This is a genomic window from Pseudomonas sp. NBRC 111124 (assembly GCF_001320245.1).
Lineage (GTDB): Bacteria > Pseudomonadota > Gammaproteobacteria > Pseudomonadales > Pseudomonadaceae > Aquipseudomonas.
This window is the reverse complement of the sequence record NZ_BCBA01000005.1, coordinates 111900-166289: the sequence shown is the minus strand read 5'-3', so window position 1 is coordinate 166289 and position 54390 is coordinate 111900. Positions and strand designations below refer to the sequence as shown.

48 protein-coding genes and 1 pseudogene (1 of these 49 cut by a window edge) are annotated in these 54390 nt (G+C 63.7%); 26 read left to right on the top strand and 23 right to left on the bottom strand.

Annotated features, from left to right (window positions below; translation table 11 throughout):
• Positions 1-17: 17 nt before the first annotated feature.
• Complete coding sequence (locus tag APH28_RS03530) at positions 18-1400, bottom strand: NorM family multidrug efflux MATE transporter (RefSeq protein WP_060507659.1); 1383 nt, start codon at positions 1398-1400, stop codon at positions 18-20.
• A 156-nt stretch (positions 1401-1556) separates the two neighbouring features.
• On the opposite strand from APH28_RS03530, the gene APH28_RS03525 reads away from it, so the two are divergent.
• The 3 genes and pseudogenes from APH28_RS03525 (at position 1557) to APH28_RS29410 (ending at position 4560) form a co-directional block, all read left to right on the top strand.
• Positions 1557-2483, top strand: a complete 927-nt coding sequence (locus APH28_RS03525; protein ID WP_060507658.1) for a LysR substrate-binding domain-containing protein — start codon at positions 1557-1559, stop codon at positions 2481-2483.
• 178 nt (positions 2484-2661) lie between these two features.
• Positions 2662-3705: pseudogene (locus APH28_RS29415) on the top strand (Cache 3/Cache 2 fusion domain-containing protein); the annotation flags it as partial.
• The gene (locus APH28_RS29410; protein ID WP_371263061.1) at positions 3700-4560 is read left to right on the top strand and encodes a methyl-accepting chemotaxis protein; all 861 of its coding nucleotides are present in this window, start codon (positions 3700-3702) and stop codon (positions 4558-4560) included. The pseudogene APH28_RS29415 and the gene APH28_RS29410, both read left to right, overlap by 6 nt.
• Positions 4561-4702: 142 nt before the next feature.
• On the opposite strand, the gene APH28_RS03515 is transcribed toward APH28_RS29410, so the two are convergent.
• Together APH28_RS03515 and APH28_RS03510 are read right to left on the bottom strand one after the other, a co-directional pair.
• A complete protein-coding gene (locus tag APH28_RS03515) occupies positions 4703-6088 on the bottom strand; it encodes a VOC family protein (protein ID WP_060507656.1) in 1386 nt (461 codons plus the stop codon).
• Positions 6089-6178: 90 nt separating this feature from the next.
• The gene (locus tag APH28_RS03510; RefSeq protein ID WP_060507655.1) at positions 6179-7069 is read right to left on the bottom strand and encodes a LysR family transcriptional regulator; all 891 of its coding nucleotides are present in this window, start codon (positions 7067-7069) and stop codon (positions 6179-6181) included.
• A gap of 136 nt (positions 7070-7205) precedes the next feature.
• On the opposite strand from APH28_RS03510, the gene APH28_RS03505 reads away from it, so the two are divergent.
• Together APH28_RS03505 and APH28_RS03500 are read left to right on the top strand one after the other, a co-directional pair.
• On the top strand, positions 7206-8696 hold the full coding sequence (locus APH28_RS03505; RefSeq protein ID WP_060507654.1) for an aldehyde dehydrogenase family protein: 1491 nt from the start codon (positions 7206-7208) through the stop codon (positions 8694-8696).
• Positions 8697-8856: 160 nt separating this feature from the next.
• Positions 8857-10143, top strand: coding sequence for an FAD-binding oxidoreductase (locus APH28_RS03500; protein WP_060507653.1), 1287 nt, complete (start codon positions 8857-8859; stop codon positions 10141-10143).
• A 42-nt stretch (positions 10144-10185) separates the two neighbouring features.
• Here the strand turns inward: APH28_RS03500 and APH28_RS03495 are convergent, their stop codons facing one another.
• Positions 10186-11613 (bottom strand): mechanosensitive ion channel family protein, encoded by a 1428-nt coding sequence (locus APH28_RS03495; RefSeq protein ID WP_060507652.1) that lies wholly within the window; start codon positions 11611-11613, stop codon positions 10186-10188.
• Positions 11614-11833: 220 nt separating this feature from the next.
• On the opposite strand from APH28_RS03495, the gene ycaC (APH28_RS03490) reads away from it, so the two are divergent.
• From ycaC (APH28_RS03490) to APH28_RS03475, 4 genes are all read left to right on the top strand, one after another.
• Positions 11834-12463 (top strand): isochorismate family cysteine hydrolase YcaC, encoded by a 630-nt coding sequence (ycaC, locus tag APH28_RS03490; protein ID WP_027916991.1) that lies wholly within the window; start codon positions 11834-11836, stop codon positions 12461-12463.
• Between the two features lie 114 nt (positions 12464-12577).
• Positions 12578-13144, top strand: a complete 567-nt coding sequence (locus APH28_RS03485) for an antibiotic biosynthesis monooxygenase (RefSeq protein ID WP_082432252.1) — start codon at positions 12578-12580, stop codon at positions 13142-13144.
• Between the two features lie 54 nt (positions 13145-13198).
• A complete protein-coding gene (locus APH28_RS03480) occupies positions 13199-14017 on the top strand; it encodes an alpha/beta fold hydrolase (RefSeq protein ID WP_060507650.1) in 819 nt (272 codons plus the stop codon).
• A gap of 302 nt (positions 14018-14319) precedes the next feature.
• The gene (locus APH28_RS03475) at positions 14320-16161 is read left to right on the top strand and encodes an amidohydrolase (protein WP_177334215.1); all 1842 of its coding nucleotides are present in this window, start codon (positions 14320-14322) and stop codon (positions 16159-16161) included.
• Between the two features lie 151 nt (positions 16162-16312).
• Here the strand turns inward: APH28_RS03475 and APH28_RS03470 are convergent, their stop codons facing one another.
• The 3 genes from APH28_RS03470 to APH28_RS03460 all read right to left on the bottom strand — a co-directional run bounded on the left by APH28_RS03470 (position 16313) and on the right by APH28_RS03460 (position 20183).
• Entirely contained in the window at positions 16313-17911 is a 1599-nt protein-coding gene (locus tag APH28_RS03470; protein ID WP_060507648.1) for an MFS transporter, read from the bottom strand.
• A gap of 1 nt (position 17912) precedes the next feature.
• Positions 17913-19175 carry an OprD family porin gene (locus APH28_RS03465; protein WP_060507647.1) on the bottom strand — a complete coding sequence of 421 codons (1263 nt, stop codon included), beginning with the start codon at positions 19173-19175 and terminating at the stop codon, positions 17913-17915.
• Positions 19176-19271: 96 nt separating this feature from the next.
• Complete coding sequence (locus tag APH28_RS03460; protein ID WP_060507646.1) at positions 19272-20183, bottom strand: LysR substrate-binding domain-containing protein; 912 nt, start codon at positions 20181-20183, stop codon at positions 19272-19274.
• Positions 20184-20318: 135 nt separating this feature from the next.
• On the opposite strand from APH28_RS03460, the gene ycaC (APH28_RS03455) reads away from it, so the two are divergent.
• Positions 20319-20948 (top strand): isochorismate family cysteine hydrolase YcaC, encoded by a 630-nt coding sequence (gene ycaC, locus APH28_RS03455; protein ID WP_060507645.1) that lies wholly within the window; start codon positions 20319-20321, stop codon positions 20946-20948.
• 196 nt (positions 20949-21144) lie between these two features.
• On the opposite strand, the gene APH28_RS29065 is transcribed toward ycaC (APH28_RS03455), so the two are convergent.
• The 3 genes from APH28_RS29065 to APH28_RS03440 all read right to left on the bottom strand — a co-directional run bounded on the left by APH28_RS29065 (position 21145) and on the right by APH28_RS03440 (position 24803).
• Positions 21145-21723: a PBECR2 nuclease fold domain-containing protein gene (locus APH28_RS29065; protein ID WP_060507644.1), complete on the bottom strand. Its 579-nt coding sequence runs from the start codon at positions 21721-21723 to the stop codon at positions 21145-21147.
• A gap of 193 nt (positions 21724-21916) precedes the next feature.
• Complete coding sequence (locus APH28_RS03445; protein WP_060507643.1) at positions 21917-23704, bottom strand: monovalent cation:proton antiporter-2 (CPA2) family protein; 1788 nt, start codon at positions 23702-23704, stop codon at positions 21917-21919.
• Positions 23705-23828: 124 nt separating this feature from the next.
• Positions 23829-24803 (bottom strand): GlxA family transcriptional regulator, encoded by a 975-nt coding sequence (locus APH28_RS03440; protein ID WP_060507642.1) that lies wholly within the window; start codon positions 24801-24803, stop codon positions 23829-23831.
• A gap of 153 nt (positions 24804-24956) precedes the next feature.
• Here APH28_RS03440 and APH28_RS03435 point away from each other — a divergent pair, with 153 nt between their 5' ends.
• Complete coding sequence (locus APH28_RS03435; protein ID WP_060507641.1) at positions 24957-25319, top strand: AraC family transcriptional regulator; 363 nt, start codon at positions 24957-24959, stop codon at positions 25317-25319.
• Positions 25320-25404: 85 nt separating this feature from the next.
• The gene (gene ycaC / locus APH28_RS03430; RefSeq protein ID WP_060507640.1) at positions 25405-26031 is read left to right on the top strand and encodes an isochorismate family cysteine hydrolase YcaC; all 627 of its coding nucleotides are present in this window, start codon (positions 25405-25407) and stop codon (positions 26029-26031) included.
• A 54-nt stretch (positions 26032-26085) separates the two neighbouring features.
• Here ycaC (APH28_RS03430) and APH28_RS03425 read toward each other — a convergent pair whose 3' ends face one another.
• Positions 26086-31134: an ATP-binding sensor histidine kinase gene (locus tag APH28_RS03425; RefSeq protein ID WP_060507639.1), complete on the bottom strand. Its 5049-nt coding sequence runs from the start codon at positions 31132-31134 to the stop codon at positions 26086-26088.
• Positions 31135-31374: 240 nt separating this feature from the next.
• Between APH28_RS03425 and APH28_RS03420 the strand changes: the two genes are divergently transcribed.
• From APH28_RS03420 to APH28_RS03410, 3 genes are all read left to right on the top strand, one after another.
• A complete protein-coding gene (locus APH28_RS03420) occupies positions 31375-32355 on the top strand; it encodes a response regulator (RefSeq protein WP_060507638.1) in 981 nt (326 codons plus the stop codon).
• Positions 32352-32717, top strand: a complete 366-nt coding sequence (locus APH28_RS03415; protein WP_177334212.1) for a response regulator transcription factor — start codon at positions 32352-32354, stop codon at positions 32715-32717. Before APH28_RS03420 ends, APH28_RS03415 begins: the two co-directional genes overlap by 4 nt.
• 73 nt (positions 32718-32790) lie before the next feature.
• Entirely contained in the window at positions 32791-33228 is a 438-nt protein-coding gene (locus APH28_RS03410) for a DoxX family protein (RefSeq protein WP_060507636.1), read from the top strand.
• On the opposite strand, the gene APH28_RS03405 is transcribed toward APH28_RS03410, so the two are convergent.
• The gene (locus APH28_RS03405; RefSeq protein WP_060507635.1) at positions 33225-34715 is read right to left on the bottom strand and encodes a YifB family Mg chelatase-like AAA ATPase; all 1491 of its coding nucleotides are present in this window, start codon (positions 34713-34715) and stop codon (positions 33225-33227) included. The two genes, APH28_RS03410 and APH28_RS03405, sit on opposite strands and share 4 nt — an antisense overlap.
• Positions 34716-34968: 253 nt before the next feature.
• Here APH28_RS03405 and APH28_RS03400 point away from each other — a divergent pair, with 253 nt between their 5' ends.
• On the top strand, positions 34969-36981 hold the full coding sequence (locus APH28_RS03400) for a DUF4034 domain-containing protein (protein WP_060507634.1): 2013 nt from the start codon (positions 34969-34971) through the stop codon (positions 36979-36981).
• A 41-nt stretch (positions 36982-37022) separates the two neighbouring features.
• Here APH28_RS03400 and APH28_RS03395 read toward each other — a convergent pair whose 3' ends face one another.
• Positions 37023-37286: an accessory factor UbiK family protein gene (locus tag APH28_RS03395; RefSeq protein ID WP_060507633.1), complete on the bottom strand. Its 264-nt coding sequence runs from the start codon at positions 37284-37286 to the stop codon at positions 37023-37025.
• Between the two features lie 376 nt (positions 37287-37662).
• Between APH28_RS03395 and glnK the strand changes: the two genes are divergently transcribed.
• The 3 genes from glnK to sutA all read left to right on the top strand — a co-directional run bounded on the left by glnK (position 37663) and on the right by sutA (position 40141).
• A complete protein-coding gene (gene glnK / locus APH28_RS03390) occupies positions 37663-38001 on the top strand; it encodes a P-II family nitrogen regulator (protein ID WP_002555808.1) in 339 nt (112 codons plus the stop codon).
• 47 nt (positions 38002-38048) lie between these two features.
• Positions 38049-39383, top strand: coding sequence for an ammonium transporter (locus tag APH28_RS03385; protein WP_060507632.1), 1335 nt, complete (start codon positions 38049-38051; stop codon positions 39381-39383).
• Between the two features lie 428 nt (positions 39384-39811).
• Positions 39812-40141, top strand: coding sequence for a transcriptional regulator SutA (gene sutA / locus APH28_RS03380; RefSeq protein ID WP_060507631.1), 330 nt, complete (start codon positions 39812-39814; stop codon positions 40139-40141).
• Between the two features lie 54 nt (positions 40142-40195).
• On the opposite strand, the gene APH28_RS03375 is transcribed toward sutA, so the two are convergent.
• From APH28_RS03375 to APH28_RS03350, 6 genes are read right to left on the bottom strand one after another with little or no spacing between them, the layout of a single operon-like run.
• The gene (locus APH28_RS03375; RefSeq protein ID WP_060507630.1) at positions 40196-40891 is read right to left on the bottom strand and encodes an HAD family hydrolase; all 696 of its coding nucleotides are present in this window, start codon (positions 40889-40891) and stop codon (positions 40196-40198) included.
• Positions 40888-41787 carry a tyrosine recombinase XerC gene (gene xerC / locus APH28_RS03370; RefSeq protein WP_060507629.1) on the bottom strand — a complete coding sequence of 300 codons (900 nt, stop codon included), beginning with the start codon at positions 41785-41787 and terminating at the stop codon, positions 40888-40890. The genes APH28_RS03375 and xerC overlap by 4 nt, the downstream gene beginning before the upstream one ends.
• Positions 41787-42491 (bottom strand): DUF484 family protein, encoded by a 705-nt coding sequence (locus APH28_RS03365; RefSeq protein ID WP_060507628.1) that lies wholly within the window; start codon positions 42489-42491, stop codon positions 41787-41789. Before APH28_RS03365 ends, xerC begins: the two co-directional genes overlap by 1 nt.
• Before the next feature lie 13 nt (positions 42492-42504).
• Positions 42505-43335 (bottom strand): diaminopimelate epimerase, encoded by an 831-nt coding sequence (gene dapF, locus APH28_RS03360; protein WP_060507627.1) that lies wholly within the window; start codon positions 43333-43335, stop codon positions 42505-42507.
• A gap of 4 nt (positions 43336-43339) precedes the next feature.
• The gene (lysA, locus tag APH28_RS03355) at positions 43340-44587 is read right to left on the bottom strand and encodes a diaminopimelate decarboxylase (RefSeq protein WP_060507626.1); all 1248 of its coding nucleotides are present in this window, start codon (positions 44585-44587) and stop codon (positions 43340-43342) included.
• Between the two features lie 9 nt (positions 44588-44596).
• Positions 44597-44800, bottom strand: coding sequence for a lipoprotein (locus tag APH28_RS03350; protein ID WP_060507625.1), 204 nt, complete (start codon positions 44798-44800; stop codon positions 44597-44599).
• A 219-nt stretch (positions 44801-45019) separates the two neighbouring features.
• Between APH28_RS03350 and cyaY the strand changes: the two genes are divergently transcribed.
• From cyaY to rnk, 3 genes are all read left to right on the top strand, one after another.
• A complete protein-coding gene (cyaY, locus tag APH28_RS03345; RefSeq protein WP_054886458.1) occupies positions 45020-45352 on the top strand; it encodes an iron donor protein CyaY in 333 nt (110 codons plus the stop codon).
• A 1-nt stretch (position 45353) separates the two neighbouring features.
• On the top strand, positions 45354-45566 hold the full coding sequence (locus APH28_RS03340) for a DUF1289 domain-containing protein (protein WP_060507624.1): 213 nt from the start codon (positions 45354-45356) through the stop codon (positions 45564-45566).
• Positions 45567-45698: 132 nt separating this feature from the next.
• Positions 45699-46109 carry a nucleoside diphosphate kinase regulator gene (rnk, locus tag APH28_RS03335; RefSeq protein ID WP_060507623.1) on the top strand — a complete coding sequence of 137 codons (411 nt, stop codon included), beginning with the start codon at positions 45699-45701 and terminating at the stop codon, positions 46107-46109.
• A 4-nt stretch (positions 46110-46113) separates the two neighbouring features.
• On the opposite strand, the gene APH28_RS03330 is transcribed toward rnk, so the two are convergent.
• From APH28_RS03330 to APH28_RS03320, 3 genes are all read right to left on the bottom strand, one after another.
• Positions 46114-48978, bottom strand: coding sequence for a class I adenylate cyclase (locus APH28_RS03330; RefSeq protein ID WP_060507622.1), 2865 nt, complete (start codon positions 48976-48978; stop codon positions 46114-46116).
• Between the two features lie 211 nt (positions 48979-49189).
• A complete protein-coding gene (locus APH28_RS03325) occupies positions 49190-49435 on the bottom strand; it encodes a TIGR02647 family protein (RefSeq protein WP_060507621.1) in 246 nt (81 codons plus the stop codon).
• Positions 49436-49504: 69 nt separating this feature from the next.
• Entirely contained in the window at positions 49505-49804 is a 300-nt protein-coding gene (locus APH28_RS03320; protein WP_060507620.1) for a hypothetical protein, read from the bottom strand.
• Between the two features lie 147 nt (positions 49805-49951).
• Between APH28_RS03320 and APH28_RS03315 the strand changes: the two genes are divergently transcribed.
• A complete protein-coding gene (locus APH28_RS03315; RefSeq protein WP_060507619.1) occupies positions 49952-50614 on the top strand; it encodes a glutathione S-transferase in 663 nt (220 codons plus the stop codon).
• Positions 50615-50647: 33 nt separating this feature from the next.
• On the opposite strand, the gene argH is transcribed toward APH28_RS03315, so the two are convergent.
• On the bottom strand, positions 50648-52042 hold the full coding sequence (argH, locus tag APH28_RS03310) for an argininosuccinate lyase (RefSeq protein ID WP_027916957.1): 1395 nt from the start codon (positions 52040-52042) through the stop codon (positions 50648-50650).
• 309 nt (positions 52043-52351) lie between these two features.
• On the opposite strand from argH, the gene APH28_RS03305 reads away from it, so the two are divergent.
• The 3 genes from APH28_RS03305 to APH28_RS03295 all read left to right on the top strand — a co-directional run.
• Positions 52352-53095 (top strand): LytTR family DNA-binding domain-containing protein, encoded by a 744-nt coding sequence (locus tag APH28_RS03305; RefSeq protein ID WP_060507618.1) that lies wholly within the window; start codon positions 52352-52354, stop codon positions 53093-53095.
• Positions 53096-53208: 113 nt separating this feature from the next.
• Positions 53209-54150 carry a hydroxymethylbilane synthase gene (hemC, locus tag APH28_RS03300; RefSeq protein ID WP_060507617.1) on the top strand — a complete coding sequence of 314 codons (942 nt, stop codon included), beginning with the start codon at positions 53209-53211 and terminating at the stop codon, positions 54148-54150.
• Positions 54147-54390 carry the beginning of a uroporphyrinogen-III synthase gene (locus APH28_RS03295; RefSeq protein ID WP_060507616.1) on the top strand. It continues 539 nt past the right edge of the window, so the window shows 244 of its 783 coding nt (coding positions 1-244); it begins with the start codon at positions 54147-54149; the stop codon falls past the right edge of the window. Before hemC ends, APH28_RS03295 begins: the two co-directional genes overlap by 4 nt.

Below are 54390 nucleotides of genomic sequence, written 5' to 3'. Positions count from 1 at the left end.
GCGAAGAGGCCTTCATGTCAGGCCGAAGCCGCAGCTCCAACGCCGGCCTTGCCCAGCAAGCGCTTCATCCGCCACTCGAAGCCAAGGGTCAGCGCCACCGCTGCGCAGGCCAGCCCCAACGCCAGCCCCCACCACACCCCCACCGCCCCGCCACCGAGGGTAAAGGTGAACAGCCAGGCACTCGGCGCGCCCACCAGCCAGTAGCAGCACAACCCGATCAGGAAGGTGGTCTTGGCGTCCTTCAAGCCGCGGATCGAGCCCATGGCAATAGTTTGCATCCCATCGAACAGCTCGAACCACGCCGCCACCATCAGCAGCTGTACCGCCAGCTGATAGATCGCGGTAAAGCCCGGGTCGTTGCGGTCGATGAACAGCCCCACCAGCGCCTCCGGCAACAGCAGGAACAACGCCGCAAAGGCAAACATGATCGTCGCGCCGAAGCCGATCCCCACCCGCCCGGCACTGCGTGCTGCCAGCAGGTTGCCAGCGCCGTAGTAAAGGCCCACACGCATGGTCACCGCATACGACAACCCGGTGGGCACCATGAACGCGGTGGAGACGATCTGCAGGGCGATCTGGTGCGCCGCCAGTTGGGTGCTGCCCAGCACACCCATGCACAGCGCGGCGAAGGCGAACAGCCCGACTTCCACCATGTAGGTGCCGCCAATCGGCAGGCCCAACCGCCACAGCTCGCGCAGGGCCGGCAGCGAAGGGCGCGACAGCCCTTTGCGCAGCGGGTAGGGGGCATAGGCCGGGTGCCAGCGGATGTACAGCGCCAGGGCGATGGCCATGCCCATCGACACCACTGCAGTAACCAGGCCGATGCCCATCAGGCCCAGCTTGGGTAAGCCGAACATGCCTTCGATCAGGGCGACGTTGAGCAGGTAGTTGAGCACTGTGCCGACCAGGCTGATGACCATCACCGGGGTCGAGCGGCCCAGCGCACTGGTGAAGCCGCGCAGGGCCATGAAGGTCAGGTAGCCGGGCAGGGCCAATGGCAGCAGGGTCAGGAATTCGGCCGCCGAGTCGACGTTCTCCGGTTGCTGGCCAAACAGTAACAGCACCGGCTTCAGGTTCCACAGCGCCAGTGCCGCCACCAGCGCCAGGCCCCAGGCCAGCCACAGGCCGTTCTGCGCCAGGCGGGTCGCGCCCTCGATGTCGTTGGCGCCCTTGCGGATCGCCACCAGCGTGCCGACTGCGGCGATCACGCCCAGGCAGAAGATCGACACGAACGAATAACTTGCCGCGCCAAGGCCACCCCCGGCCAGGGCTTGCGGGCTGATGCGGGCCATCATCAGGGTATCGGTGAGCACCATCAGCATGTGCGCCAACTGCGAGGCGATCAGCGGCCCGGCCAGGCGCAGCAAAGCCTTGAGTTCTGTGGTGGGCGCGACATGCATGGGGGTGTCCTTCTTCCTGGTCCTGTGAGCAAGGCGACGATTCTGAGGCTTCGGTCAGCTTTGCACAAAAGGATAAATGCGATGGTTGGCATGAGTTGAACTCATGCATATATGATTCTGAGCATTCCATCCACATCCCCGTATGACAGGTGCCTCATGTCCCGCCAGCTACCTCCCTTGTATGCACTGCGCGCATTCGAAGCGGCTGCGCGGCTGAGCTCGTTCACCCGTGCGGGTGAAGAGCTGTCAATCACCCAGAGCGCGGTCAGCCGGCATATCCGCACCCTCGAGGAGCACTTCGCCTGTCGGCTGTTCGTGCGCAGTGGCCGCAGCCTGCAGCTGACCGAGGCGGCGCGGGTGCTGCTGCCTGGCGTGCGTGAAGGCTTTGCTGCGCTGGAGCGGGCCTGCGATACCTTGCGCGGGGAAGACGACATTCTGCGCATGAAAGCGCCGTCGACCCTGACCATGCGCTGGCTGCTGGCAAGGCTGAGCCGCTTCCGCCACTTGCAGCCGGGCAACGAAGTGCAGCTGACCAGTGCGTGGATGGATGTCGACCACGTGGACTTCAATCAGGAGCCGTTCGATTGCGCGGTGTTGCTCAGCGACGGAGTGTTCCCGGCGGACTGGGAGGTGCGTCGGTTGTTTTCCGAGCTCTTGATCCCGGTGGGCGCGCCGGATCTGCTGAAGGAAGGGCCGTGGGACGAGCGGCGGCTGGCCGGTATCGAGTTGCTGCACCCGACCCCCGACAAGCGGGACTGGCGCGAATGGCTGGAGCGCATGGGGCTCAGCGAAAAGGTGTCGCTAAAGGGCGGGCAGGTGTTCGACACCCTGGAGCTGGGCATGATTGCGGCGGCACGGGGATACGGCATTTCGATGGGTGACTTGTTGATGGTTGCCGAGGATGTCGCTCAGGGGCGCCTGAGCCTTCCGTGGCCGACGGCGGTGCCCAGTGGCATGGATTATTACCTGGTGTGGCCGCGTACCCGACCGGGTGGGGAGCGCTTGCGGCGCTTGAGCGTGTTTCTGCAGGAGGAGGCGGCGGCGGTGGACCTGCCGGTGGTGGAAATTCTGCCCGCTACCTGATCACCTGTATCGGCGAAAGGAAAACGTTTGCGAATATCCCGGCCCGACACTCAAGTATTCACAAGCGACGCCGATCTACTGGCACCAGCGTCCCGGAAGAGGGCGCGATTTCCCGTCGATAACAAGCGGGCGGTCAGCGTGATCAGGACGATCCCGGCCTCTTGCCAGGAGCTTCAACATGTCTCAACCGCGTGCCCGAATTGCCTCGCAACTCGGTATCGCCCTCGCCATCGTGCTGGCGCTGGTGATTTCCGGCAGTACCTTGTTCGCCCTGCGTGCGCTGGACGATGCCAACCTCGCCACCCGCCAGGCCCACCTGGCCAGCGAAGCGCGGCTGCTGGCCGATCAGCTCGATACCTTTCACGGCTCGCTGAAGGACAACACCCAGCGGCTGAGCGGCCTGTTCGAGCGCCGCTTTGCCTCGGGCCTGGCGTTGCACGCGGGCGAGACTGTGCAGGTCGCAGGCCAGAGCACGCCAGCCCTCTATCTGGGCGATCGGCTGCTGAACAACGATTTCCAGGTGGTCGACGAGTTCCAGCAGATGACCGCTGGCATCGCGACCCTGTTCGTGCGCAGCGGCGATGACTTCGTGCGCATCAGCACCAACCTGAAGAAGCAGGACGGCACCCGCGCCATCGGCACCCAGCTCGACCGCCAGCACCCGGCCTACACCAAGCTGCTGGCCGGGCAGATGTACGTCGGCCGCGCCTTGCTGTTCGAGCGCAACTACATGACCCGCTACGTGCCTGTCAGCGACAGCAACGGCCGGGTGATCGCGGTGTTGTTCGTCGGCTTCGACTACACCGACGCGCAGAACGCCCAGTTCGCCAACCTCAAGCGCTTCCGCATCGGCGCAACCGGTTCGTTGGCCATTCGCGATGACCAGGGCCAATGGCTGGTGCCGCCTGCCAATGCCGAGCAGGACCTGTTCAGCGCCAGCGCGCCGTTCGCCGAGGGGCCATGGACCGTGATCGCGAGCATGCCCAAGGCTGAAATCCGCGAGGTGACCTGGAGCGTTGGCCTGCGCCTGGCCATCGGCAGCCTGCTGGCAATGCTGCTGGCGGTGGCTGCCACCCTGTGGCTGCTGCGCCGCAAGCTGCGCCCGCTGGATGACCTGGTGCGCCAGGCCGAGGCACTGGGTGCCGGTGACCTGAATGCGCGACTGAGCGTGGCCAGCCATGACGAAATCGGTCAGTTGGCGCGCAGCTTCAACCAGATGGGCGAGGCGCTGTCGACCATGGTCGAGCACATCCGCAGTGCCTCCGAGCAGGTCAGTAGCCGTGCGCGTTCGCTGTCCGGGCTGTCTACCGGTGCCTGTGAGGGCATGGACCAGCAGTCCGGCGAAATCACCAGCATGGCCGGTGCGGTGGAGGAGTTCAGCGCGACCTCCATGAACATCGCCGACAACATGGCCGGCACCGAGCGCATGGCCCGTGACAATGCCCAGCAGACCCGCATCGGCCGCGGCGCCATGGATGAAGCGTCGAGCTCGCTGCGGCAGATTGCCGAGGCGCTGGGCGGCACCGCTACGGTGATGGACAGCCTGGGCGCACGTTCGCAGGAGATTGGCGGCATCATCAGCGTAATCACTGCGATTGCCGAGCAGACCAACCTGCTGGCGCTAAACGCCGCCATCGAGGCTGCCCGGGCCGGTGAGCAGGGCCGTGGCTTTGCCGTGGTCGCGGATGAAGTGCGTGGGCTGGCTGCGCGTACCCGTCAGGCGACCGATGAGATTTCCGGGATGATTACCAGCATCCAGCAGCAGACCGGGCACGCCATCAATACCCTGGAGCAGGGCAACCTGCTGATGCAGGAAGGGCTGGCGCGCAACGACAAGGTCGCCGAAGCGCTGGCGCGGATCGATGAGCAGAGCCGTACCGCAGGCGAGCAGTTTGCCGTGATCAGCACCGCGACCCAGGAGCAGAGCAGCACGGCGACGGTGCTCAGCCGAAACCTGCAGAGCATTGCCCAGGCCAACAGCGAGCAGCGTGATGTGGCCAATGAACTGGCCTTTACCGCGCGGGAGCTGGAAGGGTTGGCGGCGCAGCTGCGCCAGGAAGTGGACCGCTTCCGCTGAGACCGCAGGGGGCCGCTTCGCGGCCCATTCGCGGGGCAAGCCCGCTCCTACAGGATCATCGCAGGCCTGAGGCTTGCGCATAACTTGTAGGAGCGGGCTTGCCCCGCGAATGGGGCGCAAAGCGCCCCCGCGATTTCAAGCCTTACAACGAACCCAGCCCCAACGCCTGGGCACTCGCCTCCAACGAGCGCCGCTCGCTCTGCGCATACAGCGCCAGCTCATCCTGCACCTGCAGCCCCAGCGCCGCTTCGAAAGCCTCGCGGTTGGCATTGCTGCCATACTCGGCCTGGCCCTCATCGCCCAGGTTCGACTGGAAGATCCCTGCCGCACTCACCGGCAGGAAGTCCTCGTATACCAGCGCCTCGAAGTGCACATGGCCTGCCGCAATCAGGCCTTCCAGCGTGGTAGGGCGATCCGCCTGCTCACGTGCTGCCAGACCTTTCTCGGTGGCGAAGTAACGGAAGTACGCCAGCCCTTGCTCACGCATCTGTGCCAGGTCATCCGGGAAGGCAGTAAAGCTTTCCTGCAGCAGCGCCATGTAGCGTTCGGCATTGGCCTCGGCAGGCGCGCCTCTCAGAGCGGCGCGGGTGGTATCTAGCAGTTTGTCGTACAGCTGCCGGCCCTTCGGTGTCAGCGCTGCACCGCGCTGTTCGATCTCGCCGAAACGCGCGGTGTGGCTGCCCTGGTGATCGCTGAACGCTACCTGCTCCTGCAGTGCTTTGAAGCTGGTCTGGCGCAGCAGGATCGGGTGGCGGCGGGTAGGGGGGCCTTCGACTATGGCTTTCGGCGGGATACCCTTGGCCGGCATGCCAACCTGGATCGCGTCGATGTCCAGGGTGCGTGGGGTCAGGTGGTTGATGTGAGGGCCTTTGAAGGCCACCACGTCGGCAATCAGGCGGTGCTGATCGTGCAGCTGCTGGTACTGCTCGGCAGTGACCGTGGCGTCCTGGTGCCAGCGGAAGGTGTGCAGGGCTTCGCGGACGAATTCGTCGGCATCGGCTGCGTTCAGGCCGCCATCCTGCTCGGATTGGGCAATCAGTTCGAGTGCGCGCGCGGTGAAGATCTTGCGCTTGGCCAGGATGCCTTGGGCCAGCTCACGCAGGGGCAGGTTATCGATCAGTTCCAGGCGCAGCAGCGAGGTGAACACGCGGAACGGGCTGACATGCAGCGACTGTTCATGCACGGCGCGGAACGCGGTGGAGTGCACCGGCACGCCGGCAGAGCTGAGGTCGTAGTAGCCGACCGGTGCCATGCCCATCACCGCAAACAGGCGGGCGATGGTTGCCAGTTCTTCGGCGGTGCCGACGCGTATGGCGCCGTGGCGCTCTTGGTCCAGGCGTTCTATTTCGCCGGTCCAGCGCAGGGCCTCGGCCACCTTGGGCTGCTGGGCCATGACCTGCTGGTTGACTTCGCTCACCAGCTCCAGCAGCGTGCCGTACAGCGGCACTTCCTGTTTGTACATGAGCGACATGGCGGCAGAGAACTGCGCGCGGATGCTGTCGGGGCTGACGAAATCGTAGGCGGGCATCGCTAGCTTCCTGGTTAGGTTCGGACACTTACATGAAAGCTGGGAATGCACTTGGCTCACAAGCGAAAAAAAGTGGGTCTGTCATTCCTTTTATGATTGAAGCTGCTCGCGAATCCATTCCACCAATGCCCTGACCTTGGGCACCTCCGCCGCATGCTCGGCATAGGCCAGGTAATGCTTGCCGGCACTGCCCATCGCATGATTCCACGCAATGACCAAGCTACCCTCTGCCAGCTCTTTAGCCACCAGATACCGCGGCACCAACGCCACCCCACACCCTGCCTGCGCTGCACTCAGCGCCATATAGAACGTATCGAAGCGCGGCCCGTGGTAAGCGCTGACACTGTGCAACCCCAGCTCCAGAAACCACTCATGCCAGGCCTCCGGCCGCGACGTGCTCTGCAGCAGCACCATGTCCGCCAACTCACCCGCATCCCCCAGCGCACGCCCTGCCAACAGCTCCGGCGCGCACACCGGCACCACCTCTTCGCCGAACAGCTCCACGCAGGTAGCCCCCGGCCAAGTCCCCTGCCCGTAGAAGAACACTACATCCGCCGAGCCCTGCAGCAAGGCGAACGGCTCCATCTCGTTGCGGATGTCGAGGTGAATGTTCGTGTGGCGTTTGCCAAAGCCTTTGAGGTGCGGGATCAGCCAGCGCACGCCAAAACTCGGTTGAGTGGCTACCTTCAATATCTCGGTCTGCTCGCCATAGGTGAGCACGTAGCGGCTGGACATGTCGACCTGAGTGAGGATCTTGTTCACCTCAGCCAGGTACAGGCTGCCAGCGGGCGTGAGCTGCAGGCGCCGGCGGATACGCAGGAACAAGTGGTGGCGCAGCATCTCTTCAAGCTGCGCCACTTGCTTGCTGACCGCACTTTGGGTCAGGTGCAGCTCTTCGGCGGCACGGGTGAAGCTCAGGTGGCGGGCTGCAGCCTCAAAGCACTGCAGGGCGGTCATGGAAGGCACCAGGCGTTTGGACATAGCGGTCTCTGCGGCTCAAATCATTACCTGACGGAATGATATGCGGAATAAAGGTCGTTTGTTGCACCGGTGTGATCGGATTAATACTGATCCACATCATTTTTCCACCCCATCACCCGATGTAGGAGAAGCACAAATGGTTGCTGGATTGCTCGAGCGCCTTGGCGTTGCCGCCGAGGCTTACACCCAGGGCGACTACCCTGTTCACACGCCGATCGACGGCAGCCAGATCGCCTCGGTGAAATTGCTCGGCAAGGCCGAGACCATCGCCCGCATCGATCAGGCCCAGAGTGCCTTCGAAGCCTGGCGCAGCGTGCCGGCTCCGCGCCGTGGTGAGCTGGTGCGCCTGTTCGGCGAAGTGCTGCGTGAGCACAAGGCCGACCTTGGCGAGCTGGTCTCGATCGAAGCCGGCAAGATCACCCAGGAAGGCTTGGGCGAAGTGCAGGAAATGATCGACATCTGCGACTTTGCTGTCGGCCTGTCGCGTCAGCTGTACGGCCTGACCATCGCCTCCGAGCGCCCTGGCCACCACATGCGTGAAACCTGGCACCCGCTGGGCGTGGTCGGCGTGATCAGTGCCTTCAACTTCCCTGTGGCCGTATGGGCATGGAACACCGCGCTGGCACTGGTGGCCGGTAACTCGGTGGTGTGGAAGCCGTCCGAGAAGACCCCGCTGACCGCCCTGGCGTGTCAGGCGCTGTTCGAGAAAGCCCTGAAAGCCTTCGGTGATGCACCGGCTGGCCTGGCGCAACTGGTGATCGGCGGCCGCGAAGCTGGCGAAGCCATGGTCGACGACGCACGCGTACCGCTGGTCAGCGCCACCGGCAGCACCCGCATGGGCCGTGAAGTCGGCCCACGTGTGGCCGCCCGCTTCGGCCGCAGCATTCTGGAGCTGGGTGGCAACAACGCCATGATCCTGGCCCCGAGCGCCGACCTCGACCTGGCCGTTCGCGGCATCCTGTTCTCCGCTGTCGGTACCGCCGGCCAGCGCTGCACCACCCTGCGCCGCCTGATCGTGCACCGCTCGATCAAGGACGAAGTGGTTGCCCGCGTCAAGGCCGCCTACGGCAAAGTGCGCATCGGTGACCCACGCAAGGACAACCTGGTTGGCCCGTTGATCGACAAGCAGTCGTTCGATGCCATGCAGGGTGCACTGGCCAAGGCCCGTGACGAGGGTGGCCAGGTATTCGGTGGCGAGCGTCAGCTGGCCGACCAGTACCCGAACGCCTACTACGTCACCCCGGCCATCGCCGAAATGCCTGCGCAAAGCGACGTGGTGCGCCACGAAACCTTCGCGCCGATCCTCTACGTGCTGGCTTACGACGATTTCGAAGAGGCCCTGCGCCTGAACAACGAAGTGCCACAAGGCCTGTCGTCGTGCATCTTCACCACCGACCTTCGTGAGGCCGAGCGCTTCCAGAGTGCTTCGGGCAGTGACTGCGGCATCGCCAACGTCAACATCGGCACCAGCGGCGCCGAGATTGGCGGGGCGTTCGGTGGCGAGAAGGAGACGGGCGGTGGTCGTGAGTCCGGTTCCGATGCCTGGAAAGGCTACATGCGCCGCCAGACCAACACCGTGAACTACTCGCGCGAGCTGCCGCTGGCGCAGGGTATCGTGTTCGACTGATGGATTGATGCTGCATGGCCGGGGGCGTAACCCCCGGTTCGCGGGGCAAGCCCGCTCCTACAGGGATCTCCAGCGCCTGCGCGATCCCTGTAGGAGCGGGCTTGCCCCGCGAATGGGCTGCAAAGCAGCCCCAACAAGAACAAATTGCTGGAGCCGGGCCATGTCCGAATTGCGTCAAGAGTGCTTGTGGGAATTCGTCAGCAAACCGAGCGTGGCCGCCCAGGCCCTAGCCGGTGAGCACAAGGCCGATGTCTGCGTGATTGGCGGCGGCATCACCGGCCTGTCAGCGGCCATCCACCTGCTCGAACAGGGCAAGTCGGTGATCCTGCTGGAAGCCTGGAAGATCGGCCACGGCGGCTCCGGGCGCAACGTCGGGCTGGTCAATGCCGGCACCTGGATCCGCCCCGATGATGTCGAGGCCACCCTCGGCCAGAAGCAGGGCAGCCGCCTGAACAAAGTGCTTGGCGAAGCCCCGGCTGAAGTGTTCGCCATGATCGAGCGCCTTGGCATTGACTGCCAGGCCCAGCACAAAGGCACGCTGCACATGGCGCACAACGCCACCGGCATCGCTGACCTCGAGGCCCGACACGAGCAATGGCGCCGCCGCGGTGCCGACGTCGAACTGCTGACCGGCGCCCAGTGCCAGGAATACTGCGGGACCGACAAGATTTCCGCCGCGCTGCTTGACCGTCGCGCCGGCACCATCAACCCGATGGGCTACACCCAGGGCCTGGCCGCCGCCGTGGCGCGCCTGGGCGGCAAGCTGTTCCAGCAATCGGCGGTAGAAGGCCTTGAGCGCGATGGCGATGCCTGGCGGGTGAAGACAGTACGTGGGTCGGTGCGTGCCGAGAAGGTGGTGATTTCCACCGGCGCCTATACCGAAGGCGACTGGAGCAACCTGCAGAAGCAGTTCTTCCGTGGCTATTACTATCAGGTGGCATCCAAGCCGCTGCACGGCGCGGCCGCCGACAAGGTGCTGCCGCATGGCCAGGGCTCGTGGGACACCCGCACCGTGCTCAGCAGCATCCGCCGCGACGATCAGGGGCGCCTGTTGCTAGGCAGCCTCGGCCGGGTCGACAACAAGCCGGCGTGGTTCGTGCGCAGCTGGGCCGACCGGATCCAGAGCCATTACTACCCGGAGCTGGGCAAGGTCGAGTGGGAAATGCACTGGACCGGCTGCATCGACTTCACCCCGGACCACCTGATGCGACTGTTCGAACCGGCACCGGGGCTGGTGGCGGTGACCGGATATAACGGCCGTGGCAACACCACCGGGACCGTGATCGGCCGGGCGTTTGCCGAGTTCCTGCTGAAGGGGGAGGCGGATAGCTTGCCGATCCCGTTCTCGCCGATGAAGGGCGTGAGTGCGCCTTCGTTGCGCACCGCCTTCTATGAGTCCGGGTTCTCGCTGTACCACGCGGGGCAATGCCTGAGAGTGGTGTTGTAGCCACTGGCCTCTTCGCGGTTTTACCCGCGAAAAGGCACAGGCTTACTTGTGCAGCCAGCTGAGGAAGCCGCCTTTCTTGATCGAAACCGGCTTCTGCAGCAACAACGACTCCCGGCTCTGGCGCCGAAACCGCTGCAACTTGCTCAGCGCCGTCTGCACCTCGCCACGCTGCTCCAGGCAGCTCTTCACCTGCTCCTTCTCGATGCGATACAGCACGCAGCTGGTCAAGGTGCGGAACTCGGCCATCGAGTCATCTTCATCGATGATCCCCTCGATCCCCAGCACCTCACCTGGCCCCATGCGCCCGGCCTCCAGCAGCTTGTCGCCATCGCGCACCGATGCCGAAACCACGCCGCTGCCAATCACCAACAGATGATCGGACTGCTGACCGACTTCCAGAATCACCTGATCGGCCAAATACTCCACCGCGGTCATGCGCTGGCTCAAGGCGTCCCGTTCTTCGCCACTCAGCGAGCGGAACACCCGCACCTCGTCCAGCACTTCCCGCTGGCGGCTGCGTGGCGGCATCGCCAGGTCGACGTTCCACATCACCCCGCTGGCTTCCAGATGGCGGTGCGCCAGGTCGAACAGCTGATTGCGGGCATCGGTCTTGCCGCCCATGTCAGCAATGAAACCGCTGGCTTCGTACTCCACCGACTCCAGCGTCGAGGCCTTCACCGTGACCTTGGGCCTGGGTGAGGCGAGGATCGCGCTGGTGCCCTGCAGGGCTTTTTCCAGGGCATCGAAAACCCGTTTGGGGCGTACCTTGGCCGGCACCACCACACAGATCGACACCCCATTCACATCGGCCGGGCGGCTGTGGTTGAGCAGCCGTGCCTTGGCCGCCACCGAGTTGGGGATCACCGCCAGGCTGCCACTGCCGGTGAGCAGGCGCGTGGCGCGCCAGTCGATATCCAGCACCTTGCCCTCGGTGCCGTCGATGGAGATCGAATCGCCAATCTGGTAGGGCCGCGTGGTGTTCAGCACGATGCCGCTGAACACGTCGGCCAGGGTGCTCTGCAGCGCCAGGCCGATGACGATGGCCATCACCCCGGAAGTGGCCAGCAGGCCCTTCACCGGCAGTTGCAGCACATAGCCCGCTGCCGCGACCACGGCCGCGAGAAAGATCAGCGCCCCCAGCACATCCTGCAGCAGGCGACCGCCGTGGCTACCACGGGCCACCAGCAGCAGGCCGAACACCACGGTCACCGTACGCGCGCCGAACAGCCACCAGCCGATGGTCAATACCGTGGCGATCAGGTTGCGCGATACATCGTCGGGCCACGGCGGCGGCTGCAGCGGGCTCATGCCGGCGGCTACCAGCACCGCGCTGAACAGCAGGAAGACCACTAGCCGCGTGCCGATGCGCCAGGCCCGGCGCTCAAGGGGGATCAGCTGCCAGAGCACGAGGTCGAGCAGGATCAGGGTGGTGCCGAGCAACAACGGGGACGACTGGATGAACGCCAGCATGGAGGTCTCGGGGGTGAGGGGAGGGCTGTGCGTAGTAATAGAGCAGCTTGCTCGGGCAAGCAATGAGGTCAGCAAAACCGCTGCCAACTGATCGTTCTCCAAATGGAACGCTAAAGCCAAAAACCGCTATCTACCGCTCCAAAGGTGTTGGTTTTAATCTTCTCCCATCAACGCGAAACACCCAACTTACTGAAAATCAAAACCCTTAGGAGCTACCACCATGACCCCGTTCAAATACAACCGCCTGAACAAAGACGACGCCGCCGTTCTGCTGGTTGACCACCAGGCTGGCCTGCTGTCCCTGGTCCGCGACATCGAGCCGGACGCGTTCAAGAACAACGTGCTGGCCCTGGCCGACCTGGCCAAGTTCTTCAACCTGCCGACCATCCTCACCACCAGCTTCGAGCAAGGCCCTAATGGCCCGCTGGTGCCGGAGCTGAAAGCGCTGTTCCCGGACGCCCCATACATTGCCCGCCCTGGCCAGATCAACGCCTGGGACAACGAAGACTTCGTCAAGGCAGTCAAGGCCACCGGCAAGAAGCAGCTGATCATCGCCGGCGTAGTGACCGAAGTATGCGTGGCCTTCCCGGCGCTGGCGGCGCTGGAAGAAGAGTTCGACGTGTTCGTGGTGACCGATGCCTCCGGCACGTTCAACGCCATGACCCGCGACGCCGCCCACGACCGCATGAGCCAGGCGGGCGCGCAACTGATGACCTGGTTCGGTGTGGCCTGTGAGCTGCACCGCGACTGGCGCAACGACATCGAAGGCCTGGCCGCGCTGTGCTCCAACCACATCCCGGACTACCGCAACCTGATGACCAGCTACAACGCCTTCAACGCCAACAAGTAAGCCGGGCGTCGGGCACCGCCAGGCGGTGCCCGACAAGGGCAGCACACTTATCCAATCCTCCGCCCGTCCGCCGTTGCACAGTGGATGCGGGCAAGCTCATCCCAAGGAACGCCGATGAACACCGCACTCCAAGACAACCGCAACGTGGTGACCCTGGTCATCCAGCACAAGGCCCGCGCCGAGTCGCTGGCGGCTTACGAAGAATGGCTCAAGCGCGCGGTCAGCACCGCACGTCGCCAGCCGGGTCATCTGGACGTCAACGTCATCCGCCCCGACCAAGGCGGGCTGCACTTCACCACCGTGGTGCGCTTCGCCGACGCCAGCCTGCTGCAGGCCTGGGTCAACTCGGCCGAGCGCCAGGCGCTGGTCAACGAAGTCCTGCCATTGCTCGATGGCGGTGACCAGACCCAGGTGCATGATGACCCGGAATTCTGGTTCACCCCGCCAAGCGTCAACGCGGCGCAACCACCGCGCTGGAAGCAGGCGCTGCTGACCTACCTGGTGATCTGCCCGATGACCATGGTCATCCCGCACTTGCTGGCGCCGTTGTTTGCGCGCTTCCCGCAGCTGGGCGGCCCGATCAGCGGCAACCTGATCGTCAACCTGTTCGTCATCCTGCCTGTGGTGTTCTTCATCATGCCTTGGGTAACCCGCCGCTGTGCCAACTGGCTGCGCGGCTGAGCCAACGCCTTCAACTCGACGCCTTCAACTGCAGACTTTCAAGGAGATACCGACATGACCACTCTCGTTACCCGCGACGGCACCTCGATCTATTACAAGGACTGGGGCAGTGGCAAACCGGTGCTGTTCAGCCACGGCTGGCCACTGGACGCCGACATGTGGGACTCGCAGATGGAGTTCCTGGCCAGCCGCGGTTACCGCGCCATCGCCTTCGACCGCCGTGGCTTCGGCCGTTCGAGCCAGCCGTGGACCGGCTACGACTACGACACTTTTGCCGACGACATCGCCCAGCTGATCGAACACCTCGACCTGCGTGACGTGACACTGGTGGGCTTCTCGATGGGCGGCGGCGATGTCAGCCGCTACATCGCCCGCCACGGCAACGAGCGGGTGGCCGGGCTGGTGCTGCTGGGGGCGGTGACACCGGTGTTCGGTAAGCGTGAGGACAACCCCGAGGGCGTCGACCTGTCGGTATTCGAAGGTATTCGTGCGGGCCTGCGTGCCGACCGCGCGCAGTTCATCGCCGAATTCGCCACGCCGTTCTATGGCCTGAACCATGGTCAGAAGGTCTCCCAGGGCGTGCAGACCCAAACCTTGAACATCGCGCTGATGGCCTCGATCAAGGGCACCCTCGATTGTGTGACCGCGTTCTCGGAGACCGACTTCCGCCCGGACATGGCCAAGATCGATGTGCCGACCCTGGTGATCCACGGCGATGACGACCAGATCGTGCCGTTCGAGACCACCGGCAAGCAGGCGGCGGAGCTGATTTGTGGCGCTGAGCTGAAGGTGTATGCCGGCGCGCCGCACGGGTTTGCGGTGACCCATGCGCAGCAGCTGAATGAGGACCTGTTGGCCTTCTTGAGCCGCTAGGAAAGCCGGGGCCGCGTTGCGGCCCATTGCCAACCTGGCAGCAGAAAACCTGGGCAGGGCTAACCTTCTACAACCCACCGCACATCCATCCAAGCCCTGACCCTGCGTCAACCGGCATGCTCCGCAGTTGCGCTTGCTGCCGCCCCCAGACGGAGAAGCCCATGTCCCAGGACCGCAACGACAAGACTCGTCGCCAGTTCCTCGCCACCAGCACTGTACTTGGTGCTGCCGGCGCCCTCTGGTCCGCATTGCCCTTCACCGGCCAAGCCGGTTCCGCCCACGCATCCACCCAAGGAGGTTCCATGACCGCCGACCTGATTCTGTTCAACGGCAAACTGCACACCGTTGACCGCGAAAAGCCCACCGCCACTGCCGTCGCCATCAAGGATGGCCGCTTCATCGCCGTGGGCAACGACGCCGAGGCCATGGCCCACAAGGGCAGCGCCACGCAGATCATCGACCTTAAGCAGCGCACGGTGATCCCAGGCCTGAACGACTCGCACCTGCACCTGATCCGTGGTGGCCTGAACTACAACCTGGAACTGCGCTGGGAAGGCGTGCCGTCGGTGGCTGATGCCCTGCGCATGCTCAAGGACCAGGCTGCGCGCACGCCGACGCCGCAATGGGTACGTGTGGTCGGTGGCTGGAACGAATTCCAGTTCGCCGAAAAACGCATGCCGACCCTGGAAGAAATCAACCAGGCCGCGCCGGACACCCCGGTGTTCCTGCTGCACCTGTATGACCGCGCGCTGCTCAACCGCGCTGCGCTCAAGGCCGTCGGCTACGACAAGACCACGCCTAATCCACCGGGTGGTGAGATCCAGCGCGACAAGTTCGGCAACCCCACCGGCATGCTCATCGCTCGCCCCAACGCGATGATCCTCTACGCCACCCTGGCCAAGGGGCCGAAGCTGCCGCTGGAATACCAGGTCAACTCCACCCGCCAGTTCATGCGCGAGCTGAACCGCCTGGGCTTGACCAGCGCCATCGATGCTGGCGGCGGCTACCAGAACTTCCCAGATGACTACTCGGTGATCCAGGAGCTGGCCGACAACAACCAGCTGACCGTACGCATCGCCTACAACCTGTTCACTCAGAAGCCCAAGGAAGAGCTCGACGATTTCCGCAAGTGGACCTCCAGCGTCAAGCTGCACAGCGGCACCGATTTCCTGCGCCACAACGGCGCTGGCGAGATGCTGGTGTTCTCCGCCGCCGACTTCGAAGACTTCCTCGAGCCGCGTCCGGACCTGCCGCAGACCATGGAAGAAGAGCTGGAGCCCGTGGTGCGCCACCTGGTCGAGCAGCGCTGGCCGTTCCGCCTGCACGCCACGTACAACGAATCGATCACGCGCATGCTCGACGTGTTCGAGAAGGTCAACCGCGACATCCCGTTCAACGGCTTGCCATGGTTCTTCGACCACGCTGAAACCATCACCCCGCAGAACATCGAGCGCGTGCGTGCCCTGGGCGGCGGCATTGCCATCCAGGACCGCATGGCTTTCCAGGGTGAGTACTTCGTCGACCGTTACGGCGCCAAGGCTGCCGAGCAGACCCCGCCGATCAAGCGCATGCTCGAGATGGGCGTGCCAGTCGGGGCCGGTACCGATGCCACCCGTGTGTCCAGCTACAACCCGTGGACTTCGCTGTACTGGCTGGTCAGCGGCAAGACCGTTGGCGGCATGGAGCTGTACAAGGAAGGCCTGGATCGGGAAACCGCGCTGCAGCTGTTCACCCAGGGCAGCGCCTGGTTCTCCAGCGAGCAGGGCAAGAAGGGGCAAATCAAGGTAGGTCAGCTGGCCGACCTGGCGGCTCTGTCGCTGGACTTCTTCAGCGTCGATGAAGAAGCGATCAAGGGCATCGAGTCGGTGCTGACCCTTGTCGATGGCAAGGTCGTGTATGGTGCCGGCGAGTTCGACAAGCTCGGCCCGCCGCAGGTACCGGTACTGCCGGAGTGGTCCCCCGTGGCCAAGGTGCCAGGGCACTGGCGCGTGGGCACGCCGTCGCTGGCGGCTGCAGTGCATCAATGCTCGGGGCCGTGCGGGGTGCACGCGCACAGCCATGACAAGGCGCGTAAATCGAGTGTGCCGGTAAACGACTTCCAGGGCTTCTGGGGTGCGCTGGGTTGCTCGTGCTTCGCGTTCTAAGCTGAGCAGATATGAAAGGGGGGCCAGTTGCTGGCCCCCTTTTTTGTTCCTTCAGTGCCGGCCTCTTCGCGGGGCAAGCCCGCTCCTACAAAGGGTATGCGTTTCCTTGTAGGAGCGGGCTTGCCCCGCGAAAGGGCCGGTAAGGCCAGCATCAATGGTGAGCCTTGTGCTCCCCACCAGCCAACAGATGCCGAATCTTCACTTCGACTCCTTCGGTCTGCAGCATGCGCACCCGCGCCTCGATCTTCAGCTCCCCCCGGGTTACCCGATGGTGATGGCGCAAATGCTCCAGCCACGATTCCTCGAAGAAGAACTCCAGCCATAGCGCAGGATCTGCACTGTCCCGCATCAACCCCCACGACAATGCGCCATTGCGCTTGCGCATCGCCTCCAGCTCCCGCGCCGCCTGCTGGAACGCCTCGGCCTTGGCCGGCTCGATGTGGTACTCCACGGTGACCATCACCGGCCCGCTGTCTTTGTCCATGTCATCGCTCAGCACCGGCACCGGCCAGTGCAGCGACGGTGTCAGCTCCTCGGCCTCGGTCTCCGGCAGGGTGACCTTGCAGGTCAGCAACGTGCCCAGCGCCAGGCCGCCAGCAGCCAGCAGCAGGCTCAGGGTGATCGAAGCATGGCTGGCCAGCGTGCCCCACAGCAAGCCACCGCAGGCCATGGCGCCAAAGAAGAACAGGATATATACCGACAACGCCCGCGCCCGAACCCAGGCCGGTACCGAGGTTTGCGCTGCCACCTGCAGGTTGGACAGCACCGCGATCCAGGCCGCGCCGCTGAGCAGCATCGCCGGCAGCAGCACGTAGAAGTGGCGTACCAGCGCCAGCGCCAGCAGGAACAGGGCATACAGCAGGCTGGCAAGCATCACCAGTCGGTCGCGGCTGATGCGCTCGCGCAGGCGCGGCAGCAGCGTGGCGCCGGCTACCGCACCGATCCCGATGGCCGCCAGCAGCAGGCCGAAGTCGGCAGCGCTGCCGTGCATCTCGCCGCGCACGATCAGTGGCAGCAACGAGGTGCCCGCACTGGCACAGAAGAAGAACGCCAATGCCCGCATAAGCACAGCCTGCAAGGGTTTGGCACTGCGGGCGAAGCGCAGGCCGGTGCGCATGGCACCGACGAAGCGCTCGGCCGGCAGCAGCGGCTCCTGCACTTCACGCTTCCACAGGAACAGCACCAGGATCACCCCGGCGAACGACGCGGCATTCAGGGCGAAGGTCAGCCAAGGGCCGACCAGGCTCACTACGACGCCGGCCAGCGCCGGGCCGATGGCGCGGGACACGTTGATGCCGACGCTGGAAATGGCCACTGCGTTGGCCAGGTCTTGCTTGCCGACCAGCTCCGGCGTCAGCGCGCTCCAGGCCGGCATCATCAACGCGGTGCCGATGCCCAGCGCCAACGTCAGCACCAGCAGCAGGGTGACGTTCATCAGCCCGAGCAGTGTCAGGCACGCCAGCACCACGGCGACCGACGACATCCACAGCTGCACCAGCAGCAGGTATCGACGCTTGTCGACGATATCCGCCGCCGCGCCGGCTGGCAGGGCGAGGAAGAACATCGGCAGCGAGCCGGCCACCTGGATCAGTGCCACATGCAGTGGGTTGGCCGATAGCGTGGTCATCAACCAGCCGGCGCCGACCTCGTGCATCCAGGTGCCGATGTTGGAGGCGATGGTGGCGATCCACAGCATGCGGAAGGTGGTGTTGCGCAACGGGCTCCAGGCGCCTGAAGGGGAAGTGCTCATGTCAGAAGCTGCCTTTGAGTGGGTATTCGATGATCAGGTAGATGCGGTCGATGTCATCGGCTGCCTGAGCCTGGTTGCCGCGGTGGCTGACATGGGAAAACGACAGGCTCAGGTCCTTGGCGGCACCGGACTGCACCACGTATTTCAGGTCGACGTCACGTTCCCAGTGCTTGCCACCCTGGCCGTACTGGTTTGCGTAGGCGCCGCCCGCAGGTGCATGGCTGCCGTCGATGCCGCGACCGCTGACATAGCGGCCCATCAGGCTCAGGCCAGGCACGCCGAGGGTGGCGAAGTTGAGGTCGTAGCGCAGTTGCCACGAGCGCTCACCGGGGCCGTTGAAGTCGGCGTACTTGATCGAGTTGGCCAGGTAGATGGAGTCGCCGCCGACGAAGTCGAACGGCGTGTCGCCCTCGACCTTCTGGTAGGCCAGGGTCAGGGCCTGGGCGCCGAAGCTGTACTTGCCCAGCAGGCTGTAGGCGAGGGTGTCGATCGCTCCGGCGCTGGCGTTGCCGGTGTCGCGGGTCTTGTACAGATTGCCGTCGACGCGCCAGTTGCCCTCGGCCATGTTCAAGTTGAGGTAGGCCTGGCGCCAGGTGTCTTCCAGCTGCCCGGCGTACAATGCGCCGCCAAACGGGCCGTGCGGTGCGAATGTCGCACCCGCCAGGCTGATGGCGCGATTGTCGGTTGTCGCGCCATAGCCACTGAAGTCGTCATGCGTCGAGCTATTGTCCTGATTGTTGAAGGCAGTGAAACGGCCAGCCTGCAAACGCCAATCGGGCACGTCAGTGTTCTCCACGAACCAGCCTGTGGCGTATTCAGGGTGCAGACGTTTGTCGCCTGTGTCGAACACAGGGGTCTCCACCATCATCTCGCCGTAGCGCAGCTGGGTGTTGCCCATGCGCAGCTTGAGCGCGGCACCGGCGCTGGAATAGTCCGATTCGGCACGGCCATCGCTGTCCCGTGGCAGCAGGCCGGTGCCGGCATGGCCGCGACCACCGTCGAGCTTGAGACCGAGGAACCCATGCGCATCGATACCGACGCCGACAGTGCCCTCGGTAAAGCCTGAGCGGACCTCGCCGATGAAGCCCTGCGCCCATTCCTGGCGATAGTTTTGGCCGCTGCCGGACGGTGAGCGGAAGTCGCTGTGGAGGAAGTAGTTGCGGCTGAGCAGCGACCAGCCGGGTTCGTCGGCCTGGCTGAGTACCGGGGAGAGGGCGAGGGTGGCGAGCAGGGCGCGGCCTGGTCCGTGATTGGCGCGGATCATGGGGCCTCCAAGGGGGATGATCCGGGACTGTGAAGCAAGGATAGGTCAGGGGTCTTGTAACTGTGTGCTGGAAGAGGTTGCTTTACCTGCACGGGTTCATGCCATGTCGCTGATGGCGAACTCCTCGGCCAAATGATCGATCAATGCCCGCACCGATGGCAGCAACCCGCGCCGTGACGGGAAGATCGCATGCACGATGCCGCACCGCGGGTGCCAGTCCGGGATGAGTTCCACCAGCCGCCCTGCCGCCAGGTCCTCGCGCACCGCCACCCTCGGCAGGTGCGCGATACCCACCCCAGCCACCACGAAGTGGCGCAAGGCGAACAGGTCGTCCGTCACCATGCGTGGTGTATGCGGGATGACAATGCTGCGGCTGTTGTCTTCACCCTGGAACAGCTCCCACTGGTACTCCCGTTGGGCGCTGCCCCAATGCACGCTCGGCAGGGTACTGAGCAGCTGCGGGTCGAAGCCTTTCGGCAGCTGTTCCAGATACTGCGGCTGGCCGACAAGGCACTGGGTGCTGTTGCTCAGCACCTTCATCACCATGTCGGTGTTCTCCAGCGGCGGGAAGCGCACCCGCAGGGCAATGTCGAAGCCCTCGTGCAGCAGGTCGACACGGCGGTTGGTGCTCTCGATGAACAGCTCCACCTGCGGGTACTTGAGCATGTAGCGGGTCAGCATCGGCCCGACCCAGGAGTTGAGCAGGGTAGTTGGACAACTGATGCGCACCAGCCCGCGTGGTTCGCTGCGGTTGCGCTCGATGATCTCGGCCGCGCCCTCGGCTTCAACGCGCATGGCCAGGCAGCGGTTGTAGTACGCCTGGCCGATCTCGGTCAGTGAGCAGTGGCGGCTGGTGCGGTGCAGCAGGCGCACGCCGAGGCGGTCCTCAAGGTCGGCGATGCGCCGGCTGAGCTTCGACTTGGGCATGTCCAGCGCCCGCCCGGCCGGGGCGAAGCCACCGTGCTCTACAACCTGGGTGAAGTAGTAGAGGGAGTTGAGGTCTTCCAATGATCGTTCTCCAGATGGAACGCTAAAGGCAATTTTCGCAGTCTACCGCCGGAAAGGTGATGATTTTAATCTGTGCCCATCAACGCGAAACACCCCAGATTGCTGAAAAATTCATAAACCTTAGGAGCACAGACCATGAGCAAATTCACCTACAACCGCCTGAACAAAGACGACGCTGCCGTATTGCTGGTCGACCATCAGGCGGGCCTGCTGTCCCTGGTGCGTGACATCGAGCCGGACAAGTTCAAGAACAACGTGCTGGCCCTAGCCGACCTGGCCAAGTTTTTCAACCTGCCGACCATTCTCACCACCAGCTTCGAACAAGGCCCCAACGGCCCGCTGGTGCCGGAACTGAAAGCGCTGTTCCCGGATGCTCCGTACATTGCTCGCCCTGGCCAGATTAACGCCTGGGACAACGAAGACTTCGTCAAGGCAGTGAAGGCCACCGGCAAGAAGCAGCTGATCATCGCCGGCGTCGTGACCGAAGTGTGCGTGGCCTTCCCGGCGCTGGCGGCGCTGGAAGAAGAGTTCGACGTATTCGTGGTAACCGATGCCTCCGGCACGTTCAACGCCATGACCCGCGACGCCGCCCATGACCGCATGAGCCGGGCCGGTGCCCAGCTGATGACCTGGTTCGGCGTGGCCTGCGAGCTGCACCGCGACTGGCGCAACGACATTGAAGGGCTGGCGGCGCTGTGCTCCAACCATATTCCGGACTACCGGAATCTCATGACCAGCTATAACGCGCTGACTGCTGACAAGTAACACGAAGTAACTTGATAGATGGCTTCCGCACGGGGCCCATCGTTGACTTGATTCATGAGTATTGTTAGCGTTTCACCTGAGCGCGAAACCAGTTGCCATTCAGCGGCGATAGCTGGCGTAGGAACCCCGTCGATGGCTGAATCATCAGCGTCGGGTGAGACCTCCACACCCTGGCTTGAGGGTGTGTATATGAATATCAAGCGCGATTACAGGGCCACTGGTGACAGTGGCCCTTTTCTTTGTTCGGCAGAAAATCGTATCGCTTGTAGAGAAGCTTTCCATGGCGATGCTTGTTCAATGCTTTCGCATCGCACTGCATGAAATTCCAAAGCATGTTGCCGGTACTGAGTGTTACGACTACCAGCATCTGCCGCTTGGTTTCGTAGACGCCTATGAAGGCCAGCCTGCAAGTCTCATTGGTGTAAGCGACCTCCCAAACCTCGAATGGCCCCGTTAATGTATCCAGCGCTACCTTCACATAGCGCTCCCTGGCGTCTTGCCGTTTTTCGACGATGTGATTGAGGCAGTTACGCTGAATCTGTATGCCGCCCATTGGGGTGTCGACCGTTATTGACAGGGTCCTTGCACTGCTCAAGCCCAGATTGATCGCAGCAAGCTCGACAGCGGCTTCGTGCGATACGGCAGCGGGCAGTTCTTCGACGGTCTGGATACGCATTTCACGGGCAAGCGTTCTGAGGTCGGGCAGTTTTTCGTCCAGCCAGGAGTGCTGGCCTTTCTTCTCGGCGATTTTTGCGGTTGGGTTGTTGGGACTCAATACGATACCTGGCTGCGATCAGCGCCGCTGATACGGTGGCGGCCAAGAGAGCCTAGGGAGAAGAGTTTCTGCGGACTATCAGACAGGAGTGGATCTGTTGTGTAGGGTGTTTCCTAAATTAAGGGGACAGTCCTGAGCGTCAGGCCCAAAAAAAAGAGGGCGTCAGCCCTCTTCTCGTTTCGGTGTGCCTGACTCAATCCGCATCCGAATCAAACAACCGCGCCAACTCCACCCGTGCTTCATTGGCCGTCTGCATCACCTTGGCCCGGTCATCGCGCACAAGCCCCTGGGCTTCCAGCACTTCCTCGTCATGCTGGGCAAACCGCTCGATCCGGTCCGCCGCCTGCTCGTCGCTCAAGCCCAACCCGATCAGCGCCCGGCGGGTCATCTCGAGGCTTGAGTAGAACGTCTCGCGAATAGGCTCTGCGCCCACATCCGCAAGCTTGTGCACATGCTGACGGTTGCGCGCCCGGGCCAGCACTTTCAGGTGCGGATACTGGCGTTTCACCCGCTCCGCTGTGTGGATGGCAGCGTCGGGGTCATCGATGGTGATGATGAAGTACTCCGCCTCGCCCACTTTGGCTGCATGCAGCACCTCGGGGCGCAGGGGGTCGCCGTAGAACACTGGCACCTGCTCGAACATGCGCGTCATCTCGATGGTGTCCACCGAGGTTTCCAGGGCAATGAACGGGATCTTCTGCGCCCGCAGGATGCGCGCGACGATCTGGCCCATGCGGCCCATGCCGACGATCACCACCCGCGGCGTGCCGGCGTCGATGGTCTTGTACTGCTCAGGCACTTCTCGCGCCGGTTGCGGGCGCTTGAGGGCGCGGGCGCACCCGAGCATCAGTAGCGGGGTGATGGCCATCGACAGGGTGATGGTCATCAGCAGCAGGTCGTAAGTCTGAGTGTCGAACAGGCCTTGGTCCTTGCCCAGCTTGAACACCACAAAGGCGAATTCACCGCCGGCCGCCAGCACCATGCCCAAGCGCAGCGCGCTGGCGCTGTTCAAACCACCGGCCAGGCGGCCGACACCAATCAGCAGCACCAGCTTCACCGCTACTAGCAGCAGGGTCAGGCCCAGCAGCACCAACGGCATTTCCAACAGCAGGCTGAGGTTGGCGCCCATGCCGACGCTGATGAAGAACAGCCCCAGCAGCAGGCCCTTGAAGGGTTCGATCTGCGATTCGAGCTCGTGGCGGTATTCCGAGTCGGCCAGCAGCAGGCCGGCGAGGAAGGCGCCCAGGGCCATGGAAATGCCGGCTTCTTCCATCAACCAGGCGGTACCGATCACCACCAGCAGCGCGGTGGCGGTGGACACCTCCGGCAGGCCAGTGCGGGCCACGGTGCGGAACACCGGGCGCAGCAGGTAGCGACCGCCGATGATGACCACGGCGATGCTGGCGAACACCTTCAGGCCGTGTTGCAGGCTGTCGCCGTGGCTGGTGTCCGGGCCGCTGGCTGCCAGCAGCGGGACCAGAGCGATCAGCGGGATCGCGGCGATGTCCTGGAACAGCAGGATGGCGAATGCCAGGCGGCCATGGGGTGCGTTGAGCTGCTTGGTCTCGGCCAGGCTTTGCAGGCCGAGTGCCGTGGACGACAGCGCCAGGCCCAGGCCGAGCACGACGGCCGCTGGCAGCGACTGGCCGAAACCGAACAGGGCAATAGCGCCGATCACCGCGCCGGTCAGCAGCACCTGGGCGGTGCCGACGCCGAACACCGACCTGCGCATCAGCCACAGGCGCTTGGGCGACAGCTCAAGGCCGATGATGAACAGCAGCAGGACCACGCCCAGCTCGGAAATATGCGCGACGCTTTCGGTGTCGCGGATCAGGCCAAGGGCCTGCGGGCCGATGGCAACGCCGGCTAGCAGGTAACCGATCACGGCCCCCAATTGCAGGCGCTTGGCCAGAGGAACGGCGACAACGGCGGCGAGCAGAAAGATCACCGCGGTTTGCAGAAGGCTGCCTTCGTGTGGCATTGGCTCGTACTCCATGAGCTGCCGGGGCAGCGTTTGAACAGTTTGGCGGACAATTCTGGAGGTTGGCCATTACTCAAACAATCTGCTGCCGGGAAGAAACATTGTCCCGGATTGGTTGACAGGCTCAGCCGCCGCCAAACTGCGCCCGGTACTGTGCCGGTGTCATGCCGATCCGCTCGCAGAACACCTTGCGCATATGCCGATCACTGCCAAACCCGCACCGCGCCGCCACCAGCTTCAACGGCAGTTCACCGCATTCGAGCAATTTGCGCGCCTGGTCGATCCGCGCGTTCTGCAGGTACTGCAGTGGCGTAATCCCGACTTCGCGCTGAAAGGTCCGGGCAAAGTTGCGACCGCTCATGGCCACCAGGTCGGCCATCTTCTGCACGGTAAACGCCTGGTCGATATGGTCGACGATGTACGCTTGTACGCGGGCAATCGGCGAGTCATCCCGCGGCACTGCGGCCAGCAGCGGCCCGTAAGGCGTCTGCCCGCCCTGGCGATGACGCGCCACCAGCAGCACCTTGGCAACTTCCAGGGCCAACGCCTTGCCGTGGTCCTCGGCGACGACGGCCAGCGCCAGGTCGATGCCTGCTGTGATGCCGCCGGAGGTGATCAAGTCGCGGTCGACCACGTAGATGTGTTCGGTGTCGACCTTGGCCTCGGGAAACGCCTGCGCCAGGCGCTCCACGTAATTCCAGTGCGTGGTGCAGCGATAGCCGCCGAGCAACCCGGCACGCCCGAGCAGAAACACCCCGGTGCAGATTGCGCCGAAGCGCCGGGCGCCACGCACGGCCTGCGGCAGCCAGTGCTCGATCGTTGGCAGGGCAACGTCATAGGCGCCCGGCCCACCGGGCACCAATAGCAGATCGACATTGGCCGGCAGGTCTTCCAGTCGCTGGTCGGCCAACACCCTCAGGCCGCAGGAGCTGCGCACCGGCGCTTGGCCTTCGGCCACGGTCACCAGGCGATAGCGCTTGTGTACAGGCAGGAACCGGTTGGCGATGGCAAAGGCGTCCATCGGCCCGGTCACGTCCAGCAACAGCACATCGTTGAACAGCACCATGGCCACGGTGCGGTAAGCATGATTTTCCTGCATGAACCTTTGCCTGAAGCTGAATCCGAATCGAATCTTAGGGTATCGGCCACAGGGCCAGGGCCAGCAGTGCAGATTTAATAACAATTCAGGTTTGGCTCAGGACTTTGTCACGTGCCGGCGGCGACACTTTCTTCATTGAACAGGAGAGTCGCCATGCACCCTGGGACGTCCCAAGAGCCACAGCCAACCCACGGCGCGCTAACGCCCGCACGGTTGCGCCAGGCCCAGGAACTGATGCTGCGCAGCTCGCTGTCGATCATCGAGATCGCCGGCGTGTGCAACCTCACCCGCAGCCATTTCTCCCGTGCCTTCAAGGTCAACACTGGCCTTTCGCCCCAGGCTTGGCGCCTGCTGGCGCGCATGGAAAAAGCCAAGCGTTTGCTCATCACCGAAGCTGCGATCACTCATGTGAGCCTGGAGTGCGGCTTCTGCGACCAGGCCCATTTCACCCGAGCCTTCAGCCGCCTGGTCGGCCAGCCGCCCAAGGCCTGGCGCCAGGCGCAGGGCCATCCTTAAGCCGAATCTATCCGCCGGTATAACCCTTCAGGACATGCCCTTGAGTGAATCCCGGCCCGTTTTCCCAACCCAAGGAGTCACCCCCATGAGCCAACCCGATTACAAGCGCCTGAACAAGGACGATGCCGTGGTGCTGCTGGTCGACCACCAGACCGGCCTGATTTCGCTGGTACAGGACTTCTCGCCCAACGAGTTCAAGAACAACGTCCTGGCCCTGGGCGACCTGGCCAAGTTCTTCGGCCTGCCGACCATCCTCACCACCAGCTTCGAGCAAGGCCCCAACGGCCCACTGGTGCCAGAGCTGAAAGAAATGTTCCCGGATGCGCCGTACATCGCCCGCCCAGGCCAGATCAACGCCTGGGACAACGAAGAATTCGTCAAGGCGATCAAGGCCACTGGCCGCAAGCAGTTGATCATCGCTGGCGTGGTGACGGATGTGTGCGTGGCGTTCCCGACCCTGTCGGCATTGGCTGAAGGCTTTGAAGTGTTCGTCGTGACCGATGCTTCGGGCACCTTCAACGAGACCGTGCAGCAGGCAGCCTGGGTGCGCATGACCCAGGCGGGTGCGCAGATGATGAACTGGTTCTCGGTGGCTTGTGAGCTGCACCGCGACTGGCGCAACGACATCGAAGGGCTGGGTAATCTGCTGTCGCAGCGGATCCCCAACTACCGCAACCTGATGAACAGCTATGCGGCGTTGAGCGCCCGCTGATGTAAACCTGTACCGGCTCCTTCTCGGGCACGCCCGCCAAGAGGCCGGTACAGGCTAGGAAGCACTCACAGGCAGCGTGAAGCGAATGCGGCACCCGCCGAACTCCGATACCAACGCCTGCAACTGCCCGCCATGGGCCTGCACCACCGAATTGCAGATCGCCAACCCCATCCCCATTCCCGCATCTTTGGTGGTATGGAATGCATCAAACACCCGCTCCCGCTCTTCTGCTGCAATGCCGGGCCCGTTGTCATCCACGCAGATCTCGACCCCATCCCCGGCAACGACAGACACAATCCGCAACACCCCATCACTGCGATAGCCCGCCAGCGCCTCCAGTGCGTTGGTAATCAGGTTGAACACCAACTGCTGCAACTGCACCGGGTCGGCCATCACGCCCACCCCGGCCTGCAACTGCGTTTGCACGTCGACCCCGTACTTGGCGGCTTCGGCCGAGGTCAGGCGCAGCACCTCACGAATCAGCTCGTCGACCTTTACCGGCTTGAGTTGCATCGGCGACTGCTTGGCCAGTGAGCGCAGTGCGCGGACGATGTTGGCGGCCCGTTCGCTGTCATTGCGGATGTCTTCAAGGCCCGCAATCGCCTCTTCCAGGTTGGGTTCCGTCCGCTTGAGCCAGCGCAGGCTGGCTGCGGCATTGGAGGCGATACCTAGCAGTGGCTGGCTGATCTCGTGGGCAATGGACGCCGACAGCTCGTTCATCACCTGCAGGTGTGCGCTGCGTGCGAGTTCCGCGCGTGATCGGCGCAGTTCCTCTTCCATTTGCGCGCGGGACTGGTTGTCCTCGGCCAAGCGTGTATAGAACTTGGCCGTCTGCAGCGACACGGCGGCCTGCGAGGCGAGGATCTCCAGCATGGCCAGGCGCTGGCTGCCGAACAAGTTCGGCACCAGGCGGTTTTCCAGATACACCAGGCCGATCAGCACCCCCTGGATAACCAGCGGCAGGCACAGTACCGAGCGCGCGTTACGCGCGTGCAGCTCCTGGCGAAACGCCTCGGGGCAATCGCTCAGGGCGTCATTGAGCACCAGCGGCTTTTTAGTGCGCATGGTGGCGTTGATGATCGACAGTGGCGCCTGGGTCATGAACCTCTGGCAGTTGTCCATGCTCACGTGAAGCCCGGCATCATCAATGTAGGCAAGGGCGGCCATCTGGAACTCGGCGCCACTGACGATCAGCAGGGCACCATGATCGGCGCCTGAGTGCTGGGTGAGGTGGCCCATCAGGGTTTCGATCAACCCTTCGAGCAGCACTTCCTCGGACAACGCCCGTGCCGCCTCGATGCCGGCTTCCAGGTCTAGCTTGGCCTGCTGGGTGGAGCGGTAAGTCTCCTGGACGGGTTGCGTGCGCAGGAACGGGTGCAGGGCCTCCAGCTGGTGCACCTTGCCGGTCGCTCCCCAGATGTGGAAGCAATCGCGGGCGATGCGCAGGTGCAGGTTGGCACCAGAGATGAGGCCGCTGGGGATGCAGACCTCGGCCAGCTGTTCGTGGGCCAGCGCCTGTTCGTGAATGAAACCGGCGGCAGTCGCGGCGATCTGCGCCTGGTCGAAGCAGCGGATGGCTGCCAGACCGTCGCCTTCGAGCTTGGCGATCACCCCTTCGATCAGCAGTAGCTTGTTGCGGAAGGTCACTGGATTGAAGCTGGCCCAGCGGCCGAAACGCTCGTGCAGGATGTGCAGCTCGGCCAGCTTGTCAGCAAGGCTGCCGGGAGCTTCCGGGCTGCCCAGGGTCAGGCCACGGAACAGGTGGTAGTCCGCCAGGTTGATGTGCGCAGGGACAGCCCAGGCGCTGTCGCCCGCTGCATTCAGGCTGCGCATGGCTTGCGCGACATTACCCAGGTAAAACGCTGACATGCCGGTGAACAGGTGCTGGAAAAACAATGTGGTCGGTGAGTGCAGCCGCGTCGGCGAGGCTGTTGCGGCCGCGCCCCTCAGGCTGGCGACAAACCCCTGTTGGGCGCGCAGGATCTGTTCGATATCGCGGTAGCCATGACCGCGTACGGTGACCAGGCCCTGCGCCACTTCCTCGGCAACATCCGGCAGATAGCGGCCCATGAACAGGGAGTCGGAAACCAGGTGGCAGCAGGCATGGCAAGTCATGGCCAGGTCGCCGCTCAAGCGTGTCGAATCGAGCGCTTCCAGCGCCGTGCGGCGCGCGCACTCGATGGGCGAGGTCCAGGCGCTGACTTGGTCCAGAGCCAGCAGCGCACTGGTCAGATCAGCCTCGAAACCGTGTCGCTCGATCAGCTTGAGCGCCGCCAGGCAGCAGGCGTGGCCGTCGTGATAGGTGCCGAAGCGCTCGGCGATCATCACCCCATACCAGGCCAGGCCGTAGGTGCTGCCCGGAGCGACGCCGTGCAGCAGCGACAGCTCCATGAGCTTGGCCAAGTGCAGGAAGCAGATATCGTCCTGCACGGAAAACGACGACGACAGGGTGGCTAGCAGGCCGATGGCAACTGCCACTTCTTCCGAGTCGGTGCGCGGCAGCGAGGCCAGGCAGTGGCGGCCCTTCTGTTCGATCAGGGCATGGACATGCACATGGCTGGCCATCACCCGCTGCGGGTCGACACCGCGAGCCAGGCTGATGCCCAACAGTTCGAGGCCGGCGACAGCGGTACTGGTGGCGGCCTGATAATCGCCGCGCAAGGTGTGCAAGCGTGCCTGCAGCCGGCATACCTGCGCCTGCTCCAGCGTCGAGCCTGCACGCTGGCGGCATTCCACGACCCGGCCTTCGGCTGCAGCCATGCGCGCCAGTTGCAGGTCGCACTCTGCCGCCATGCAGGCGATGGCAAAGGCATGCGTGGCGTGGCTTTGCGACGTGGCACCATGGCTCAACAGCTGTTCGCACGTCTGCAGGTAGGCCGCAGATTGCTCGTAGGCGCCGCTGTCCCGCGTGCGCAGCGCAGCGTCTTGCAAAAGCTGCAGGAAGACTTCGCATTCATCCGTGGCAAACCCGCGTGGGCTGGCGCGTTGCAGCTGATTGGCAACCTCGAATACAACCTCCTGCAAGTCGTTGTGCCAGGCCTGGAGCATGGCCTGAGCAATGCTTGCGTGCAGCTGGTCGCGATCACGCACAGGCGTAAGTTGGTAGGCGGCTTCCATCACCCGGTCATGGGCGAAGCCCAGGCCTTTCTGCCCCGTCAGCAGGAAGCCTGCGTCCATCATGGCCTGCAGCGGTTTGCCCGGCAGGGCGGCAAGCAGGCGCTGAAGCAGGCGTTCGTCGCAGCGGCTGCCAGCCGCGCTGACAATCCGCAGCACTTCGCGCTGGGGCGCGGGCAGGCGTGCCAGGCGGTGGATCATCAGATCTGCGACGTTATCGGAGTAGCGTTGCCTGGCCACGGCTTGCAGGCACCACGACCAGCGCATGGCCTGGGTATCGAAGGTGAACAGTCGGTCCTCGACCATGGCCCTGAGGATCTGATTGATGAAGAACGGATTGCCTGCGGTTTTGTCGTGCACCAGTTCGGCAACCTGCTGCGCGTCATCGGCGCTGACGTGGTAGCGCTCGCCGATCAGTTCGGTGATTGCCCCGACGGTCAGTGGGCGCAGGTCCAGCGTGGTACAGCGCTGATTTGCGCAGGGGGCGATTGGCGTACCCGCAGCTTGCATATCGTTGCGCCGGGCGTAAATCAGCAACAGGTTGCAGGGAGCCTGGTCGTGCAACTGTGCCAGCAGCTGCCGGGTGGCATCGTCGGCCCACTGCAGGTCATCGAAGCACAGCACCAGAGGCTGGCCGGGGTGGCTGAATACCTGCAGGAAATCGACGATGGCCCGCTGTTCTTTCTGCAGTGCAAGGCGCGTGGGCTTTTCCGGCAGGTCGGGCAGCGGGCCGAGGATCAGTTGCAGGTCAGGTGCCAGTTTGCCGAGCAGTCGACCGTGGCCGTTGATGCGCTGCAAGATCTCGCGCCGCAAGTGGTCGAGGTCTTGGCTGTTCTTGGCCAGCAACTGGGTGGTGAGCGAACCGAGGATCTCGACCCATGGCGCATAGGGCACGGCCTGTTCCGGGCTGTTGCACTTGCCGACAGCCCAGAAGCCTTCGGCATGGGCTTTGAGCGCGGCCTCGACCAGGCTGGACTTGCCCATGCCGGCAGCGCCGTTGATGAACAGCACCTGGGGCTTGCTCTCGCGACGCAGGGCATTGAGCATCAGGGCGATGAGCCTCAGTTCGGCGCTGCGGCCATACAGGCGCTCGCGGCTGGGCGAGACCGGGTCGGCACAGCCGGGCTCGAAGGGGGCGATGGTCCGGCTGGCGGCCCATTGCCGTTGGCAGTGAGCCAGGTCGACGGCCAGGGCTTGGGCACTCTGGTAGCGGGCATCGGGCTCCTTCGCCAAGGCCTTGGCCAGGATCCGGCTCAGCGGCTGCGGTACCCGGCTGTCAACCTCACAGGCCGTGCGTGGCTGAACGCCGGCATGCAACTGGCGCCAATGCTGGGTATCGCGCCCGGTCAACGGTAGCTCGCCCAGCAGCAATTGGTAGAGGATCGCGCCCAAGGCATAGATGTCGCTGCGCCGGTCGCTGCTGCTGCCATGGGGGCAGATCTGCTCCGGTGCCAGATACGCCCAGTTGCCAAGCGCGGTGCCCTGTTCGCTGATCAGTTCTGGCGTGTCGGCGCGAAAACAACCCAGTCGCACCCGCAGGTTCTGCTGCAGGCACACGTGCTCGGGCAGCAATGCACCGTGCAGCACATTGCACGCGTGGGCCTGCGCGAGGGCGTTGGCGGCATTTACCGCAATGTCGAGAAAGGTTGCCAGGTCGACTGGGCCTTGGCTGATCAGCTCGGCGATGGAGCGCCCGGCGGGGTAAACCAGCAACGGGCCTTCCGCGCAGCGGACAAACGCCGAGGGGATTACCGCCCATTGCGGATCAAGTTGCAGGCGGTAGTCGCGCTCCAGGCGCTGGCAGGCCGCAGGGGCCTCGAGCGGGGCGCGCACGGCGATCCAGGCTTGGTGGGTGGCGGGGTCGTGCAAGCGGAAGTAGCTGAGCTCACCTTCCTGGCCCAGTGGCGTGACATCGCAGCGATTCAGCCAGTTGTCGTCGATCGACTGGTCGAAATCGATGGGCCTGTTTGCGAGGCGTTCATCGAGCACAAAGCACCCCCTGCTTGCAGCATCCTGACGCGCGAGTATACCCAGCGGCCCTCTCAAGAATGCGGCCTGCAGCCCGCTTGGCAGAAACGGGAACGCTGTTGTCCGTTATCAACACCTGGCCGCTGGAAGGCGCTTGTATAGTGCTGGGACCCACCTATCCCTCGGGATAATTGTCGGATGGCGTTCGCTGACCTAGGCTGCCCTAGGCTGCGCAAACGCCCATGCCCGTGCGAGGAAACCATGATCCGAATAGGCAATGCCCAGGTGTCGCTGGAGCGGCGCGAAGCCTTCCTTGATGGCAAGCCGATCCCGTTGGGCGGTCGGGCGTTCGAGGTGCTGGCCACGCTGATCAAGGCCAAGGGCCGGGTGGTGGGCAAGGACGAGATGTTCAGCCAGGTGTGGGCCGGCACGGTGGTCGAAGACAACAACCTGCAGGTGCAGGTGTCGCTGTTGCGCAAGGCCTTTGGCGATCGCGGTCTGATCCAGACCGTGCCGCGTCGCGGCTATCGCCTGGCGGCCGAAGTCAGCCTCGACGTGCCTTGCCTGGGGCTGGGCCAATCGCCTTTGTGCACTGTGGGCGATCTCATCGAGCCGGTCGATGACGGTGTGAGCGTGCCCGTGCTGGTGGTGGACGACGATCCATCGGTGCGCAAGGCACTGGGCCGCCTGCTGCGCTCGCAGGATATTCCCCACCACTTGTTCGCCAGTGCCGAAGAGCTGTTCGAGGCGCGCCTGGAAACCTCCACCGCCTGCCTGCTGCTGGACATGCACCTGCCCGAAACCAGCGGCCTTGAGGTGCAGGCTGCGCTGCGCCGGCTGGCGCTGCCCTGGCCGATCGTGTTCATGAGCGGTTTCGGTACCATTCCCATGACGGTACAGGCGATGCGCGCCGGGGCCGTGGAATTTCTGACCAAACCCTTCGACGAAGACCAGCTGCTGGCACTGCTCGAATCGGTACGTGCCCGTGCTGTGACCGAGGGGCGCAAATGGCACCATGCCCGGCGGGTCGAGGAAAAGTATCAGCGTCTGACCCAGCGCGAGCGGCAGGTGTTCACGCTGGTGGTCGGCGGCCTGTCGCACAAGCAGATAGCCAAGGAAATAGGCACCAGTGAGGTGACCACCAAGGTCCACAAGAAGAACATCATGAACAAGATGCAGTCACGTTCATTGCTGGAGCTGGTGGCCATGCACAACGTCATCGGGGCACGGCCCGGCGCATGAGCAGAGCGGTGTGCATCGTCGATGATGATGCTTCGGTGCGCAAAAGCCTGGCCAACCTGCTGCGTTCGGCGGGGTTCGAGAGCCTGGCGTTCGCGACGGGGGAAGTGTTTCTGGCTTCGGGCCTGGCACGCGAGGCAGGCTGCGTGCTGCTCGACCTGAAGATGCCCGGGATGAGCGGGCTTGAGGTGCAGCGTGAACTGGCGCGGCGGGGTTGGCGCTTGCCGGTGATCGGCATGTCCGCGCATTGGGACGAAGGTGCACTGCAGGCGGCATTGCGCAACGGCGCACGGGCTTGTCTGGGCAAGCCGTTTCCTGAAGAAGTACTGCTCCAGGCAGTCGAGGAGGCATTGTCGGGTGAATGAGCACACCTGAACAATCAATTGCAGCGCAGTCGGGGGATGCTCGTTGGCTTGATCGAATCGCGAGCCCATTGCCATGCCACGCCTGAAGACCTTGCTCGACCCCCAATCACCGGCCCTGATCGCCAGCGGCCTGCTGTTCATGCGGGTGATGGCTGCTGTGCTGCTTTTTTCCATCCACGGGTTGCCAAAGCTGCTGGACTGGAGCGGGGAGTTGCAGCGCATCGAAGATCCTTTTGGCCTGGGAGCGCCGCTGACCTTGGGCCTGGCTGTGTTTGCCGAGGTGGCCTGTCCGGTGTTGCTGGTGCTGGGCGTGGCCGCGCGGTTGGCCTGCTTGCCGGTACTGGGCGTGTTGCTGGTGGCGCTGGTAGTGGTTCATCCAGACTGGTCGCTGGAGCAGGGGCAATTTGCCTGGTTGCTGGTGGCGCTTTATGGCGGCCTGGCGCTGACCGGGCCTGGGATGTATTCGGTTGCCGGGTGGGCCTGGCAGAACCAAGCAGCCCAAAGGACCTAGCTGCTGCCCGGCCGGTACTGTAATGCCTCGGCCAAGTGGCCTTTGCTGATCGCTTGGCTACTCTCCAGATCAGCCAATGTGCGTGCCACCTTCAACAACCGATGCGCTGCCCGTAAGGAAAGGCTTAACCGCTCACAAGCACTTTCCAGCCAGGCTTGGTCCGCTGCTGTCAGCTGGCAATGGCTGCGCAACCCCTCCAGGTTGAGAAACGCATTGGCACAGCCCTGCCGTCGCTGCTGCACTTCGCGGGCTTCGGCGACCTTGGCTGCCACATCGGCACTGGTCTCCCCACTGGGCTGGTTATTTAGCGTCGTAGTCTCGCGGGCCACGGTCAGGTGCAAGTCGATACGGTCGAGCAACGGGCCTGAAAGCTTGTTGCGATACCGCGCGATCTGCTCGGTACTGCAACGGCAGCGGCCGGTCGGGTCACCCAGATACCCGCAAGGGCAGGGGTTCATCGCTGCCACCAGCTGGAACCGCGCCGGGAATCGCACTTTGTCGCGCGCCCGCGCAATCACGATCTCGCCGGATTCCAGCGGTTCGCGCAGCACTTCCAGCACGCGCCTTTCAAACTCTGGCAACTCGTCGAGAAACAGCACGCCATGGTGTGCCAGGGTGATTTCGCCAGGTTGCGGACGGCTGCTACCGCCGACCAGCGCCGGCCCTGAGGCCGAATGGTGCGGGTGACGAAATGGCCGCAGCGGCCAGCTGCTGAGCGGCGTGTGGCCGCTGACCGACTGGATGGCCGCCACCTCCAGCGCCTCGTGTTCATCCAGTGGTGGCAGCAGGCCGGGGAGGCGGCTGGCGAGCAAGGTCTTGCCTGTGCCGGGCGGCCCGGTGAACAGCAAGTTGTGCGCCCCGGCTGCCGCCAGCAGCAATGCCCGCTTGGCCGCGACCTGGCCTTGGACCTCGCTAAGGTCCGGGTAAGGCTGCTGCTTCATGACCAGGCCATTGGCAGCAAACGGCGGCAACGGCACCTGCCCGTTGAGATGCGCCACCAATTCCAGCAGGTGCGCCACGGCATACACCACCAGGCCACCGGCCAGGCTGGCTTCTTCGGCATTTTCCCGCGGCACCACCAACGCCCGGCCTGCCTCGCGTGCCGCCAGTGCCGCCGGCAACACGCCCTGCACCGGGCGCAGCTTGCCCGACAGGGCCAGTTCGCCCAGGCATTCCATGTCGGCCAAGGCCGGCAACGGCACCTGGCCATCGGCGGCCAGAATGCCCAGGGCAATGGCCAGGTCATAGCGCCCGCCGTCCTTGGGCAAGTCGGCGGGTGCGAGGTTCTGGGTAATACGCCGCTGCGGGTAGTTCAGCCCGGAGTTGACGATGGCGCTGCGCACACGGTCCTTGCTCTCCTTGACCGTGGTCTCTGGCAGGCCGACCAGGGTGAGATGGGGCAGGCCGTTGGCCAGGTGCGTTTCGACACTGACGGCCGGGGCCTGCACGCCGACCTGGGCGCGGCTGTGGACGAGGGCTAGGGACATGGACGCTCCTTTTTACTGGATCAAGGGCCGCTTCCTGCGGCCTGTCGGAGCCTAGTGAGTTTCAGCAACGCTGGCGCAAGAAAAATGCGACTTTGTTTTGCATGCCAGGTCTTTCTCCTGCCTTTTCACACAATCTGACAAATACTGGATCCAATTCTTTGCGAAGAGCCCGGCTATGGCTTAGTGTTCAAGTGCAACAGCTGTTGCCATTGGATGGCAACGCGACCCTGAAAATGGACTTAAGGTACTGCCCGTGCAAATGCTCAATCGCACCCGCCAGCAGATCCGAGAACGGGTGCAGGCCAATCAGTACGCCGAACTCACCCGCTTGTTCGATGCGCTCCAGGCGCAGTGGCGGCAAGCGCCCCCCGGTGAGTGCGCTGCCTACCTGGACGCAGTGCAAGGCTACTTGCAGGATTGCGATACGCAGGGCGGCAAGGCCTTGACGCATACCCTCAACACTTGGATCGAGGCCTGCCCCAAGGCTTATCACCCGCATGTGGTGATGGGCTTTCACTGCTTCAGTCTCGCCTGCCAGATCCGTGATCAGGCTGGCCATCAAGCAGTTCCCGAAGAACGCCGACTGGCTGCGGAGCAGGCCTGCGAGAAGGGCACGGCGCATTTCCTGCGCGCTATGGAGCGCAGCGCGCAACCGGTTGCCGCAGTGATCGGCATGCTGCACATCAGCGCGTACCTGCGTGAGCCCGGCTGGTTGGTCGAGTTGTTCGCTGGCCAAGTGCCGCGCTATCGACCCAGCGCGCATGCTGATGTGGAAGTGCAGGAAGCCGCTGCGCCGCTGTTGGTCAAATACGGCCTGACGCCCTTGCAGGCGCTGCCGCAGACATTGCCTGCAGGGTTGAGCGCACGCTTGCATGAGCCTCGCGAAAGCGCCACGGATTACTGGCTACGCCATGCGTTGGCATGGTTTCCCGGCTGCTTCGAGGCGATCGAGGCCTATGCCAGATACCTGACCCCACGCTGGGGCGGCAGCGCTGCGGCTGTCGACGCACTGGCCAACGGCCCGCTGTGCCTGGGTTGGCCTGAAGCGCAGCGCAATGCAATCCGCTGGCTGGCCCTGGAAGACACCTTCTGGCTGCCGCATGCCAGGCAACTGCCACAGATCGCGACCTGGCACAGAACCTTTGCCCAGTGGGCCCAGCGTGAGCTCAGGCCCAAGGAGCGCGCGACGCTGCTGGCCCGGCGTGGCGCCCTGCGGCGCTATTCGATGGGTGATTTCGCCGGTGCGATGCGTGACTTCGTCGACAGTGTCGCGCTCTACCCTGACCATGGCTTCGTTCCGGCCATTGGCGAGCCCTTCCATAGCCTCGTGTGCCTGGTGCTGTTAAACGAGGCCAAGGACGATTCGCAGGTCTTGCGCACCGTCATCGAACGGCTGAGCGATGACCGTCGCCAGGCGGCGGCCTGCGTGCTGCGGGCTGCGGGGCTTCAGTTCGGGTTGTGGGGCTTTGGGCAATCTGCCGAGCAGGCAAGCACGTGGTTGCGTCTGGCGGTCAAGCGCCAGTGCGGGCGCGAGGGGCAGGGCTTCGAGGTGCTCGACGTGCCGCGCCTGCTCTGGGCTGCCGGCCAGCATGAGGCTGCGCACTTCCTGTATGAAGCCTTTGCGGAGCTGAAACTCCCGGATGCCGCCATCGCACTGTACGATCTGCACCGTGGCTGGCTGGACAGTACCCCCGCGCATTACCTCAGTGCCAAGGCTGCCGAACATTGGCTGTTGCGGGCGGCGGAGTTTGGCCATCCACTGGCCAAGTTCGACCTGGCTTGCCAGCGCATGAGCCTTGCGCAAGGGCTGGAGGACCGTAAGGCGGTGCTGGCGATCAAGCGGCTGTTGCTCGATGCACTGAGCCATCCGCCAATCCATGCCAAGGCGCAATTGCAGTTAGGCCTCCTGCTGCGCCAGTACGGTGATGCGCGGGAGCGTGTAGAGGCGGTCGACTATCTGCTGGGGCTGGCCGAGCACCCCGATGCCTGGATCGCCGCCCGTGCCTGTGCGGAACTTGGGCTGGCCTGGATGCAGGGTTGTGGTACGCGCAAGCAGAGCCGCTATGCAGCAATCGAGTGGGCCAATCGTGCCGTTGCGTTGCAGTCCAGCGATCCGCTGATCGAGGAAATACAGGCCGAGATTCGCAACTCGCATAGCCGGGTGAAAACGTTATTCACCGTGTGCGGGGCGGCGCTGTTCCGTGGCGACCTGCATGCCAGCGAACTGCCGCCCAAGGCCGCAGGCCAGCACAGGGCTTCGGCCTGAAACCTGGAGTGCAACGCAGCCACAGCGTCTTTGCGTAACGGTTATTCCTGCGCGGCTGGCGCCATCCGCGCTTCCAGCTCGGCGACTTGCTTCTCCAGGGCCTCGAGGCGGGCACGGGTGCGCGCCAGCACGACCATCTGGCTGTCGAATTCTTCACGGCTGACCAGGTCCAGTTTGCTGAAGGCGCCTTGCATCAGCACCTTGAACTGGCTTTCCAGTTCGGCGCGAGGCTGCGTGGTATCGCTGCTGAACAGGCGCGAGGCCTGGTCGCTCAGGGCGTCGAGAAGGGCTTTGGGCGCGAGCATGTCGGGCTGTCCACTGATACTGAGAAATGGCCCGCAGTGTAGCACGCGGCAACCCTGCGCCATTGACCTCAGGTGGCTGCACATTTTTCGAGCAGCTCGCCGGGCCTGCCTGCACCGAAGTTGTGCATGTTTACCATGCTGGCGACTGGCCAATCCCGACTGATTCGCATAACTCGCTGTTTTGCAGTCGTTTAACGGAACTGGCAAGGATTCTGCAAAGACCTGTATGAGCCATGCACTGATGCAGTTCCTTGTGACCAGGCAGTGCGCACGCGAAGCCGGATGCCGACGACGCGTTACAAAGCCAGGCGCTGCGCTTAGACTTGAGACGGGTTTGTTTTCCTGGGGCAAGTCCACCAAATCGGGAGAGAGTTTCATGAAGCTAGTCACAGCCATCATCAAGCCGTTCAAGCTGGACGACGTGCGCGAGTCGTTGTCGGAAATCGGCGTGCAGGGCATTACCGTCACCGAAGTCAAAGGTTTCGGCCGGCAGAAGGGCCACACCGAGCTGTATCGCGGCGCGGAGTACGTGGTCGACTTCCTGCCAAAAGTGAAGATCGACGTCGCCATCGACGACAAGGACCTTGATCGAGTGATCGAAGCCATCACCAAGGCGGCCAACACCGGCAAGATCGGTGACGGCAAGATCTTCGTGGTGAATCTGGAGCAGGCGATCCGCATCCGTACCGGCGAAACCGATACCGACGCGATCTAAGCGCCGAAAAAAGCCTCACCAAACCCAACGCCCCAGGAGAAAACAACATGACTCTGCGTAAGATCGCAGGGCTAGGAGCCCTATTGTCCCTCGTAATGCCCGGGCTTGCCCTGGCAGAGGAAGCAGCTGCCCCAGCGCTGAACTCCGGCGACACCGCCTGGATGCTCACCTCGACAGCGCTGGTGCTGTTCATGACCATTCCGGGTCTGGCCCTTTTCTACGGCGGCATGGTGCGTTCCAAGAACGTACTGTCGGTGATGATGCAGTGCTTCGCCATCACGGGTCTGATCAGCATTCTCTGGGTCATTTATGGCTACAGCATGGCCTTCGATACCACCGGTATGGAAAAGGGCGTGCTCAACTTCAATTCCTTCGTCGGCGGGTTCTCCAAGGCGTTCCTGAGCGGCGTCGCGCCGGCCAACCTGACGTCGGCCACCGCACTGTTCCCTGAGGCAGTGTTCATCACCTTCCAGATGACCTTCGCCATCATTACCCCGGCGCTGATCGTCGGTGCCTTTGCCGAGCGCATGAAATTCTCGGCAATGCTGGTGTTCATGGGTATCTGGTTCACCCTGGTGTACGCACCCATCGCGCACATGGTCTGGAGTGGTGACGGCGCGTTGCTGTGGGACTGGGGCGTGCTCGACTTCGCTGGCGGCACCGTGGTGCACATCAACGCCGGTATCGCAGGCCTGGTCTGCTGCCTGGTCATGGGCAAGCGCAAAGGCTATCCGACCACCCCGATGGCCCCGCACAACCTGGGCTATACCCTGATGGGCGCGGCCATGCTGTGGATCGGCTGGTTCGGCTTCAACGCCGGTTCCGCCGCCGCCGCCAATGGCACTGCGGGCATGGCCATGCTGGTGACCCAGATCGCCACTGCCGCCGCTGCGCTGGGCTGGATGTTCGCCGAGTGGGTCTTCCACGGCAAGCCAAGTGCCCTGGGCATCGCCTCGGGTGTGGTTGCCGGCCTGGTCGCGATCACACCGGCCGCTGGTACCGTGGGCCCTATGGGCGCTCTGGTGATCGGCTTGGCCTCGGGCGTGATCTGCTACTTCTGCGCCACCACCCTCAAACGCAAGCTGGGTTATGACGACTCGCTCGACGCCTTCGGCGTACACGGCGTCGGCGGCATCATCGGCGCCATCCTGACCGGCGTGTTCGCGGCACCGGCCTTGGGCGGCTTCGGCGCGGTCACCGACATCGGTGCCCAGGTCTGGATCCAGGCCAAAGGTGTGATCTTCACCGTCGTCTACACCGCTATCGTCACCTACGTGATCCTCAAGGTGCTGGATGTGGTGATGGGCCTGCGGGTCAACGAAGAAGAAGAGTCGGTCGGCCTTGACCTGGCTCAACACAACGAACGCGGCTACAACCTGTAAGCGCGACGCTGGAAAAACTTGCCCGGTTCGCCGGGCATTTTTTTGCCTTTTTTTTACCATTTCCTGCATGGCAAACGGTTTATCACTCACGTTCGCGACGTAGGCCAAAAACTTACAACTTTTGCGGCGTTTATGGTGCTTTGCTTTTTCCACGAGCACGCTAGAATGCGCGCCAAAGGGTGTTTGACGAGTAGTCCGCACGCTTTACCAGCCTTTGCTAGGCTTGCCATTAGCGTGCGGCCAGCAGGGTTCAAGGATTTGTCAGGTCCTGCCAGGAGCAGGACCTGCTGGGTGCCGCCTCCCATCAGGAGCGCCGACCCAAGGGCAGTGGCCTAACCCACGGCCAGTTGAATTTTCACTGGTGGCTGCCGGTCTACGGCTGCACTGGTCTATAACTAACCTGCTTTTCGCAAGTCATGAGGTAGAACATGAGCGACGACGATCTGGAAAATGATGACCTCGAAGTAGGCGACGAAGACGAGGCTGATGAGGGCCTCGAAGCGGCAGCTGACGATGTCGCGGAAGATGCTGGCGATGATGACAGCAGCCCGGCACCGACTGCCAAGGGCAAATCCAAGGCCGCTGTCTCGGTAGACGAGATGCCGAGCATGGAAGCCAAGCAAAAGGAGCGTGATGCCCTGGCCAAGGCGATGGAAGAGTTTCTTTCGCGCGGTGGCAAGGTGCAGGAAGTCGAGGCCAACGTGGTCGCCGACCCGCCCAAGAAGCCGGACAACAAGTACGGCAGCCGCCCTATCTGAGTGGCTGAATGCAAAAGAGCCCGCCGTCGCTGCGGGCTTTTTTGTGCCTGTCAGTCAGCGCCAGGATGCCAGAATGTCTGGTAGCTGCGAAAGGCGCTGGATCTCCGCATCCGGTGCACGCTCACCCGCCCAAGCCTTGCCCTGCGGGTTGAACCATACCGCACGCAAACCGGCGCGCTGGGCCCCGGCGATGTCATCGCCTGGGTGGTCACCGATGTGCACCGCCGCACTGGCTTCAACCTCGCCACGTTTGAGGGCTTCCATGAACGGTGCGGGATCCGGCTTGCCGATGCCCAGGTCCTCGGCGCACAGGGCAAAGCGGAAATAGTCCGCCAGCCCCAGACGGCGGATATCGGCGTTGCCGTTGGTGACCACGCCCAGGGTGTAGTGACGGCGCAGGATCTCCAGCACCGGCTGTACCTCAGGGAACACCTCGATCTGGTGGCGGGCGTGCAGGAATACTTCAAAGCCCTCGTTGGCCAGCGCCTGCGCCTGCTTCTCGCCGTAGCCGACTTCTTCCAGGGCATGGAACAGCACGCGCCGGCGCAGAGCACTGATGCGGTGCTTGAGGCCCGGCTCGGCCTGCACCAGGCGTTCGCGAATGGCAAACAGGTGCTCCACCGGGACGCCGCCGAGGATCGGTGCGTTGGCTTCGAGCCAGTCGCGCAGCACGACCTCGGCACTGGCAATCACGGGCGCGGTGTCCCACAAGGTGTCGTCGAGGTCGAAGGTGATCAGCTTGATGCTCATGAGTCTGTGCCTTTGCTGCGTTTGGCCCGAGGGTGGGCGCTGTCGTACACCGCGGCCAGGTGCTGGAAGTCCAGGTGGGTGTAGATCTGCGTGGTGCTGATGTCGGCATGGCCGAGCATTTCCTGCACCGCACGCAGGTCCTGAGACGATTCCAGCACATGGCTGGCGAAGGAATGGCGAAGCATGTGCGGATGCAGGTGCTGGCCCAGCTCGCGCTCGCCGGCCGTCTTGACCCGCAGCTGGATGGCTCGCGGGCTCATGCGATTGCCTTGGCGGGTGATGAACACCGCACTGTCGCGGGGGCCGCCGATGCCTCGCAGTTTGAACCAGGCCTGCAAGGCCTCACGGGCCTTGCGGCCGACCGGCAGCACGCGGGTCTTGCTGCCCTTGCCAAGCACCTGCACCAAGCCTGCGGCCAGGTCGAGCTGCTCGAGGTCAAGGTTGTTCAGCTCGGACAGGCGCAGGCCGGAGGAATAGAAAAGCTCGAGGATGGCCTGGTCGCGCCGGGCGATGAAGTCGTCGTCGACGCCGCCATCGAGCAGCTGCAGGGCGCGGTCGGTGTCCAGCACCTTGGGCAGCCGGCGTTCGCCCTTGGGCGCGCTCAGGCCGGAGGCCGGGTCATGCTGGCACAAGCCTTCGCGGTTGAGGTAGCGGTATAGACCGCGTACTGCCGACAACAATCGCGCCAGGCTGCGCGAGGACTGGCCATGATGGTGCAGGCGAGCGATCAGCTGGCGCAGTTGCTGGATCTGCAGCGCGTCCCAGCCCGCGATGCCTTGGCTGTTGCAGTATTCGATGACCTTGTCGAGGTCGCGGCGGTAGGCTAGGAGGGTGTGTTCCGACACCTGGCGCTCGTTGCGCAGGTGTGCGCAATAAGCCTCCAGCTGGCGTTCCATCAGCGCACCGGACGCAGGGTCTGGGTCACGCGCGGCACTACGCGGCCGAGCACTTCGGCGATATAGCCGAGGAACAAGGTGCCGACGCTGCTCTTGTAGTGCTGCGGGTCGCGGCTGCCGATCGCCAGCACGCCATGTAGCCCTTGGTATTCGAGTGCTGCAACCGCACTGGAGCCGACTTCCTGCTGCTGTTCCTTGCCGAACAGGAAGGCCAGTTCGTGTTCGCGCAGATTGCCGCTCACAGTCTTGCCGCCGCCGAGCAGGCCACCGATGGCTTGCTGGGCTTCGGCATTGCTGACCCAACGGCCGACGGGCGCTGCGTTGTCACCGAACAGGATCAGGCTGACGAAAGGCACCTGGAATTCCTGGCGCAGGCTGTCTTCGACAGCCATCACCACTTCTTCCAGATTACCGGCATCGAGCAAGTCGAGGATCAGCCGGCGGGTCTTGTCGAACAGCCGGTCGTTGTCACGGGCCACGTCCATCAGTTGCGACAGGCGATGGCGCATCTCGATGTTGCGGTCGCGCAGCAGCTTGAGCTGGCGCTCCACCAGCGAAACGCTGTCGCCGCGCTGATGGGGGATGCGTTGCTCGATCAGCAACTCGTCGTGCTCGGCGAAGAAAGTGGGGTGGGCGCGCAGGTAGGCGACCACCGTTTCGGCATCGAGCTCGTCAGGCTGCTGGGGTACTGGCTGATCAGTCATGGCGGTTACTCGCTTAGAGACGAACCTGTCCTTCGAAGACGCGCACGGCGGGGCCGGTCATCAACACGGGCTTGCCGGGGCCGGCCCATTCGATGTTCAGGCGGCCACCCGGCAGGTCGAGAGACACCGGAGAGTCCATCCAGCCCTGACTGATGGCGGCCACGGCCGCGGCGCAAGCGCCGGTGCCACAGGCCTGGGTTTCACCGGCGCCACGCTCCCATACTCGCAGGTTGGCGCGATGGCGGTCGATGACCTGAAGGAAACCGGCATTCACCCGCTGCGGGAAGCGTGGGTGATTTTCGATTTTCGGGCCCAGTTCATGCACCGGCGCAGTGTGCACGTCATCGACGCGCAGCACGGCATGCGGGTTGCCCATGGACACGGCGGCAATCGAATGCACCTGGCCGTCGACTTCCAGCGGGTAGTTCAACGCCTGCTCGTCGGCAATGAATGGGATGTCTGCCGGGATGAAGCGCGGCGGGCCCATGTCGACACACACCTGGCCGTCGTTCTGCACGTCCAGCTCGATGATGCCGCCCTTGGTTTCCACGCGGATGCGCTTCTTCGCGGTCAGGCGCTTGTCCAGCACGAAGCGGGCGAAGCAGCGCGCACCGTTGCCGCACTGCTCGACTTCGGAACCGTCGGCATTGAAGATCCGGTAGCGGAAGTCTACTTCCGGGTTGCTCGGTGCCTCGACGATCAGCAGCTGGTCGAAGCCGATACCGGTGTGGCGGTCACCCCATTGCTTGGCGTGCTTGGGCTGGATGTGCGCGTGCTGGCTGACCAGGTCGAGGACCATGAAGTCGTTGCCCAGCCCATGCATCTTGGTAAAGCGCAGCAGCATGGGTTCACTCCGGCAGCAGGCTTTCGCCAGCGTACAGTTCGGCGATGGTCTCGCGGCGGCGGACTTCGAAAGCCTGGTCACCGTCGACCAGGATTTCCGCGCAACGCCCACGGGTGTTGTAGTTGGAGCTCATGACGAAACCATAGGCGCCCGCCGACTGCACGGCCAGCAGATCACCTTCGGCCAGGTTCAGCACGCGGTCCTTGGCGAGGAAATCGCCGGTTTCGCAGATCGGGCCGACCAGGTCGTAGGCACGGCCTTCGCCTTCGCGTGGGGCAACTGCGCTGACACCCATCCAGGCCTGGTACAGGGCCGGGCGGATCAGGTCGTTCATCGCCGCGTCGATGATGGCGAAGTCTTTGTGTTCGGTGTGCTTGAGGTATTCCACGCGGGTCAGCAGGGCACCGGCATTGGCCACGATGTAGCGGCCTGGCTCGAAAACCAGGGCCAGGTCACGGGTGCCGACGCGCTCGCGGATGGCCTTGATGTAATCGGCGACCAGTGGCGGCTCTTCGTCGCGATAGCGCACGCCAACGCCGCCGCCCAGGTCCAGGTGGCGCAGGTGGATGCCGCACTCGGCCAAGCGGTCGACCAAGGCGAGCAGGCGGTCGAGGGCATCGAGGAACGGGTCGACGGTGGTCAGCTGCGAGCCGATGTGGCAGTCGACACCGACCACATCCAGGTTCGGCAGCTGTGCGGCGCGTACGTAGATGGCTTCGGCGTCGGCGATGGCGATGCCGAACTTGTTTTCTTTGAGGCCGGTGGAGATGTACGGGTGGGTGCCGGCATCGACGTCCGGGTTCACGCGTAGCGAGATCGGGGCAACCTTGCCCATCTCGGCGGCCACCACTTGCAGACGCTCGAGCTCGTCGGTGGATTCGACGTTGAAGCAGTGCACACCGACTTCCAGGGCGCGGCGCATGTCTTCGCGGGTCTTGCCGACACCGGAGAACACCACGCGATCGGCACGCCCGCCAGCGGCCAACACACGCTCCAGCTCACCGCCGGAGACGATGTCGAAGCCCGCGCCCAGGCGCGCCAGGACGTTCAGCACACCGAGGTTTGAGTTGGCCTTTACGGCGAAGCACACCAGGTGATCGGTGCCTTGCAGGGCGTCGGTGTAGCTGCGGTACTGGGCTTCGATGTGAGCGCGCGAGTACACGTAGGTCGGGGTGCCAAACCGTTCGGCGATGGCCGACAGGGACACGCCTTCCGCGAACAGTTCACCGTCGCGGTAGTTGAAAGCGTTCATCTGATTTCCTTACTGCTCTGGCGTCTGCTCGGGCTGGATTGGCTGCTCTTCTTGCGGCTGGACCGCAGGCGCGTGCTGGTGCTGGTGCGTCTTTTTCGGACCTTTGCCGTCCTTGCCGTCTTCTGGCAGGTACAGGGGGCCCTTCTGACCGCAGGCCGAAACGAGGCAGGCAACGGCGACCAGCGCCGCGAGCGAGGAAATCAGGCGCTTCATGGGTGAAATCCTTTGAAATATGCAGTATTGCGCCCGAGTATACCGAGCGACCGGCGGATTGCCTATGCAAGAGCCGGTCCGTCGGGCGGGCTATGCTTTGGGGCTATCGCCACGGGTAATCGAGCCAGTGCCGAGTGCGGCTAAACCTTTGCATTCATGGCCCGGCGCCCGTATCTTGCCCGGCTTGCCCGTAAAGCAGCCAATTTCGAGGTTCCTGCAATGAGTTTGAGCGAAGCGCGTTTCCATGATCTGGTCGACGCGACCCAACAGGCCCTGGAAGACCTGTTCGACGAGAGCGGCTTGGACCTGGACATGGAAAACTCCGGGGGTGTGCTGACCGTCAAGTTCGAAGGCGGCGCCCAGCTGATTTTCAGCCGCCAGGAGCCGCTGCGTCAGCTGTGGCTGGCCGACCGTTCCGGTGGCTTCCACTTCGACTACGACGAAGAGAGTGGCAAGTGGGTGTGCGAGAAAAGCGAAGAGCTGCTCAATGAGATGCTCGAGCGCATCGTCTGGGAGCGGGCCGGCGAGAAGCTGGACTTCGACGAGATCTGACATGACCAGCCAGGTGCGGCCGCCCAAGCCGCTGTACAGCAACGTCAGCCCGGCCGTGCCTTCGCCTTGCATCAGCGTCTGCCGGCTGGATGAACAGCGGGTGTGCACCGGCTGCCACCGGCATGTCGAGCACATCCGTGAATGGCGCTCGGCCGACGACGAACGGCGCCGGCAGATCTGCCGCGAAGCCGAGGCCCTGCGCGCGCGGGCTTGAGTATTTACCCGGCTGTGGTAGTGTCGGGTTGTGCGTCGGTGACGCAAAAGCATTCACAAACCCCGCCCTTGGGCGGGGTTTTGCTTTATCTGCCTGCAGGAAACCGCCTGTTCAAAGGAGTCTGACTGGATCATGAGCACCAAGCCTTCCCTCACCCTCACTCGATTGGACGTACAGCGTCTCGAGCGCCTGATCGACAGCCTCGACGAAAGTACGCCGGGTGTGCTCGCCTTGCAGGAGGAGCTGGACCGTGCCGGTCAGGTGGTCGGGCATGACGAAGTGCCCGCCGGTGTGGTGACCATGAACTCGCGCGTGCATTGCCGTGAGGAAGCCAGTGGCAAGGACTACCACCTGACCCTGGTGTACCCGAAGGATGCGGGGGGTGAAGGCAAGGTTTCTATCCTCGCGCCGATCGGCTGTGCGCTGCTGGGCTTGTCGGTGGGTGAGCAGATCGACTGGCCGGCGCCAGGGGGAAAGACCTTGAAACTGAAGCTGCTGGAAGTCGAATACCAACCGGAAGCCGCTGGCGACTTCGACCTCTGATGGTTCAAGGCTCCAGGATTGCCTGCAGTCGCACCAAGCCATCGTTCAAAGCCTGCTCCAGTTCGCCCTTGTAGCGCAAATACAGGCTGGTCGAACCCTGTTCATCTTCGAGCAGCTCTGACAGGTCCAGGTCGGTGATATAGCAGCGGTAGTGCCCCTCGCTACGTCGCTGGCCAAGGATCTGCCGGGCGACCACCTCATACAGTTGATCGCCATGCTCCAGCTCGGAAAACTCCTGCTGGTCGCAGTACAGCGTCACATGTACATCATCCCCCGTACCGCCCTGCAGAATGGCCTGAACCTCATAGTAAGGTTGGTCGACGCCAGCACTGGGCGCCCAGCGGGGCTCGATGCTGCGCGCCTTGCCCGGGCCGGAGGGCAGTAGCTGGGCATAGTGGATAGCCAGTGCAGCCTGCTGCAGATGCTCGAGCGGCAGACGGGCATCGTGGCGCACCACCACCGAACGCAGAAAACGCTGCAACGGCAGCAGCAGATGGCTTTCGTCAAATAATGGCAGGCGCTGCTGCCACAGGGCGTTGTACTCATCCAGCACGTACAGGTCGGCCCAGCCGTCGAGCAGTCGGTAGAACACCTGGATGCAATTGCGCCGGCCTTGTTCCAGAACCAGGGGCAGGTCGTAGTCCTGCAGTGCATTGCCATCCAGGTGCAACGGGCTGTAGCGGCTGCGCGCTTCGCCCAGATGATCGAGCACGGCGTCATGATCGGCCAGGGTCGCCAGGCTGACCTGGCCGGGCAGCAGTTCCAGTACATGGGTGTACTGCGCCACCTGCAGCAGGTAGCGGTGGTTCAGGCCCTGGTCGAGCAGCAGTTGTGCAGTGTCGAAGATTTCCTCGACCCGCTGGCTGATGGCCTGGGCGCGGTTGTGGCAGAAGCAGCGCACCCGGACCTGCGGGCGGTGGCTGCGCTGGCCGAGGCTGTTGAGGAAGTCACGCAGGCAGCGCAGCAGTGCGTGCTCACCGTCGTAGCGCTGCACCAGCACTTCGTTCCAGCTGTTGAGGGTGACCTGGTCGATGGTCAGCACCAGGTTTTCGCGTACGCCGGCATAGCTCAACGAGTCGGTGCGCTCGGTGGTCATCATGATGTTCAGGTCGCGGTGATGGCGCAGCGGGTCGACACCGACATTGACCAGCAGCAGAATCTCGTCAGCCACGCTCGGTTGCAGCAGGTGCGCTTCGCTGACGCTGGCCAGCGGCAGCGGGATGCTCTGCTGCAAGCTGCCCAGCAAGTTGAACAGCTCGAATTCGCTGAGGTCGCTGTCGCCCGGGTGCAGGGCCAGGCGCGTGGCGCTGTCGATGACACCGTTGCGGTGGGCCCAGGTCAGCAGCTCGAGCAACTCACGGCAGCGCTTGATCGGGCTGAAATGCTCCCATTCGTGCACCCCCAGGTTGCCGTTGTACAGGCCCCAATGATGGCTGCCAGGTTCCTTGCGATTCGGCGATTGGACCAGCGTCAAGGTGTCTTCGGCGATGTCCGGGGCAATGCCCGGGTTGATCACCTCAATCTTGCCGGCGCGGCGTTCGAAGGCAGCGTACAGGCGCCGGCCCAGGACATTCAGGTCACGCTGGTCGGCGCGGCTGCTGGCGCCCTGGTTTTGCGCGAACTGGGCGAGAAAGCGATAGCTATGGTTGAGTTCCGCCACCAGCACCCGGCGTTCGACGGCAACCTGGCGCACCTTCCACTGGCTGCGGCTGTCGAGCATGGCCAGCTGGCGCTCGTCCCAGCCCCACTCATCGGCCAGGCGCTGCAAGAGTTGGCGCTGCCAGCCGTTGCTGCGGGTACGGTCCAGCCCGCTCAGCTTCTTGTTGACCTTCAAGTACAGGCTGCGTCGCACCAGTTCCAGCCGTTCGGTTTCGCCGCGTTGCTGCAGGTAGCGCTCGATGCGCCGGTACACCATGACATAGGGGTCGAGCTCGTCAAGGTCGAGGTGGTTGGCGAACACCGCCTGCTTGTAGTCCAGGCTCAGGCAACGCACGGTCGGGTGCTCGCTGGCATAGACCTCGGTCAGCAACAGCTTGAGCAGTGACTTGTAGGGCGAATCGATGCCCTTGAACAGTTGCCACAGGCCGGCGCCGACGTACTCGCCGGGCGGGATATGCGCAAGGTTGCCAAGGTCGAGGGCGTCCTGGTTGCGAATGAAGCGCTTGGACAGCAGGGTCTGGGTATAGGCGTTGTAGTTGTGCTCTTCATAGACCGGCACCAGCCACCACAGCGGCGTGCGCCCGGCGAGCCAGATGGCGGTGCGGTAGAACTCATCGAGCAGCAAGAAATGCTGGGTAGTGCCGCAATCATCGGAACTGAGCTGGCTGTCACGCCGGCCCAGGGCGAAGCTTTGCGGGTCGATCAGGAAGAAGTGTGCCTCGGCGCCCTGGCTGGCGGCCCAGGCTTCCAGCAACTGACATTTGCGCCGCAGCTCTTCGCGCTCGGCTTCGGCCAGGCCAGGGGCATGGCACACCCACAGGTCCATGTCGCTCTGTTCAGCTTGGGCCAGCGAGCCGAGGCTGCCCATCAGGAACAGGCCGTGGATCGGGCGTGGCGGGTTGCCGTGGCGTGCCTTGTAGGCAAACGAGCGAGCCAGGCGCTGGGCATCGGCGACCTGGTCGGCATCCGGTTCGAACCCCGCGACCCCGGCCGGCGTGGCGCCGGAAACGTAACCGGGCAGCAGCGGATGGTTGACGTGGAACAGCAGCGGCAGCAGGGTCAGGACCAGCTGCTGGCGGCTCGACAGGCCCTCCATCGCGCGTTCGAGCCGGCACTGGTTGATGTGCAGGAAGCGCGCACGCAATGTCGCCAGCACCTTGCGATCGATGCCTTCGTCCAGGTCTGGGCGGATTTCGTGGGGGTGGTTCATTGCGCACTCAGGGGGGCAGGGGAGCTGGGGGAGTTTAGCCTGAGTGGGGCAGTCGGATAAGCGGAATATGGATTATTGGCGCCATTTTTCTATCGCATTTCGGCGCGGCCTGTGTAGGAGCGAGTTTACTCGCGAACAAGGGCGTAGCCCTTGCCATGCACCGCGGTGCTTGCCTCGCGGGTAAACCCGCTCCCACATGGCCGGTGCAGGCTCAGGCGGGCTGTGGGGCTTTGAGGACATTGAGCAGCAGTTGCACGCTTTCTACCGCATCATGCCCCAGGCTGGTCAGGTAACCACCATCGGGCTGATCGGTCAGTTGCTTGTCGTGCAGGCGCTTGGCCGCAGCAACCAGGGCAGGGGAGGCGTTGGCGTGAATCTTGATCCCTTCCTGGCTGCTGTCCAGGTTGAACAGGGCGAGTACTTCCAGTTCGGCGATCAGTTCGGGGGTAAAGGACATGGCAACTCCTGACTTCCAGACGAGGATGGCGGCACCGCCAGCGATGCCTGATCCTGGAGTGTAGTCGGGTTATTCGTCGTCGCCTTGATCCATCTCAGGCGGCAGCTCGGGCAGGGCGCGCAGGGCTGTCTCGTACCACTGGCCGTCGAACGGGCGGTCTTCCTGAAGCATGTTGTCGATTTCGAATGCCAGCACGTGAGCCATGAGGTTGAGAATGTCGTCGCGCTCGTAGCCGACCAGGGTCAGCTTGTTGAAGGTGGCCTTGGCCGCTGCCGGCTCGCCGCTTTCGATCTGGTTTTCGATGGCCTCGGTCAGTGTCGCCTCGGCGAAGGCTTCGTCGTCATTGCCGGTTTCGTCGTGCTCGCTCATGGCGGTACTCCTGTGGTGGGACGCACAGTTTGCCATGCCCGCGCTGGCAATGCCCGGTCATCGACCGGGTGCATGACGCTGGTCAGGGGCCGGCGTACGGTCTATAACAGCCGAGCCATCCCCACACGGCCTGGAGGCTGTAACTCGATGCTCAAGCTTCACGGATTCTCGGTTAGCAACTACTACAACATGGTCAAGCTGGCCCTGCTGGAGAAAGGCCTGCCTTTCGAGGAAGTCACCTTCTACGGCGGGCAGGCGCCGCAGGCGCTGGAAGTCAGCCCGCGCGGCAAGGTGCCGGTGCTGGAAACCGAACACGGATTTCTCAGCGAGACCAGCGTCATCCTCGACTATATCGAGCAGACCCAAGCCGGCAAGGCGCTGCTGCCAAGCGACCCGTTCGGCCAGGCCAAAGTGCGCGAGCTGCTGAAGGAAATCGAACTGTACATCGAGCTGCCGGCGCGTACCTGCTACGCCGAGTCGTTCTTCGGCATGGCGGTGGAACCCCTGATCAAAGAGCGTGCACGTACCGACTTGCTGGCAGGGTTTGCCACGCTCAAGCGCAACGGCCGTTTCGCGCCTTATGTGGCGGGTGAGCAGCTGACAGTGGCGGACCTGATGTTCTGCTTCTCGGTGGACCTGGCGTACGCGGTCGGCAAGAAAGTGCTGGGCATCGACTTCCTGGCGGACTTCCCGCAGGCGAAGGCGTTGCTGCAACGGATGGGCGAGAACCCGCACATGGCGCGGATCGTGGCAGACAAGGAGGCTTCGATGCCGGCCTTCATGGAGATGATTCGCAGCGGTAAACGTTGAAGGCTGGGGCTGCAGTGCAGCCCCAGACGCTACTTAACGCGAAGCCAGCAGGGCCTTGCCGCGCACGACGGCAGCACGTACCTGCGCAGGCGCGGTACCACCGATGTGGTTACGGGCATTCACCGAGCCTTCCAGAGTGAGCACGGCAAACACGTCCTGCTCGATCTGATCGCTGAACTGGCGCAGCTCGTCCAGGCTCATCTCGGCCAGGTCCTTGCCGGTATCGACGCCGTACTTCACGGCATGGCCGACAATCTCGTGGCAATCACGGAACGGCAGGCCGCGGCGCACTAGGTAGTCAGCCAGGTCGGTAGCGGTGGAGAAACCGCGCAGGGCTGCTTCGCGCATGATGGCGTGCTTGGGCTTGATTGCCGGGATCATGTCGGCAAAGGCGCGCAGCGAGTCGCGCAGGGTGTCGGCGGCGTCGAACAGCGGCTCTTTGTCTTCCTGGTTGTCCTTGTTGTAGGCCAGCGGCTGGCCTTTCATCAGGGTCAGCAGGCCGGTCAGGGCGCCGAACACACGGCCGCTCTTGCCACGCACCAGCTCCGGCACGTCCGGGTTCTTTTTCTGCGGCATGATCGAGCTGCCAGTGCAGAAGCGATCAGGCAGGTCGATGAACTGGAATTGGGCGCTGGTCCATAGCACCAGCTCTTCGGAGAAGCGCGACAGGTGCATCATCGCCACGCTGGCAGCAGCGCAGAATTCGATGGCGAAGTCGCGGTCCGAGACGCCGTCCAGCGAGTTGCCAGCTACGGCTTCGAAGCCCAGCAGCTTGCAGGTCAGCTCACGGTCGATCGGGTAGGTGGTGCCCGCTAGAGCGGCGCTGCCCAAAGGCATGCGGTTGGCGCGTTTGCGGCAGTCGACCAGGCGCTCGTAGTCGCGGCTGAGCATTTCGAACCAGGCCAGCAAGTGGTGGCCGAAGGTGACTGGCTGGGCGGTCTGCAGGTGGGTGAAGCCGGGCATGATGGTTTCGGCTTCACGCTCGGCCTGTTCCAGCAGGCCCTGCTGCAGGCGGGTGATCTCGGCCAGGATCAGGTCGATCTCGTCTCGCAGCCACAGGCGGATGTCGGTGGCTACCTGATCGTTGCGGCTACGGCCGGTGTGCAGCTTCTTGCCGGTGATGCCGATGCGGTCGGTCAGGCGCGCTTCGATGTTCATGTGCACGTCTTCGAGGTCGACGCGCCAGTCGAAGCTGCCAGCCTCGATTTCGCCCTGGATGGTTTTCAGGCCATCGATGATGGTGTCGCGCTCGGCATCGCTGAGTACGCCAACCTGCGCCAGCATGGTGGCGTGGGCGATCGAACCCATGATGTCGTGGCGGTACAGGCGCTTGTCGAAGTCGACCGAGGCGGTGAAACGGGCGACGAAGGCGTCGACGGGCTCACTGAAGCGGCCGCCCCAGGACTGATTGGTCTTGTCGGTGCTCATGGATTCACTCATTGCAGGCGTGAACGAAAAAGTGGCGCCGATAATAGCAGGGTTGGGCCGACTGCCGCAGGGCGTCGGTCGACAGAAAGCTGTGGAAAACCCCCATAAAGGCAGGCCTGAACGATATTTAACGATTGAACGGCAGTGTTCCATGGAGCGTCTACAGTTGGACAGAGGACTGGCAGTGATTCTGCCGGCTCAGTGAATCTTTGGCCTTCGTATCGGTCTAGAGCGTGACCGCAGTGTCGCTCGACCTGCTCTTGTCTACGCTATACCTGTGCGAGACTCACTCAGGAATCCAGAGCAATTATGAATGTCCTGATCGTTGATGACGAACCCCAAGCCCGTGAACGCCTGACACGGCTGATCGCTGAATTGGAGGGGTACACCGTGCTGGAGCCCAGCGCCACCAACGGCGAGGAGGCCTTGGCACTGATCGAAAGCCTCAGGCCCGATGTGGTCCTGCTGGACATCGGCATGCCAGGCCTGGATGGCCTGCAGGTCGCCGCTCGCCTGTGCGAGCGCGAGGCGCCACCGTCTGTGGTGTTCTGTACCGGTGATGATGAATACGGTGCCGAGGCATTCAAGGACAGCACCCTCAGCCATGTGACCAAGCCGATTCAGCCTCAGGCCCTGCGCGATGCCTTGCGCAAGGCCGAGAAGCCCAACCGTGCCCAGCTGGCGGCGCTGACCCGGCCGGGCAGCGAGGGCGGCGGCCCGCGCAGCCATATCAGTGCGCGCACGCGCAAAGGGATCGAGCTGATTCCATTGCCTCAGGTGATCTATTTCATCGCCGACCACAAGTACGTGACGTTGCGTCACGAAGCCGGGGAGGTGCTGCTCGACGAGCCGCTCAAGGCACTGGAGGACGAATTCGGCGAGCGCTTCGTGCGCATTCACCGCAATGCGCTGGTTGCCCGTGAGCGTATCGAGCGCCTGCAACGCACGCCGCTGGGGCATTTTCAGCTGTTCCTCAAGGGCCTCGATGGTGATGCGTTGACGGTCAGCCGCCGGCATGTGGCGGGTGTGCGCAAGATGATGCAGTCACTTTAACCGGTATCGGCCTGCCCGCCGGTACCGGTCACAACAGGATCCTGACCCACATCTGCAAGCGATGCCGGTGATGCTGTTATCATCAGCGGCATTTCTCTGGATCGGGGCGTTTCATGTCCACTCGCGAAATCCGCATTGCCACCCGTAAAAGTGCCTTGGCCTTGTGGCAGGCCGAATACGTCAAAGCCCGCCTCGAGCAGGCCCACCCCGGGCTGCTGGTGACCTTGGTGCCCATGGTCAGCCGCGGCGACAAGCTGCTCGATGCGCCATTGGCGAAAATCGGCGGCAAGGGCCTGTTCGTCAAGGAGCTGGAAACCGCGCTGCTGGACAACGAAGCCGACATCGCCGTGCATTCGATGAAAGACGTGCCCATGGACTTCCCCGATGGCCTGGGCCTGTACTGCATCTGCGAGCGCGAAGACCCGCGTGATGCCTTCGTCTCCAATACCTTTGCCAGCCTCGACGCCTTGCCGGCCGGCAGCATCGTCGGCACCTCCAGCCTGCGCCGCCAGGCCCAGCTGCTGGCCCGTCGGCCGGACCTGAAAATCCACTTCCTGCGCGGCAACGTCAACACCCGCCTGGCCAAGCTCGATGCCGGCGAATACGACGCCATCATCCTCGCCGCCGCGGGCCTGATCCGCCTGGGCTTCGAGGATCGCATCACCGATACCATCAGCGTCGACGACAGCCTGCCAGCCGGTGGCCAGGGCGCGGTGGGTATCGAGTGCCGCAGCGCCGACACTGAAATCCATGCGCTGCTGGCGCCGCTGCACCATGCCGATACCGCCGACCGCGTCGTTGCCGAGCGCGCCTTGAACAAGCGCCTCAACGGTGGCTGCCAGGTGCCCATCGCCTGCTATGCGGTGCTCGAAGACGATCAGTTGTGGCTGCGCGGCCTGGTTGGCCAGCCAAGTGGCGGTACCTTGCTGGTAGCGGATGCCCGTGCGCCGCGGGACGCTGCGGAAACCTTGGGCGTGCAGGTTGCCGAAGCACTACTGGGCCAGGGCGCCGAAGCCATTCTCAAGGAAGTCTACGGCGAGGCCGGGCATCCGTGAGCCTTTGGCGCCTGCTGCTGACTCGGCCTGAAGAGGACTGCGCGGCACTGGCGCAGAGCCTGGCTGTTGCCGGTGTGGCCAGCAGTTGCCTGCCGTTGCTGGCCATCGAGCCCGTCGCTCTGGATGGCGGACAGCGTCAGCAGCTGGCTGGGCTGGCGCAGTGTCAGGCGATCATCGTGGTCAGCAAGCCGGCGGCCCGGCTGCTGCTCAAGCGGCTGGCAGAGGCCGGCCTGCAACCCC

Bases quoted from the DNA above. Each gene is read 5' to 3' on its own strand.
- APH28_RS03530 (WP_060507659.1), bottom strand. From the start codon at position 1,400: ATGCATGTCGCGCCCACCACAGAACTCAAGGCTTTGCTGCGCCTGGCC.
- APH28_RS03525 (WP_060507658.1), top strand. From the start codon at position 1,557: ATGTCCCGCCAGCTACCTCCCTTGTATGCACTGCGCGCATTCGAAGCG.
- APH28_RS29410 (WP_371263061.1), top strand. From the start codon at position 3,700: ATGGGCGAGGCGCTGTCGACCATGGTCGAGCACATCCGCAGTGCCTCC.
- APH28_RS03515 (WP_060507656.1), bottom strand. From the start codon at position 6,088: ATGCCCGCCTACGATTTCGTCAGCCCCGACAGCATCCGCGCGCAGTTC.
- APH28_RS03510 (WP_060507655.1), bottom strand. From the start codon at position 7,069: ATGTCCAAACGCCTGGTGCCTTCCATGACCGCCCTGCAGTGCTTTGAG.
- APH28_RS03505 (WP_060507654.1), top strand. From the start codon at position 7,206: ATGGTTGCTGGATTGCTCGAGCGCCTTGGCGTTGCCGCCGAGGCTTAC.
- APH28_RS03500 (WP_060507653.1), top strand. From the start codon at position 8,857: ATGTCCGAATTGCGTCAAGAGTGCTTGTGGGAATTCGTCAGCAAACCG.
- APH28_RS03495 (WP_060507652.1), bottom strand. From the start codon at position 11,613: ATGCTGGCGTTCATCCAGTCGTCCCCGTTGTTGCTCGGCACCACCCTG.
- ycaC (WP_027916991.1), top strand. From the start codon at position 11,834: ATGACCCCGTTCAAATACAACCGCCTGAACAAAGACGACGCCGCCGTT.
- APH28_RS03485 (WP_082432252.1), top strand. From the start codon at position 12,578: ATGAACACCGCACTCCAAGACAACCGCAACGTGGTGACCCTGGTCATC.
- APH28_RS03480 (WP_060507650.1), top strand. From the start codon at position 13,199: ATGACCACTCTCGTTACCCGCGACGGCACCTCGATCTATTACAAGGAC.
- APH28_RS03475 (WP_177334215.1), top strand. From the start codon at position 14,320: ATGACCGCCGACCTGATTCTGTTCAACGGCAAACTGCACACCGTTGAC.
- APH28_RS03470 (WP_060507648.1), bottom strand. From the start codon at position 17,911: ATGAGCACTTCCCCTTCAGGCGCCTGGAGCCCGTTGCGCAACACCACC.
- APH28_RS03465 (WP_060507647.1), bottom strand. From the start codon at position 19,175: ATGATCCGCGCCAATCACGGACCAGGCCGCGCCCTGCTCGCCACCCTC.
- ycaC (WP_060507645.1), top strand. From the start codon at position 20,319: ATGAGCAAATTCACCTACAACCGCCTGAACAAAGACGACGCTGCCGTA.
- APH28_RS03445 (WP_060507643.1), bottom strand. From the start codon at position 23,704: ATGCCACACGAAGGCAGCCTTCTGCAAACCGCGGTGATCTTTCTGCTC.
- APH28_RS03440 (WP_060507642.1), bottom strand. From the start codon at position 24,803: ATGCAGGAAAATCATGCTTACCGCACCGTGGCCATGGTGCTGTTCAAC.
- APH28_RS03435 (WP_060507641.1), top strand. From the start codon at position 24,957: ATGCACCCTGGGACGTCCCAAGAGCCACAGCCAACCCACGGCGCGCTA.
- ycaC (WP_060507640.1), top strand. From the start codon at position 25,405: ATGAGCCAACCCGATTACAAGCGCCTGAACAAGGACGATGCCGTGGTG.
- APH28_RS03420 (WP_060507638.1), top strand. From the start codon at position 31,375: ATGATCCGAATAGGCAATGCCCAGGTGTCGCTGGAGCGGCGCGAAGCC.
- APH28_RS03415 (WP_177334212.1), top strand. From the start codon at position 32,352: ATGAGCAGAGCGGTGTGCATCGTCGATGATGATGCTTCGGTGCGCAAA.
- APH28_RS03410 (WP_060507636.1), top strand. From the start codon at position 32,791: ATGCCACGCCTGAAGACCTTGCTCGACCCCCAATCACCGGCCCTGATC.
- APH28_RS03405 (WP_060507635.1), bottom strand. From the start codon at position 34,715: ATGTCCCTAGCCCTCGTCCACAGCCGCGCCCAGGTCGGCGTGCAGGCC.
- APH28_RS03395 (WP_060507633.1), bottom strand. From the start codon at position 37,286: ATGCTCGCGCCCAAAGCCCTTCTCGACGCCCTGAGCGACCAGGCCTCG.
- glnK (WP_002555808.1), top strand. From the start codon at position 37,663: ATGAAGCTAGTCACAGCCATCATCAAGCCGTTCAAGCTGGACGACGTG.
- APH28_RS03385 (WP_060507632.1), top strand. From the start codon at position 38,049: ATGACTCTGCGTAAGATCGCAGGGCTAGGAGCCCTATTGTCCCTCGTA.
- sutA (WP_060507631.1), top strand. From the start codon at position 39,812: ATGAGCGACGACGATCTGGAAAATGATGACCTCGAAGTAGGCGACGAA.
- APH28_RS03375 (WP_060507630.1), bottom strand. From the start codon at position 40,891: ATGAGCATCAAGCTGATCACCTTCGACCTCGACGACACCTTGTGGGAC.
- xerC (WP_060507629.1), bottom strand. From the start codon at position 41,787: ATGGAACGCCAGCTGGAGGCTTATTGCGCACACCTGCGCAACGAGCGC.
- APH28_RS03365 (WP_060507628.1), bottom strand. From the start codon at position 42,491: ATGACTGATCAGCCAGTACCCCAGCAGCCTGACGAGCTCGATGCCGAA.
- dapF (WP_060507627.1), bottom strand. From the start codon at position 43,335: ATGCTGCTGCGCTTTACCAAGATGCATGGGCTGGGCAACGACTTCATG.
- lysA (WP_060507626.1), bottom strand. From the start codon at position 44,587: ATGAACGCTTTCAACTACCGCGACGGTGAACTGTTCGCGGAAGGCGTG.
- APH28_RS03350 (WP_060507625.1), bottom strand. From the start codon at position 44,800: ATGAAGCGCCTGATTTCCTCGCTCGCGGCGCTGGTCGCCGTTGCCTGC.
- cyaY (WP_054886458.1), top strand. From the start codon at position 45,020: ATGAGTTTGAGCGAAGCGCGTTTCCATGATCTGGTCGACGCGACCCAA.
- APH28_RS03340 (WP_060507624.1), top strand. From the start codon at position 45,354: ATGACCAGCCAGGTGCGGCCGCCCAAGCCGCTGTACAGCAACGTCAGC.
- rnk (WP_060507623.1), top strand. From the start codon at position 45,699: ATGAGCACCAAGCCTTCCCTCACCCTCACTCGATTGGACGTACAGCGT.
- APH28_RS03330 (WP_060507622.1), bottom strand. From the start codon at position 48,978: ATGAACCACCCCCACGAAATCCGCCCAGACCTGGACGAAGGCATCGAT.
- APH28_RS03325 (WP_060507621.1), bottom strand. From the start codon at position 49,435: ATGTCCTTTACCCCCGAACTGATCGCCGAACTGGAAGTACTCGCCCTG.
- APH28_RS03320 (WP_060507620.1), bottom strand. From the start codon at position 49,804: ATGAGCGAGCACGACGAAACCGGCAATGACGACGAAGCCTTCGCCGAG.
- APH28_RS03315 (WP_060507619.1), top strand. From the start codon at position 49,952: ATGCTCAAGCTTCACGGATTCTCGGTTAGCAACTACTACAACATGGTC.
- argH (WP_027916957.1), bottom strand. From the start codon at position 52,042: ATGAGCACCGACAAGACCAATCAGTCCTGGGGCGGCCGCTTCAGTGAG.
- APH28_RS03305 (WP_060507618.1), top strand. From the start codon at position 52,352: ATGAATGTCCTGATCGTTGATGACGAACCCCAAGCCCGTGAACGCCTG.
- hemC (WP_060507617.1), top strand. From the start codon at position 53,209: ATGTCCACTCGCGAAATCCGCATTGCCACCCGTAAAAGTGCCTTGGCC.